Genomic DNA, 56,886 nt, shown 5'->3' on the forward strand with positions numbered 1-56,886 from the left:
TCTATTGATGTTTCTTCAAGCAGTGGATTATTAATTGCACGGCGAGCGGCCTCAGCTGCACCTTCCTGTTTTGTGCATGTTCCAAGCCCAATTACTGCCTTACCAGAGTTTTCAATAATAGTCCTTACATCTGCAAAGTCTCTATTTATAAAGCCAGGACTTAAAATGAGGTCTGAAATTCCCTGAACAGCCTGTCTTAAAATGTCATTGGCAATTGCAAAAGATTTTACAAGAGGAGTTCCTTTTTCAACAACCATGTGAATTCTGTCATTGGGAATAATAATGATTGTATCCACATATTTTTTCAACTCTTTTATTCCCACAACAGCATTTTGAAGCCTTTTTTTGCCTTCAAAATAAAATGGCTTTGTGACAACTGCTACTGTTAGTATTCCCAGTTCTTTTGCTAAAGAAGCGATCACAGGCGCTGCGCCTGTTCCTGTTCCTCCCCCCATCCCTGCTGTTATAAAAATTAAATCTGAGCCTTCAATACAGGAAAGAAGAGTGTCTTTGTCTTCCAGCGCTGACTTCTTACCAAGTTCAGGGTCAGAGCCTGCTCCAAGACCTTTTGTAAGCTCCTTTCCAATCTGAACCTTTACAGGAGCCAGGGATATTTCAAGGTGCTGTATGTCAGTATTGACTGCTATAAACTCAACTCCATAAACCCCTGAAGAAATCATTGTATTTACAGCATTTGTCCCGGCTCCTCCAACTCCTATAACTTTTATCTTTGCTACAGGTCTTTCCACTTCTTCAATTTCAAACATCTTGTCCCTCCTTCTTTGGTTTTATACAAATTTTTTCAATCCCTTTTCAAACCATGTTAGAATTTTATTAAAAACTCCTTCAAAGCCTGAATTTGATTCATTATAGTGTCCTGTTTTTAATACATAAATAAAAGTGCCTACGGTTGAAGAAAACTCAGGATTGTAAATTCCTTCTATTTCTTCCTCATTAAAAGGAGTCTCATCTAACCCAAGTTCATAAGCCATTTCCATAAGTCCTGCATCAGGTTTTCCTATTCTTGCAGGAATTGATAGAAATCCTTCAGCCAGAGAAACAAAACCCTGCAAAAGAGAAGTTCCACCTGTAAATACTGCTGAAGATATTGAATCAAGAGGAATTGAGTCAAGCTCCTTTTTAATGATTTCAAGAATTTCCTCACATCTTGCATAAACTATTTCTTTTATTACAGTCATGGGAATTTTTATAGAATGCTTATCAATCCCGACAATTTCTATTTCATCCTTATCTTTTTCAAACTTCAAATCTCCGAAGCTAATATCAGGCATTGCCACTGCAAACTGGGTTTTTATTCTTTCTGCTTCTCTGAATGGTATCTTTAACCCTATTGCCAGATCATTTGTAATGTGATTACCTCCAACGCCATATGTTGCCACATGCTTTAAATAACCATCTTGAAATACAGCAATGTCTGTACTTCCTCCACCAATATCAACAACCACAGTTCCCATTTCTCTGTCATGTTCTGTAAGAGTAGCTTCAGCGGATGCTATACTCTGCAGCACAATTTCTTCAACTTCAATTCCTGCTTTATTACAGCAAGTAACAATATTCTGAATGTGAGATGATGAAGCAGTTATAATATAAACCCTTGCTTCAAGCCTTAATGCCTTCATGCCAACAGGGTCTTTTATTCCATTTACTCCATCTACAATAAACTCAACAGGCAAAATATGAACCGCTTGTCTGTCAGAAGGAATTCTCATGGCAGTTGCTGCTTCAATTGCTAAATCAACATCTTGCTCTGTCACTTCTTTTTTTCTTACCTTGACTGCTGCATTACTGTAAATACCTTTGATATCATTTCCTGAGGCACAGACATAAGCTTTTTTCATCTTTAATCCTGTAGTGGTTTCTATCTCCTGTAAAGCTCTTTTAATAGAAGTGCTCATTGCTTCCATGTCAACTATTTTACCTTTCTTTAAACCAGCAGAAGGATAACTTCTCATAAAATTGATCTTTACTCTTGAATTCTCAATTTTTGCTGAAGCAAAAGCTATTTTTGTTGTTCCAATATCTATTACTGCAATCTCACTCATCTTTCAAATCCTGCTGAACTGGTTTTACTATTACTCTATCAGGAAATCTTAAATCAATGTATTGCACATTTAGTCCTCTTTTTTGAATTTCAGCATTAACAATGAGATACTTGGCAAACTTTATCTCAAAGTCTCCTTTACCTACAATAATTGGAAAATCATTTATGTAAAGAGTAAGAGTATCTGGATTATTGCCTGTTATGGTTATTTCATCTTCAGTTTTTATAAAGCCTTTATTGCTAATAAAATTCAGTAATTTCACAGCTTCCTCAAAAGTTTCCCTGTTTTTAAAGGGATCAATATTTTTTATAACTGGCAATAATAAAGGCTTATGGTTTGCTGATGCCTGAATCTCTTGAGTAAAATCCTCAAGAATCTGAGCTTCATAATCAATTAAATAGGCTTTTTCATTAAACATGGCAACAGCAACTGGACTGGATTCTTTTATATAAATCGTTATTGTACCATTTAAATCTTTTCTTATTATCGCATCCTTTATCCAAGGCGTTTTTTTTAGTCTTTCATATAAGCTCTTAGATGATGGATAAATTATAGAACTTCCCTCCTTTATGCCTATGATTGACCTGATTTCTTTTTCATTAAGATGTTTATTGCCAATAATGACAATATGCCTTACAGTAAGTCCTTCAGAATATAAAAATACTACCATTAAAATGAAAAAAACTCCCACGAGAATTATCCATTTTTTATTCTTCATCTTTCAGTGCAAGCTCAAGAATTTCTTTAACAAGACTTTTAAAATCATAGCCTGAAAGAGACGCTATTTTGGGTAAAAGCGAAGTCTCTGTCATTCCAGGAATTGTATTTACCTCAAGAACATAGGCATTATTCTTCTCATCAACGAGCATATCAACTCTTGTAGCACCTTTACAGCCCAATGCCTGATGAGCTTTAAGCCCAAGCTCTTTAAGTTTTTCATAAACAGAAGCATCTATCTCTGGAGGAAGTATATAATCAGTGAGCCCCTTTGTATATTTTGCTTCATAACTGTAAAACTCCTTTTTAGGTCGAACTTCAACTCCTCCAAGAGCTCTATTGCCAAGAACACCAATGTGAATTTCTTTACCTTCAATATATTTTTCTAAAATTGCCCTGTTGCCATATTTAAAGGCTTCTTTAAGAGCTTCATCAAGTTCTTTTTCGCTTCGAACAATATTTACTCCTACTGAAGAGCCTTCATGTGCTGGTTTTACAACAAGAGGAAAACTGAGAGGCTGAAGGCTGAAAGCTGAAGAAAGATAATCACTTTTATAAACTGTTTTAAATGGAGGCACAGGGATGCTATGATATAGAAATATTTTCTTTGTTGCCTCTTTGTCCATTGCCAGAGCTGAAGCAAGAACTCCTGAACCAGTGTATGGAATTCCCATAACTTCAAGCATTCCTTGAACTCCGCCATTTTCTCCCCATCCTCCATGAAGAACCAGAAAGGCTACATCAATTTTTTCCTGTTTTATTTTCTCACAGAGGTCAGTGCCTGCATCTATAAAAACTGTATTAAATCCAAGTTCCCTTAAAGCATTAAAAACTGCCTGCCCACTTTTAAGAGAAACCTCCCTTTCAGATGATATTCCTCCTGCTATTACACCAACTCTCATAACTGTCCTCCTAAAATTTTTATTTCAGGTTCTAATTCAATAGAAAAAAGTTTGAATACTTTTTCTCTAACAATATCCATTAATCTAAGAAAATCACTTGCCTTACCTCTGCCGGTATTTATAAAGTAGTTAGCATGAACAGGACTTACAACTATATCTCCGATTCTCATTCCCTTTAATCCTGCTTTATCTATTAAGGCACCTGCTGAATGCCCCTCGGGATTTTTAAATACACAACCAGCAGATCTATCTGTTAAAGGTTGTGTTTCTATTTTTTTCTTAAGAAATTCCTTCATTTTTTTAAAAGGCTCACCACTTTTTAAGCTGAATCTGGCAGATTTAATAATCCAAGATTCAGGCAGCCCTGAACTCCTGTATTTAAAATTCATATTCTGCTTTTTTAAAACCTTTATCTCCAGCTGATCAGTAATAACTTCCACTTCCTCAAGACTGTCCTTTATTTCATATCCAAAAGAGCCTGCATTGCCTTTTACAGCACCTCCAACTGTTCCCGGGATACCAACAAGTCCTTCCATACCTGAAAGATTTCTTTTCAAAACAAAGGCAGCAAGCCTTTGAAGCTTTACTCCAGCTGAAGCCCTGATTTTAAATTCTTCAATATCTATTCTGTTCATTCTTTTTGTATTGATTATCACTCCTCTGAATCCACTATCACTTATGAGTAAGTTACTACCTCCTCCTATAACATAATAGGCTAATCCCTCGTTTTTTATTACTTCAATCAAATCCACAATACTGTCTTCCTCTGAAAATGCTATTAAATCCGCCTGCCCTCCAATTTTCAAAGTGGTATATTCAGATAGAGGCTCATATTTTTTATAAATCAATCCCTTTTCTTTACAGAAAATTTCAATATTTTTCATAGCCTTTCCAGCAAAGCTTCACCAATTTTATAAACATCTCCTGCTCCAATGGTAAAAACAACATCTCCTTCCTTTATTTCTTTTAAAATATCATCCTTAATCTTTTCTTTGTCTGGATTAAATCTAACATTTACACCAGCATTTTTCAGTTTTTCGTATAAAATTTCACCACTCACTCCTTCAATAGGAGGTTCACTGGCAGGATATATATCCATAAGGAATAAAACATCAGTCTTCCGCAATGTGCTTTTAAATACCTTAATAAACTCTTCCATTAAATCCCTTGTTCTTGTGTATCTGTGAGGTTGAAAGATCACGCAGAGTCTTTCTGGTTTCAACCATAAAGCAGTTTTTATTACAGCCTTTATTTCTGTTGGATGATGTCCATAGTCATCATAAAATTTTATACCCTTTTTTTCTCCTTTAAACTCAAATCTTCTGCCAATTCCTTTAAAACTCTCAAAAGATTCTTTCACTTTTTGCATAGGCACTGAAAGCTCCTTTGCCACAATTATTGTTGCCAGAGCATTCAAAACATTGTGTTTTCCTAAAACAGTAATAGTAAATCTTCCAAGAGATTTCTCTTTGAAAAAGGCATTAAAGGAAACCTTTGGTGGTGAATATTCAATATTTTTTGCATAAAAATCAAAGGCTTTATCAAATCCATATGTCACATATCTTCTTGTTAAATGAGGAATTAAATCCCTTATATGCCTGCACTCTCCACAGAGAATTGAAAGACCATAAAAGGGAACTTTATTTGCAAATTCAACAAAAGCCTTTTTAATTCTTCTGAGATTTTTAAAATAATCAAGATGTTCTCTATCAATGTTTGTTATCACAGAAATAGCTGGAGTAAGCTTTAAAAAACTCCCATCACTTTCATCAGCCTCAGCTACAAGAAACTCACCCTGACCAAGCTTTGCATTGCTTCCAATTGACTTGAGCTTTCCTCCTACAATCACTGTGGGATCAAATCCAGCATCAGTCAAAACAGTGGCAATTAAGGAAGTGGTTGTTGTTTTTCCGTGGGCACCAGCAACCAGAATTGAATATTTCAGTCTGCAGAGTTCAGCAAGCATTTCAGCTCTTGGAATAACAGGAATTCCAAACTCCTTTGCTTTGACAATTTCAGGATTATCAGGCTTTACTGCTGAAGAAAATACGACCACATCTGTTTCATCAATGTTGTCTTTGCTATGCCCGATGAATACTTTTATTCCAAAATTTCTTAATCTTTTAACAGTATCAGACTCTTTTATGTCAGAGCCTGTTACAGTATAACCCATATTATGAAGAACCTCAGCAATACCACTCATCCCAATTCCACCAATACCAACAAAATGAATTTTTTTATAATGATACATTTCTCCTCCTTATCAGGGTTTCAGCAATCTCTATAATTTTTTCTCCTGCTTTTGGTTTCCCAAAGGCAAGACTTGCTCTCTGCATCTCTTTTATGACTTCTGGACTATTTAAAATCTCGTTGATCTTTTTTGCAAGGTTCTGTCCATTTAAATCTCTATCAAGAATAAGTTCACAGGCACCACGACTAAAAAGCCTTCGAGCATTCATCTCTTGATGATTATATGCAGCATAGGGATATGGAATCAGAATTGACGCTTTGCCAATAGCTGTAATCTCTGCTACAGTAGAGGCTCCTGCCCTTGAAATTACTAAATCTGCTACATTGTAAGCCTCTGCCATATCATATATAAAGGGTAAAACAGTGGCTTTGAATGAAAGATTTTTATATTCAGCAGAAACCCAGTTTAAATCGTTCTGTCCTGTTTGATGAATTATCTGAATCCTGTCCTTTAAAGGAAGCAAATATGGAAGAGCTTCTGTCATAGCTTTATTTATTTTTCTTGCACCAAGACTTCCTCCAAAAATCAGTATAGTGAGTTTTCCTTCTTTTATATTAAAAAGTTGTTTCGCTTTTTCTAAATCGCCTTCTAAGATTTTTTTTCTAATTGGCGTTCCAGTAAGATAAACCTTTTGTTTTGGAAAATAATCAATGGTTTCAGGATAACTTACTGCAACTGCTGAAGCAACTCTTGCAAGTATCTTATTTGCAAGTCCTGGAACAGTATTTTGTTCAAGAATAATTGTAGGGATTTTTTTTAAAGCAGCTGTTAAAACAACAGGAAAAGAAGCATACCCTCCTACACCAAAAACAACATCCGGTGAAAAAGCCTCTAAAATATTTTTTGATTCAGATATGGATTTAAAAAGAGTTATAATACTCTTTAGTTTTTGTCCAGCGGACTTTCCAACAAATCCTTGAATAGATATAAATTTTAATTCATATTTTGTCTTAGGAATAACCTTTGATTCCAATCCTCTTTGAGTTCCTACAAAAACAATCTTTGCTTCAGGATATTTCTGATCAATACATTCTGCAAGAGCCAATCCAGGAAAAAGATGTCCTCCTGTTCCACCACCAGCTATGATAACTTTCATGAAAATCTTTTACCTCTCCAGTATTTATATGTTCTTAATTTTGTTTTTCTCTGAGGTAATACCTCTGTCAAGCCTTTATCCGAGTTGAATCTTGAAAGATTAAGCAAAACTCCAATAGCAATAAAATTAATAACCAGAGCAGAACCACCATAGCTTATAAAGGGCAGAGGAAGTCCCTTTGTTGGTGCCATACCTGTTACAACAGCAAAGTTTATCAATGCCTGAATAGAAATCATAATTGTAATCCCTGAAGCAAGAAAGTAATAAAAAGGCTCTGACTGTTTCATAGCAATGTTTAATCCTTTGAGACATATCAAAAAAAATAAAACAACCACCGTAGCTGCTCCTATAAATCCCATCTCTTCTCCAATATGAGCAAATATAAAATCAGTATGTATTTCAGGTAAAAAGGCAAGCTTTTGTTTTCCTTCTCCAAGTCCCTGGCCTGTAAGACCTCCGCTTCCAAGTGCAATCAATGATTGAACAAGCTGGAATCCACTTCCCTGAGGATCAGCCCAGGGGTCAAGAAAAGAGATTATTCTTTTCCACCTGTAAGGCTCCTTAGCAAGATAGAACACAATAGGAATAGCAAGCAAAACAGTGCCTCCTAAGAATCTTAAGCTTACTCCTCCTATAAAAAGCATAAGGAAAGTAATTATTCCCAGCGTCATTGCTGCACCAAAATCCGGCTGTTTTAGAAAAATCAACTGAAAAATAGCCATCAATCCTATGGGAATTATAAAATGCTTGATACTTTCTTTATTGTAGCCATCTCTACTCAAATACCATGCAAGAAAAAAGACCATAGCAAGCTTTACAAGCTCTGAAGGCTGAAATGAACTGGGCCACAATCTGAGCCATCTTCTGGCTCCTCCTGCAGTAACTCCCAGAGGAGTAAAAACTGCTATAAGCATTATAAAAGAAATAATAAGCAATGGGAAAACAATTTTTTTTAATTTTTCTGGTGATAAAAAGATAAACACAATCATAAAGAAAAAACTTATAATTAATGTAAAAAGTTGTCTTTGTAAATAAATCATTCCTCCCTTATTTGCATATTTTGCCTTAACAGAGGCTAAAACAGAAGTAGAACTGTAAACTGCAATAAGTCCGATTACAACAAGCAAAGCCACTACAATTATAAGTGTTTTATCAATAGAGCCTCTTTTCATAATGAGTTCACAATATCCTTAAATACTTCTCCCCGATGTTCAAAATTCCTGAACATGTCAAAGCTTGCGCATCCAGGAGAAAGAAGCACTACATCTCCTTCACTGGCAATTTCTTTTGCTTTCAATACAGCAGATTTCATATCGTTCTCAAAATAATAGGGTACTAAATCTCCAAGAGCATCTGCTATTTTTTGCTTTGCCTCACCAATAAGCACTAAAGCCTTTACTTTCTTTTTTACAATCTCCCTTAACTGAGAAAAATCTCCATCTTTGTCTCTTCCTCCGGCAATTAAAATCACATTGTCAGGGAAACTTTCAAGAGACTTCGCTACTGCATCAACATTGGTTCCCTTTGAATCATTTACATAGACTACCCCGTTTATTTCCCTTACAAATTCCATTCTATGCGGAAGCCCTGGAAATTCTTTAACAACTTCTTTTATGCTTTCTCCTCTGCATCCAGCACAAAGAGCAAGTAAAGCTGCTGCCATTATATTTTCAATGTTATGAACTCCCTTTATTTTAAATGTGCTTACAGGAAGCACTGTATTTTCCATCTCTGAAAAAATGCTCTGAGGAATCTCTTCTCTTGGATTGAACCGAACTTCATTGTCTTTTAAATAAGCTCCATAGACACGTTGAAATCTACTAAAGTAAAAAATCTGTGGAAGTTTACCTTTTTTCAGATAAACGTTTCTTAAATATTCAATAACAGCTACTGTATTTTTGTCATCCATATTTAAAACTAAATAATCATCTCCTGTCTGATTTTGAAAAATTTTTGCTTTTGCTTCAATATATTCTTTCATTTGACAGTATCTATCCATGTGATCTCGAGTAATATTTAAAATTGTTGCAAGCTCTGGTTTGAAGTTTTTTATTCCTTCAAGTTGAAAACTTGAAAGCTCCAAAACAAGATATTCAATATCCAGCTGTTTATTTAAAATTTTTAAAACAGCATCTGCCATGGGATACCCGATGTTTCCTGCAAGGCATACTCTTTTACCATCTTTTCTTAAAAATTCATAAACAAGTGTTGAAGTTGTAGATTTTCCATTAGAACCTGTAATGCCTACTGTCTTTACCTCTGGATTCACTAAATTCAGTATCTGCCAGCTAAGTTCTATCTCACCAATAACTGGAATTCCCTTATAGATTGCTGAAACAATTGAAGGAGTACTTAATGGAACTCCTGGACTTACAACAACCACTTCAGCATCCTCAAAAGCTTCTGGTGGATGTCCACCTCCTATTATTTTAAAGCGTTCAAAGCATTCAAATTGTTTAAGTTGTTCAATATCTTTTAAGATTTCTTCTTCGCTTTTTTTATCATTTATTGTTAATGTTGCACCAAGACTCAATAGGAGTTTTGCTACTGCCAGGCCACTTTTACCAGCTCCTATGATTGCTACTTTTTTGTTTTCCAGCTCAGATAGTTCGTTTATTATTTTTTGCATTTTTTACCCTCTTCTTGGAAGTCTTTTTCACTTTATTTTTATTTACCTTTACTTTTTTACTTAATTTTTGTTTGCTTTTGTAAGAAACTGGCATTACTGGTTTTTCTTCTGAAAGTTTGACCACAGGCTCTCCTTTACCTGCAAGAACATCTTCTGCTCTGGCAATTAATTGTTGGGTATCTTCCCACAGTTTTTCCCTGTTAGTATCTCCAAGAATTGCTGTATAAACAAGTCTATCCTTTACCTTATAAGCACTAACAAAACAATGCCTTGCTTTTCTTGTGTATCCTGTTTTACCTCCTATCATATTATCCTCTGACCATAGCAGATGATTGGTATTTTGAATAAAGTGTTCTCTGCCATTTTGAGCTTTTACCAGATAAACACGGGTATTTATAGCTTCCTTTATAAGTGGATAGGCAAGAGCATGAGACATTATTTTTGTTAAGTCATAAACAGTTGTGCACTGTCCTTTACCTGGCAGCCCACTGGCATTTATAAATTTCGTATCCTTTGCTCCAATATACTTTACTTTTTCATTCATAAGCTTTACAAAATTTTGCTCACTTCCTGCTGTAGCTTCTGCCAGAGCAACTGCTGCAGAGTTTACAGAACGCATCAAGGCAAGATAAACAAGATCTCGCACTGTATAAACTTCTCCTCGCATCAGTTTAGGTGAAACACCTGGGGTTTGAGCTGCTTTTTTTGATATTGTTACTTTCTGCTGAGGGTCAAGTTTTTCAAGAGCAACCATAACTGTGACAAGTTTTGTTGTGCTTGCTGGTGGAAGTTTCATGTGAGGATTCTTACCATAAAGAATTTTACCTGTCTGAGCATCCACTGCAACAGCACTTGGAGCATCAATATCCTGAGAAGAGTATGCAGCAGAAGCATAAAGCAAAAATACAAATAAAAAAACCATCTTTGAAAAAATTCCTAAAATACTTGAAAGGTTTAACATGTCCTCACCTCAGTTTTAAAGTTAAAAGACTTAAAAGAGCAAGTATTATTCCTATTATCCAGAATCGAACGATAACTTTCGGCTCTGGCCACTTTTTTAACTCAAAATGATGATGAAGGGGAGCCATGCGAAAAATTCTCTTGCCATTCGTTAATTTAAAATAACTCACCTGAAGAATTACAGATAAAGCCTCCACAACAAATATTCCACCAACCAGAGCCAGAACTATCTCGTGTTTTGTTATAACTGCAAGGCTTCCAAGAGCTCCTCCAAGACTGAGTGAGCCTACATCTCCCATAAAAACTTCAGCAGGATAAGAATTATACCATAAAAAACCAAGACAGGCTCCAAGCATTGCTCCACAGAAAACTGCCAGTTCCCCTGTGCCCGGGATATAAAGAACATAGAGATATTTAGCAAATACAGCATGACCTGATATATAAAGAAGAACAGCATTTACAATAGAGGCAATTCCTACAAGACCTGCTGCAAGTCCATCCATTCCATCTGTAAGATTAACAGCATTTGAAGTTCCAACCATTACAAAAATAGCAAAAGGCAGATAAAATACTCCAAGATCAATAAGCCATTGTTTGAAAAATGGAATACTTAAAACAGTGGTATAAGGATCCTTTGGATTAAAATAGAGAAAAAGAGTTACAGATAAAGCAAGTAAAAATTGAGCAACCAATTTATATCTACCTGGTAGTCCTTTGTAATTTTTTCTTGTTATTTTTAAGTAATCATCTACGAATCCTATAAAACCAAAGCCTAAAAAACTAACAATCATAATCCATACATAATGATTTCTCAGATTAGCCCATAAAAGGACTGAGAGGAAAACTGATGCAATTATTATTATTCCTCCCATTGTAGGAGTCCCTTCTTTCTTAAGGTGTGTTTTTGGCCCATCATCTCTTATATGCTGGGTAAGACTTAATCTTTTAAGCCATCTTATGCAAGAAGGAGCAATAATAAATGTAAAAAAGAAAGATGTAAGTATTGCAAGCATTGTCCTAAAAGTAATGTAGCGAAATACATTAAGTACTGAAAACTGGTCACTTAAACTGTAAAGAATTTCATAAAGCATTACCTTTTTCCTCTTTCCTTAGATTGTTCAAGTAATATATCAAGAATTTGCTCCATTTTCATGGCTCTTGAACCTTTTATTAAAATAATTTCAGAACCTGTAAGCTGTTCTTTTAAAAACTGAGCTGCCAGGGCAGGCTCATCAAAAACCTCTCCTTTAACATATCTTAAAGCATTCTTCATAAATGTGCCTACTCCAACAAAAACTTCAATCCCTAACTCATGAATCCATTTACCAATTTCTTCATGAGCTACTGGAGCAAACTCTCCAAGTTCAAGCATATCACCGAGCACTGCAACTGCTTTTCTTGTTTTTTTTCTCCTTGCAAGTTCCTCTAAAGCTACCCTCATTGAAGAAGGATTAGCATTGTAAGCATCAAAAAATATTTCCATTCCATTAATTTTTATTATTTCTCCACGCATGGCTACAGGGTTGAAGAACTCTGAAACTTTCTGGACAATACATTTTGACACACCCAAGAAGGTTGCAACAGCAGCAGCTGCTGTTATGTTATAAATGTTGTATATTCCTGTTAAAGAAGTTTTTACAGGAAAGCTCAGAATATCAGTGCAAAAATCAAATTCAACATAGTCATCATAAAAATTAATTTTTTCAGCTCTAAAATCACACTGACTTCCCAATCCAAATGTTAAAATCTCTCCCTTGTAATCTTTAAGCCCCTCCATGAGAAAGCCATCATCGCCATTTACAAAAACTGTTTTAACAAAAGGAAGTATTTCAAGCTCTCCCTTTCTTACTCCTTCAATTGAGCCAAATCCTTCAATGTGCTCGTATCCAATGTTTGTAATCACTGCATAATCTGGATACACTATTTCGCAAAGTTCTTTTATATCTCCATGTCTGTTAGTTCCAAGTTCAAGAACCATTATCTCGGTATCATGTTCAATTTTACTAAGGCAGAGAGGAACTCCTATATTGTTATTGAAATTTCCCTCTGTCTTAAGAATCTTATATTTTTTTGACAACATGCCAGCAATTAATTCCTTTGTTGTAGTTTTACCATTACTTCCAACAACTGCAATAACTTTTCCTCTAAATTTTTTTCTTAAATATCTCGCCAGATTCTGTAATGCTTTTAGAGTATCATCAACCAGAACTACTGTTTTATTTTGAAAACTTATATCTGCTTGTTTAGAAATCACTGCACCACATGATTTTTGTAATGCCTCAATTAAAAAATCATGACCATCTCTTTTAGAACCTTTTAAAGCAAAAAATAAATCATTCTCTGTAATTGTTCTTGTATCAATTGATGCTCCTCTGAATACTTCTTCCCCTAAGGAAATTAACTTTCCTGCTGTGGCTTTTATTAAATCTTCAAGAGTAAACATAGCTTATTTCAATCCTTTCAAAGCCTTTGTCAAAACTTCTTTATCACTTAGATGGTATCTCCTCCCTTTTATTTCCTGATAGTCTTCATGCCCTTTACCAGCAACAATTAAAATATCTCCATTTTTGCATATTCTTGTAGCGATCCATAAACTCATAGCCCTGTCTGGAACAACAATGTAGTTATCCTTTGAGATGCCTTCTTCTATATCTTTAATTATTTCTCCTGGTTCTTCCCATCTTGGATTATCAGAAGTAAGAATAACCATATCGCTTAACTCTGTAGCAATTTTTCCCATCTCAGGTCTTTTACCTTTATCACGATTACCACCGCAACCAAAGACTGTTATTATTCTGCCATCCTTTGATAAATTCTCTTTTAATTTTTTTACACTTAAAAGCAATCTCTCAAGAGCATCAGGTGTGTGTGCATAATCAACAAAAACAAGAAAATCCTGCCCAACATCAACTTTTTCAAATCTTCCCTCTGGAGAGCATACCTCTGAGAGAGCAGACACAATAATATCAGGTGGTATGTTTAAGCTAAAAGCAACAGACACAGCAGAGGCAACATTATAAATATTTGGAACTCCTAAAAGAGGTGTTTTAACAAATAATTCTTCATCATTAATGGAAAAAACAATCTCTGTTTCTTTAAACTTCAATCTATAATTTTTCACATAAATATGTGCCTCAGGATTTTGCAGAGAATACAGAATTTTTTCATTTTTTATTTCTTGCGCAAGCCTTCTTCCATATTCATCGTCTATGTTTATAACCGCAATGCCTTCTTCTTTAAGTAAATCAGTGAAAAGTCTTTTTTTTGCCTGAAAATAATCATCCATATCCTTATGAAAATCAAGATGGTCTCTTGAAAGATTCGTAAATACAGCTACATCAAACTGAGTATAATCAACTCTTTTTAAAGCAAGAGCATGGGAAGAAACCTCTGAAATAACATATTCCACACCTTTTTGGACCATCTCATGAAGAAGTCCTTGAAACTCAGGAGCCTCTGGAGTTGTATGAATTGCTGCTTTTTCTTCTTCATCGATCAAATATTTAATTGTTCCAATAATTCCTGTTTTTTTCCCGTATTTCTTCAATATTTCTCTTATGAGATAAGAAGTGGTGGTTTTTCCATTTGTTCCTGTTATCCCTATCATTTTAACTTTCTCAGAGGGATTTCCATAAAATCTTGAACTAAGCCACGCAAGAGCATTCCTTGTGTCATTAACAGCTATCCATGTAACAGAGTCGTTTTGAGGTAAAATTTTTCCCTTCTCATAAACAATTGCAATGCTACCATTTTTTATTGCTTCTTCAATAAAAAGATGACCATCGGTTTTTCCACCTGATATTGCAACAAAAATACTTCCTTCTTTTACATCCTTCGAATTGTAACATAGATTTAATATTTCCCTGTTTATGTCTCCTTTAACATCAAAATCTTTTCTTAAAAGTTCTCTTAAGATCATCGTCTTACTACCGCAACTTTCTCATTTGTTTGTGTATCAAAAGTTACAACAAGACCCTTTTGTCTGGCATCATCTCTTGGAACATTAAGATAAGCCAGAGCTTCATCAGCAATTGCTTTGAATACAGGCGCAGCAACAACTCCTCCATAGTGAGCACCTTTTGGATCCTGAATTACAACTATCATGGCAATACGGGGATTCTGAGCAGGAATAAATCCAACAAAAGAGCTTACAAATCTGTCTTTTGAGTATCTGTGAGTTTTTGGATCATATTTTTGAGCAGTTCCTGTTTTACCTGCAACGTCATTTCCATCAAGCTTTGCTTGAGTAGCTGTGCCTCCTTGTTCTGTAACTTTTTTAAGTATTTCTCTCATTATTTTCGCTGTTTTGTCGGAAATAATTTTTTGTCTCTGAATAACGCTTTTGTATAAAATATTTCCATCAGGAGAGCGAATATCAGACACTACAAAAGGCTTTACAAGATAACCTCCATTGGCAATTGCAGAGTAGGCTCTAAGGATTTGCAATGCTGTAACTCCCACCTCCTGTCCAATTGGAATGGCTCCTATGGATGTGCCAGACCATTTTTGTGGGGCTCTTATATAGCCTGATATCTCTCCGGGAAGGTCTATTCCGGTTTTTTCACCAAAGCCAAATTTTTTTATGTATTGATAAAGTTTTTCCTTTCCAAGCATCATTGCTATCTTTATTGTTCCCACATTTGAAGACTTCTGAATAACTTCTTCAAAAGTAAGAACTCCATTTCTGTGAACATCTTTTATTTTTTTACCCCCTACTTCTATATAACCCTGAGAACAATCAAATTTAGTATAAGGCTTTACAATGCCTTCTTCCAGTGCTGCAGTTGCTGTAACTATTTTAAATGTTGAACCTGGTTCATACAGGTCTGTTATTGCTCGATTTCTTATTATACCAATATTTTTTATTGATTTTAAATTATTGGGATCATAGGTTGGTCTGTTTGCAAGAGCAAGAATCTCACCTGTAAATGGATCCATCATTATTGCAGTAGCAGAAGAAGCCTGCCATTTTTTTACTGCTTCATCAAGGTATTTTTCAACAATGTATTGTAAACCTTCATCAATTGTTATAAAAACATCATTTCCTTTTACATCTTTTAAATCTCCCTGAGAAAGTTTTTTCCCTCTGGCATCTACAGTAACTGTTTTCAAAGTTTTTTCTGCTCTAAGATATTGATCATATTGTCTTTCTAATCCTTCCATGCCCTGTTCATCGATATTCACAAATCCAATCACATGAGATGCTAAAAATCCTTTTGGATAAAATCTTGCGCCTTCTATTACAGAACCAACTCCTTCAATCTTTAAAGCTTTTATTTTTTCTGCCAGATCTGAATCAACTTTTCTCTGAAGCCATAAAAATCTTATGTTTTTTTCTGACAATTTTTCTATCTGCTCAGGGTTAACTTTAACATAGTTTTTTAAAACATTAACTGCCTGGACTGACTTTAAAGATGCAGGATCAATGAATAGAGACTCCTTTTCAAGAGAAATTGCCAGTTCCCTGCCCATTCTGTCATATATGTTACCTCTCTTTGGAATAATCTCTTCCTTTTTTATTTGCTGAATTTTTGCTCTTGCAAAATAAGCCTCGTGTTCAACAAACATGATTAAACCAAGACGAAAAATAACAGAAGCAAAACATATTAAAAGGATTATTTTCAGTAAAATAAACCTTTTCTGCATTTTTAATTCTTTTTGTTAAAACTTATTGTTTTTACTAAATTCTCAGGTCTCCCTTCTATATAAACAACTTTTTTTCTGTCAGGAAATACCAGCAAATGCTCCTCGGCATTATTAATTCTTACAAAGGATGTTAAGCTTGACTTTTGAGCAAGTAAATTCTTGTTTTCCCTGAGTAAAGCTTTTTTTTTCTCTTCAAGACTGCTTAGTCTGTACTCTACAGAAATTACATTTGACCTTACCCATAAAATGGCAAAAATTGCAAAGAGAACAAAAACTATTGAAATAAAATATTTCATATTTTTTCACCTCCTCTGAGTCTTGCACTTCTTGATGAAGGATTTCTGGAAACTTCTTCAAGAGATGGTAAAATAGGTTTTTTAGTGACAATCCTGAGAATACCTGCATGTTGTTTTTCTCTGAAAAAATTCTTTACAACTCTATCCTCACCTGAATGGTAGGAAATAACGCATATCCTTCCACCTGATTTTAATAATTCCAATGCCTGGGAAAGTCCTTCTCTTAATTCGTCAATTTCTTTATTCACTTCTATTCTTATTGCTTGAAAAACCTGAGTTGCAGGATGAAGCCTTCCATGTCTTGGAATGATTCTTTTAATCAAGCCTGCAAGTTCCTTACATGTATCAATTGTTTTTTTGCCTCTCTGTCTCACAATCTCTCTTGCTATTCTTCTTGAAAAGGGTTCATCACCATATTCTCTTAAAATTCTTTCAAGCTCTCTCTCTGAATACTTGTTTATCACATCCCAGGCTGTTAAAGAACCTGTTTGATCCATTCTCATATCAAGATTTTCATCTGAATAAAAACTAAATCCCCTTGAAAAATCCTTTAGCTGAAGCATTGAAACTCCTAAGTCAAAAAGAATTCCATCAATATTTTGAATATTCAGCTCTTTTAAAATCTCTTTGAGCTGAGAAAATCTTGCTCTTTTTAAAATAACTCTTGAATCATTTAGATACTGCTGTGCTATCTGTATTGCAGATTCATCTCTGTCAATGCCAATTAATCTTCCGTTAGAGCCGAGTCTTTTAAGTATTTCCATAGAATGACCACCACAGCCTACAGTTGCATCAACATAGACTCCATGAAATACAGGATTAAGAAGTTCTATCACTTCTTTAACCATCACAGGAACATGTATTTTATAATCCATACTTTGCAAGACCATCTTGTATCCTCTTTATATCTACCTTTGAAGGATCTGTAATGCTATCCCATGTAGGCTTATCCCATATTTCTACTCTGTCAATCTGCCCAACAATAACAACCTCTGAATTAATTCCAGCATCCTGCCTGTGTTCGTAGGGAATAAGAATCCTCCCTTGTTTATCTAATTCGCATGGAACAGCAGAAGCTATAACTCTTCTTAAAAAATACATTACTGCTTCGTCAGACTTTGGAAGTTGCCTTATTTTTTCTTCAAGCTTTAGCCATTCTTCAAGAGGATAAAGATGCAACGCCTTATCAAATGGAGCATTTGTAAGATAAAGTTTGCCTGAAGAGTACTTTGTTGACAAAACCTCTCTAAGAGGAGCTGGTAGAATAACTCTTCCTTTTTGATCAAGATTATGGTAATATTTTCCTATGAAAGATATCATGCTCCACTTTCCACCACTATTTACCACCAATATTATACTAAGGTGAAATTTTTGTCAAGAGGTTATTTATATGAGTAAAAAAATTTTTGAAATTTTTGAAAAAAAGCTTGAAAAACTTAAACAAGAAAATCTCTACCGTTCAATAAATGATATGGAATCAAGGAATATGATGGAGATTACAATTGATGGAAAAAAGTACATAAATTTTTCATCCAACGACTATCTTGGATTGAGTCAGCATCCAGTTGTAAAAGAAGCAGCAAAGACAGCAGTTGAACTCTTTGGCGCAGGAGCTTCTGCATCAAGACTGCTGAGTGGTGGCACGATTTTACATAAAAAACTGGAAGAACTTTTATGTGAATTTAAAGGCACTGAAAGCTCCATTGTTCTTAACTCCGGTTATACAGCTAATACTTCCTTAATTCCAGCACTGGCTGATGAAGAAGATATAATCTTCAGTGACGAACTTAATCATGCAAGCATAATTGATGGAGTGAGACTCAGTAAAGCAAAAAAAATTATTTATAAACACGCTGATATGAATGATTTATGCAAAAAGATAAAAGAAACTTCATGTAATGGCAAAAAAATTATAATAACAGATACAGTCTTCAGTATGGATGGAGATATTGCGCCACTGCAAGAGCTTTATGAAATATGCAAGTCTGAGGAGGCAATTCTTTATATTGATGATGCTCATGGAACAGGTGTTCTTGGACAGGGACATGGTGCGTGGAAACACTTTAATCTTCCTCAAGACAAACTGGTAATTCAAATGGGTACGCTTTCAAAAGCAATTGGTAGCTTTGGAGCTTTTGTATGCGGAGCAAACATTTTTATACAATGGTTTATAAACTCTGCAAGAGGACTTATTTTTTCAACTGCTTTGCCAGCAAGTGTAATTGCCTCTGCTTACGCTTCTGTAAAAATCATTATGGAAGATAAAACTATTATTAAAAAACTCTGGCAAAATATTGAAAAAGTTATGGAAGCCATAAAAAACCTGGAGCTAAAAACAACAAACACACAAACTCCCATCATTCCAATTCTCTTCAATAATGTAGAAGAAGCAACAAAGGCTTCAAAAATCTTTAATGATTTAGGTATCTATGCACCTGCTATCAGACCACCTACAGTAAAAATGCCAAGGATCAGAATCACCATAAGTGCAGGACATACAGACAGAGATATTGAAATACTTGTTGAGGCTTTTAACCTCCTTTGCCAGCAACTTCGCCCAGTTTGAATATAGGAAGATAAAGAGATATGACAATAAATCCTATTGTAACGCCAAGAAATACTATTAAAGCAGGCTCAAGCATGCTCATAAGATTTGCAACAGCATTGTCAACTTCCTCATCATAAAAATCAGCAACTTTATTAAGCATCTCATCTGTCTTACCTGTTGACTCTCCAACACTTACCATCTGAACAAAGATTGGCGGGAAAATTACAGGCCTTGATTTTAAAACCTCTGTAAGAGATTTACCTGCAGTGACATCCTCTCTCATTTCAATAACAATATCTTCTATAACTTTATTTCCTGAGGCTCTTGCTGAAATCTCCATGCTGTTAAGTATGGGGACTCCGCTGCCAAGAAGTGTTCCAAGTGTTCTTGAAAATCTTGAAAGAGAGGCTTTGAGCAAAATAACTCCTAAAAGAGGAATTTTTAAAAAAATGCTATCCGTTATTTTTTTACCTTTAGCAGAGCTTCGCAAAAATTTTATAAATATGAAAAATCCAATAACGCCTAAAAGTATAAAAATTCCTGATCTTGCCATAAAATTGCTCATAGCAATGGTGATTTTTGTAGGAAGAGGAAGATCAAGTCCCATTTCAGCAAACAACTTTGCAAATGTTGGAATAACAAATATCATAATAATTGCCACAACAACAACAGCAACAGCTATTACCAGAGCTGGATATATCATAGCGCCGATGATTTTTCTGCGTAGTTTTATCATTTTTTCAAAATAATCAGCCATTCTTTGAAGAACCTTATCAAGCATTCCACCTTCCTCACCTGCTCTAACCATATTTACAAAAAGTGAACTAAATACTCTTGGATGTTTTTTCATTGCATCAGCCAGGGAGGAGCCTTTTTCTATATCGTTTCTTAAATTTATAAGAACTTTTTTAAAACTTTTATTTTTGACCTGACCAATCAATGCATCAAAAGCCTGAACAACAGGCACACCTGAGGAAAAAAGAGTTGCAAACTGGCGAGTAAAAAACAGAATATCTTTCTGAGAGACTCCTTTCAAACTGAAAAACTTCTTTTCTTCCTTTTCTTTTACATACCTTAGAATTATTCCCTTTTTTCTTAAGGCTAAAAGAAGTTCTCCTTCGTTTTCAGCTTCTGTTTCACCTGTTACTGGAAGTCCTTCTTCTGTTCTACCTTTCCAGATAAAAGTTGTAGGCATTTAAAAACCTCTCAATTTTTTATAAAAATACAATTTTAAACCCAAAGAAAGCAAGTCCTAATGGAATAATAAATACCATAATTTTCAAAAATCTTTTCAATGAATTGTTTTTTACATACTCTGTAACAAGCCCATTTAATCCATAAAAACCGTGATATAAAGCTGACAGAAGAAAAACAATATTGAAAACCTTCCAGGATGGCTCGCTCAGCCTTTGAATTACAGCTTCATAGGAATATGCCTCAGGTTGAATAAAGTGCATCATAAAAAAATGATAAACTAAACCAAAAGCAAGAATCACACCTGTTATTCTATGTAAAAGCCAGCTCCACATTAGAATACCTCCTTTAAGAAGTAAAAAGCACCAATAAACCATAAAACTGCTACAAATGCTGCTCCAGCATAAACCATTTGTTTTTGATACTTTGTTGACACTCCTATTTCAAGAAGTGTAATTCTTATTCCTGCAAAAACATGTTTCAAAACCACTGCAAAAAGAACAAGTTCGCCAATTTTAATAACAGGATTTTTCATCAATGCCATTATTTTATTATATGCCGCAGCGTCCTTTAAATGGCTTAAGACATAAATGTGGGCAATTAGATAAGATGTAAGAATTATTCCTGTAACTCTGTGCACAAGCCAAGCAATTGAACCTGTATTCCATTTATATCTCATTTTTCACCTCCAGTAAAGCCTTTTTTTACTGCCTGTCGTTTTAATTTTAAAATGTGCTTTGTAATGTCAATCTCCTTTGGACAGACTTCAACACAGTTAAAGATTGAATGACAACGCCACAGTCCGTGTTCTCCTGTAATTGCCTCAAGTCTTTGCTCTGTTGCTCTGTCACGACTGTCAAAAATGAATCTGTAAGCTTTAAGAAGAGCGCTTGGTCCAAGATATTCTTTGTCAGCCCAGAATACTGGACAAGATGTGGTGCAACTTCCACACATAATGCATGTTATTGACTCAAGAATTTTATGCTGATCCTCTGGTGATTGAATCCTTTCCCTTTCAGGTGCAGGCTCATCATTTATCAAATAGGGCAGAACCTTGTCATTTTTTTCAAAAAATAAGGTCATGTCAACAACAAGATCTTTTATTACTGGTAAAGAAGGTAAAGGCTCAATTTCTATAACTTCTGGCAGATCCTTTACCAGTGTTTGACAGGCAAGCCTGTTTTTACCATTGATTTTCATTGCACAGGAACCGCATACTCCATGAGCACAGGATTTTCTGAATGTGAGAGTTCCATCTCTTGTCTCTTTAATCTTAATAAGTCCATCTAAAACCCTTTCCATGCTGTTAAGCTTAATTCTAAACTCATCCCATCTTTGAGGGGGATCTTCATCTGGTAAATATCTTTTGATTCTAAAGGTGTAATATTTTTCCATCAGTATTTCCTCTCCTCTGGTTTAAATCTTGTTATTTTAACGGGTTTAAATTTGAAAGAAATGCCTTTATCAGTAAGAAAAGCAAAGGTATGCTTGAGCCAGTTTTCGTCGTCTCTCTTTGGATAATCTTCCCTGTAGTGAGCGCCCCTGCTTTCTGTTCTCTGTAAAGCACTGCAGGTTATTACTTCTGCGAGGGTGAGCATGTGTCCGAGTTCTATGGCTTCAAGAAGCTCTGTATTGAAGGTTTTTGATTTATCAGTAATGGCTATCTCTTTATATCGTTCTTTTAAGTTCTGGATTTCTTCAAGAAGTGTTTTCAGTCCTTCCTCAGTTCTAAATACAGAGCATTTATCCATCATAACTGATTGTAAATCTTTTCTTACAGAGGCAATACTTTCTCTTCCATTGGAGTTTTTAATCATATTAATGCAGTCAACAACTGCCTGAATTCTTTCTTTCTTAACCTTTCCTGTTGTGTTTGATTTAAGAATTTCTGAGACAGCTTTTCCTGCTCTTCTTCCAAATACAACAGTATCAAGTAAGGAATTGCATCCAAGCCTGTTTGCTCCGTGAACAGACACGCAAGCACACTCACCAGCAGCATAAAGTCCGTAAACAACAGAGCCATCAACATCTCTTAAAACTCTGCCATCATTGTCTGTTGGAATTCCACCCATTGCATAATGAGCAGTGGGAACAACAGGAATTGGTGCCTGAGAAGGATCAATTCCCATGTAGATTTTACAGAAGGTGGTTATTTCTGGAAGCCTTTCTTCAAGAATTTTTCTGTCCACATGTCTGAGATCAAGGTAAACATAGTCTTTACCATCAATACCTCTTCCTTCTTTTATTTCAGTAAGAATCGCACGGGACACCATATCACGGGGAGCAAGGTCTTTTATGGTTGGTGCATACCTTTCCATAAATCTCTCGCCCTTTCCATTAATCAGAACTCCTCCTTCACCTCTTGCTCCTTCAGTAATCAATATTCCAAGTCCGTAAAGTCCTGTAGGATGGAACTGAAAGAACTCCATGTCTTCAAGAGGAAGTCCCTGCCTGAAAAGCATGCTCAGACACTCACCTGTGCTTGCATAAGCATTGGAGGTGACTTTAAAAATCTTTCCATATCCACCACTTGCTATTATCACTGCTTTGGACTCAAATACATGAATTGAACCATCCTTTATGTTTATTGCAATAACTCCCTGAATAGCATTGTTTTCTATAACAATATCAAGAACTTCAAACTCCTGAAAAAATTTTACACCTTTAAGCTGACACTGTTCATAAAGGGCAAAAAGCACTGCATGGCCAGTTCTGTCAGCAGAATAACAGGCTCTGCGAACAGGTGCTTTACCAAACTCCCTTGTGTGTCCCCCGAATCTTCTCTGTGCAATCTTCCCTTCAGGTGTCCTGGAAAAAGGCACACCCATGTGTTCAAGTTCAATTATTGTTGGAATGGCATCATAGCACATAATTTCAATGGCATCCTGGTCTCCTAAAAAATCGCTTCCCTTAACAGTATCATAGGTATGCCACTCAGGAGAGTCCTCTTCTTCATTACCTAAAGCAGCACCAATTCCTCCCTGTGCTGCTGTTGAATGGGAACGAGTTGGATAAAGTTTGCTTAAAACTCCAACTGTTCCTTGATTGATACATTCAATGGCAGCACGACAACCTGCAAGCCCTGAACCAATAATAATTGTGTCAAAGTAGTGTCTGTTAATCTCCACCTATACTCCTCCCTATTTGCAAAAATTATTTTATTTTGTATAATTTATAACACAATGTCAAGCATGGGAGGACAAAAATGGGATATGTACCAAGTCCAAGTTACAGTATAACGGTCCGTGTTGAAATTGAAAATCGCATTGGAATGTTTGCAAAAATTGCTTCAGCCATAAGTGGAGCAGGTGGAGACCTTGGTTCAATTGATATTGTAAAAGTGGAAAAAGGAAAAATAATAAGAGACATAACAGTGAATGCAAGGGATGAAGAGCATGAAAAGAAAATTATCAAGGCACTCAAACACATTGAAGGAATCAAAATCCTCAGGGTAATGGATAAAACATTTCTTGTCCATGAAGGTGGTAAAATCGGAACTTATAATAAAATTAATGTTAAAGGTAGAGAAGACCTCTCCAGAGTCTACACTCCAGGTGTTGCCAGAGTCTGCCTTGATATTAAGAAAAATCCTGAACATGTTTACAGATACACCATCAAAGGAAACACTGTAGCAGTAATTACCGATGGAACAGCAGTGCTTGGACTTGGAAACATAGGACCTGATGCAGCAATGCCTGTGATGGAAGGCAAGTGTATGCTTTTTAAAGAATTTGGTGGGGTGGATGCTTTCCCAATTGCAATAAGAACAACTGATGTAGATGAGCTTGTGGATATAATCAAAAAAATATCAACTCCCTTTGGTGGAATAAATCTTGAAGACATTGCTGCACCACGCTGTTTTGAAGTAGAGAAAAGACTCAGGCAGGAGCTTGATATTCCAGTTGTTCATGATGACCAGCATGGGACAGCTATTGTTGTTTTAGCTGCATTGATAAATGTGGGAAGAATTCTTAAGAGAGATATTAGAGAGTTTAAAGTAGTTATAGCTGGAGCTGGTGCAGCAGGAACTGCCACAGTCTATATGCTTCTTGACTACGGAGTAAAAGACATAATTGTGTGTGATAGAGCCGGTGCTCTTTATGAGGGAAGAACAAAGGATATGGATCCTCATAAAGAAGAGCTCGCAAAAAAGACTAATCCAGGAAAAATTAAAGGAACAATTTCTGATGCAATGGAAGGAGCAGATGTTTTTATCGGACTTTCAGCCCCAAATATAATAACTCCAGATGATTTAAAAAGGATGAATCCTCCACGGGTTGTTTTTGCTCTTGCCAATCCAGACCCTGAAATTGCACCAGAGCTTGCAATGCCCCTTGTCAGAATAATGGCAACTGGAAGGTCTGACTATCCCAATCAGATTAACAATGTTCTTGCTTTTCCAGGATTGTTTAAGGGCTTACTTGAGGTGCGTGCAAAAGGAGTTGATAAAGAAATTTTCTTTGCTGCTGCTAATGCCATCGCAAACATAATTAAAGATGAAGAACTTAACGAAGACTATATTATTCCAAGTATATTCAATAAGAAAGTTGCTCAGATGGTTTCTCATGCAGTGGCAGAAAAAGCTAAAAAACTTGGATTAGCGAGGTAGATGTTGAAATTTTTTAAAAATTTTTAATATCATCATTAAAAATTAAAAAAGGAGGGGAAAATGAAAAGGGCAGGTTTGATGATGTTAGTTTTAAGTTTAATTCTGTTGTTAGTAGCTCAGGTTTATTCAGCTGATGTAATCAGATTTGGCGCAGCTCTGTCTCTTACAGGAAAACTTGCAAAGGAAGGAAATCTCGTAAAGAACGGTTACGAACTGTGGAAAGAAACTGTAAACAAAAGAGGTGGTATCAAGGTAGGAAATAAATATTACAAAGTGGATATTAAATACTACGATGATGAAAGTGATCCAAACAGAGCAGCCAAGCTTGTGGAAAAACTCATAACCGAAGATGGTATTAAACTCATTTTAGGTCCATACGGCAGTGAGTCAGTTTTCTCAACATCTGCGATTACTGAGAAGTACGGAGCTTTAATGGTTCAGGGTGGTGCTGCTGCAGACAAACTTTACACAAGAGGCTTTAAAAATCTATTTGGAATTTATACAGTAGCTACTGAATACATGGATGATACTTTAAAAATGCTAAGAAATAAAACTCCTAAACCAAATACTGTTGCAATTGTTTACTCAAATGATCTTTTCTCCACTCAGGTTGCACAGGGTGCATATGCTTCAGCTCAGAAATATGGATATAAAGTAGTGTATTACAAGGACTATCCAAAAGGAACACAGGATCTGTCTACAGTTATTGTGGAAATTAAAGCTAAAAATCCTGATATTCTTATTGGATGTGGCCATTTTCAAGATACTGTTGTAATAGTTAAACAGAGTAAAGATTATAAATTAAATCCAAAGGCAATAGCATTTTCAGTTGGCCCAACTTTACCAGATTTTGTAACAGCACTTAAAGGTGATGCTGAATACATTTTTGGTTCAGCTCAATGGACTCCAACTTTGAAATATAAAGATCCTGTTTTTGGGTCAAATGCAAATTTTGTAAAAGCCTTTAAAGCAAAATTTGGCGTGGAACCAAACTATCATGCTGCTGGTGGTGCTGCTGCTGCAGTTATATTCCAGAGAGCTATTGAGAAAGCAGGCACTTTTACAGATATAAACAAAATAAGACATGCACTTGCAAGCTTTAATGAAGAAACTCTCTTTGGAAAAATCAGATTTGATGCAACAGGAAAAGTTGTTGGCAAAGGAATGCCTGTCATCCAGATACTGAGAGGGCAACAAAAAACAGTATATCCTGAGGCAGCTGCTGAAGCTAAACCAGTATATCCAAAGCCAGCATGGAGATAATCCTGAAAGCCCGGCAAGCTCCGGGCTTTTTTATTTTATTAAATTAAAACGAGGGAGGATATGATATTATTACAAATTCTTTTAAATGGTATTCTTCTTGGAGGATTTTATGCTCTTATTGGTGTGGGTTTTTCTCTTGTCTGGGGAGTAACAAATATAATTAACCTTGCTCACGGAGCGATAGCTCTTTTAGGAGCATATATTACTTTATTTTTGTTTCAGCATTATGGACTTGATCCTTTTTTAAGCCTTCCATTCAGTTTTATACCTCTTTTTATCTTTGGATATATTTTGCAAAGATATTTACTCAATTTAGTTGTTAAAGCACAGATTTTTATGCTTCTTATACTGACTTTTGGAGTAGAGATATTCCTTGTAAATTTTATGACAACCTTTTTCTCAGCTGACTTCAGATCTGTTACTCCTGATTACGCTGGAGAAAGCTTAATAGTAGGAGATATTGTTATACCCTATATAAGATTGGGTGTATTTGCAATATGTGTGTTAATTACATTACTTTTAAGTCTATTTCTCAATAAAACATGGACTGGAAAGGCAATTAAAGCCACATCTCTTGATATTGATGCTGCAATGATGGTGGGAATAAACCCAGCAAAAATTTTTGCAATAACCTTTGCAATTGCTTCAGGATTGGCAGGCGTTGCTGGAAGTCTTTTCTCATTAACGCAGGCATTTTCTCCATCAGTAGCAGGCTCTTTAACACTAAGAGCCTTTATTGTAAGTATTCTTGGTGGACTTGGAAGAGTTGAAGGAGCTCTTCTGGGTGGTATTATTCTTGGAATTGTTGAAACTCTGAGTTCTTACATTATTGGAGAAAGCTATAAAAATGCAATTACTCTTGCAATAATGGTACTGGTTCTCGTAATAAAACCTACAGGAATCTTAGGGAAAAAATACTTTGCGGAGGTAAAGCATTGATATGAAAAAAAGTGTAATTTTATTTTTTATATTTATTGCTGTATTGGCGATTCTGCCATTCTTAATATCAGGATACTGGCTCAGGGTTTTAACTCAAACATTTATGTTTGCAGCAATTGCTACAGGAAGTAACATAATCATAGGATTTACAGGATATCCAGCATTTGGAAATATAGCCTTTTTTGGAATAGGAGCATATGTAACTGGAGTATTGATGACAAAATATGGTTTCTCCTTTTTATTGACTCTTCCTTTCTGTGCATTATCAGGATTTATAATTGCTACACTTTTAGGCATACCGCTTTTAAGACTTAAAGGACACTATTTTGCAATTGCTACAATTGGAGTAATGGAAGCTATAAAAGAAATTGTTGATAATATGACAGAAATAACAGGCGGAGGTATGGGACTTACATTGCCTATTATGGAAGGTGACCCTGCTTATATATATAAATTTTTCTACTATGCAATCCTTTCAATAATGTTGCTTACTGTTTTGATAGCTTTTTTAATATTTCGTTCAAAATTTGGATATGCCTTGAGAGCAATAAGAATCGATGAAGATGCGGCATCTGTAATCGGGATAAATACACCACTTTTTAAAACAATATCATGGGCTATAAGTGGAGCTCTTGTTGGCATAGCTGGTGGAGCATATGCTTATTGGTTAACATATATTGATTCTTCTACAGTTTTTCAAACTTCTTATTCTGTAAAAATGTTTGCAATGATTTTGCTTGGTGGTGGAACAACTGTCCTGGGTCCAATGATAGGAGCTTTTATTCTTGAGCTTATCTCAGAATTGGTATGGAGCAAATTTATAGAAATTCATGGAATGATACTCGGACTGCTAATCATATTAATAGTAATCTTTATTCCTAAGGGACTATTTGAAACATTTAAAGAAGGATTTTCTCTTAGAAAAATTATTATTAATCTGAAAGAAAATAAACTTTGAGGTGCTGAGAGATGATAATACTTGAAACAAAAAATCTTGCAAAAAAATATGGTGGCCTTGAGGTTTTAAATAATGTAAACCTTAAAGTATACAAAGGAGAAATCCTTGGATTAATAGGACCTAATGGAGCAGGAAAAACAACTTTAATGAATCTTATATGTCGTTTGACTGACATAACAAGAGGTGAAATCTATTACAAAGGAGAATTAATCAACAATAAGAAATCATATGAGATCTCAAAAATGGGCATAGCAAGAACATTTCAGGTTGTTAAGCCATTTAAGGGTCTTACAGTTTTGGAAAATGTCATGGTCGGAGCATTTTATGGTAGAAAAAATGCAAAAACTAATGCAGAAGCAAAAGACATAGCAATGGAAGCCTTAAAAATAGTTGGACTTTTAAATGAAAAAGATAAAGAACCAAGCATCTTACCAATTGCTCAGCGTAAAAAACTTGAACTTGCAAGAGCGCTGGCAATGGACCCTGAACTTTTAATTCTTGATGAGGTTATGGCAGGACTTAATCCTAAGGAGCTTGATGATATAATGAAAGAAATTTTGCTTTTGAAAGAAAGAGGAATAACGATAATAGCAATTGAACATGTTATGAAAGTTATCATGGGGATATCAGATAGAGTTGTTGTTCTACACTTAGGAGAGCTTATTTGCGATGGAAAACCTCATGAAGTTTGCAATCATCCTCAGGTAATTGAAGCTTATTTAGGAAGTAAATTCGCACAAAAAGGGGTGGCATAATGAAATTCTTTGAAATAAAAAATCTCAATACAGGCTACGGTGATTTACAGATATTAAGAAATGTTTCTTTTGAAATCAACAAAGGTGAAATAGTTGCTCTTCTTGGCTCAAATGGTGCAGGGAAAAGCACGCTGATGAGAGCAATTGTAGGAAGGTTAAGAGTATGGAGTGGAGAAATTATTTTTAAAGATGAAAACATTGCCAATCTTTCACCAGACAAAATTGTAAAAATGGGAATAAGTCTATGCCCGGAAAGAAGAAGGATATTTTCTGGTATGACTGTAAAAGAAAATCTTGAAATAGGAGCATATCACAGAAGAAACGGATTAAAAGAAAGAATGGAAAAAGTTTTTTCCATTTTACCAAGACTTTATGAAAGAAAAAATCATCTTGGAGGAGACCTTTCTGGAGGAGAACAACAGATGCTTGCAATAGGAAGAGCTCTTATGAATGAGCCAGAACTTCTTTTAATTGATGAATTTACATTGGGACTTGCTCCAACAATAGTTGAAATACTTGTTGATGTCGTAAAAAAAATCAATAAATCTGGAGTAAGTATTTTACTGGTTGAACAGGATGTTCATATGGCGCTGGAAATAAGTGACAGAGCATATGTTATGGAAGTTGGAGAAATAAAAATATCAGGACGTTCAAAGGAGCTTCTTGAACATCCGCAAATAAAAGAAACTTATTTAGGAATGTAAAATAGAATTTAAAACTTTAAAGGGAATCCAGTGAAAACCGGATATAACATAAGCCTGAGCAAAAGGGCATAGTTTTTTTAAATCATGTAAAGCTTCTGGAGGCAGAATTTTATCCATGCTTCCATGAAGAAGTGTTATGTTGTTTTTTTCACAGCTTAAATATTCAAAATCAGAATTAATTAAAAATTTTAAACCCTCAATAAGTGCATGTTTATTGATATTTTCAGGAATATAAGGTTTTAATCCTGCATTTAAATGAAATTCTTTTATAACATCCTGTGGTTCACTATCCATTTTTTGAATCATTCTTTTTATAATTTTTGGATGAATGTAATCGGTAAACTTTTTGAATCCTGCAATAATAAAAATTTTTTCAAATTTTTCAGAAAAAAAGTGAAAATGTTTAAGAACAATATGTCCACCTGTTGACCAGCCAATAAGTATATTGCCTGATTTATCATTAAAAAAGTCTAAAATCCCCACTTCATCTAAATCAATAAAAGGAGCTAAAAAATGCCAGTCCTCTGGCACATTCAGTGCTTCTCTAAATCCTGCCCAACCTGATATGAAATATTTCATTTATGATTTCACAACTAAGACAGGTATCTTTGAAAGCCCGATTACTCTCTGGCATACGCTTCCCATAAGAAGCCTTTTAAGTCCTGTTCTTCCATGAGAGCTCACAACAATAATATCAGCTTGAATCTCATCTGCCTTCTCAAGAATCTTTTTATAAGGCTCTCCTTCTTCTATAAAAATTCTGGGAGATATGTTTTCACCGTGAAATTTAAGTTCAAGCTCTTTTAAATATTTTTTTGTTTTATTTACCTGTTCATCATAAAGTTCAGGCTTCACTGCAAAAACTGCTGAAGGAACTTCTACCACAGAAATCAGATTTATCTGTGATTGAAAATCTCTTGCAATCTCTATTGCTTTATTGCAAACTTTTTCTCCATATTTTGAAATATCAACAGCCACAAGGCATCTGTTCCATTTGATCGTTGAATTCTTCGGGACAACTAAAACATCAGTATTACTATAACCAATCACTCGTTCTGTCACGCTTCCAATTAAAACCTGCTGAAGAGCGCTTATACCTTTTTTGCCCATAATTATTAAGTCTGCTGAGATTTCCTCACCTACATCAATAATCTTTTCAAAGGGTTCTCCTTCTTCATAAAGAGTTTTCACGAGAACTTGATGTTTCTCAGCTATATCTTTAGCTTTTGAAAGATTTTCCTTATAAGGTTTACAGATCTCCTCAACAGATACTCCAATACCTACAAGACTTAAATCTCCATAATAGGATGGAGCAACAGTCAGGACAAAGACTGTAATGTTTTTTTCTTTTGCAAATCTAACAGCCTCTTCAAAAGCATGGAAACTTTCCTCTGAGCCATCAATGCATACAAGCATTCTTCTGTAAAGAGCCATCTTTGCCTCCTATGTATTTTTTAAAATTATATAAAAAAGGGGGGATTTATTCCACCCCTTTTTTAGGTTTAAAATTCTACTTAACTGTGACTGAAGAGGTTGCAACAATCTTCTGAATTTTCCTTTCTTCCCGTAAACCCTTAAACAATGCCATACATATAATTCCTGCTCCCACTACAAGAGCTGTTACCATAATAGCAAAACTTAAAGTTTTAAGTGTTGTAACTGTAGCTACTGATAAAGGAGATATTATTCCAAGCTGACCGAGATAAACTGGAATCATTAAACCTCTGCTAACAAGTACAATTAGCATGATAACTCCCATGACGATTTTAATCATATAATCTTTAACATAGGTTGTTCCTATTGCTCCAAGTTGAACACCGAAAAGAGAACCTGCCAGAATTATCATTGCAAGCCTTATATCAACAAAACCACTCATTGCATATTTGAAAGAACCAACAAGACCCATAACAAAGGCAATAACAAGTTCAGTTGCAGATGCCATTATTGCTGGTACACCAAGCACATACATCATAGCAGGAACTCCGATAAATCCTCCTACTGCTATTGTGGCTGCAAGCATGCCTGTTGCAAAGCCAAGTGGAATTGTAAAAAGAACAGAGACTTTTGCATTGAGGCTTCTGAAATAAACCATAGTTCCTGGAATATAGATTGACTGAAGCCACTTTGCAATTTTTGTAGTTTCTTCTGGTTTTTTTGCTTTATCATTATTTTTGGTCTTTATCGCATCTAAAAGCACATATGTACCCACAATGCTAAGGACAACAACAAAAGCCGCACTCACATAGAGATTTGAACCTACATCACCAAATGTCTTCTTTATGTATTCCTGAACATGAGCACCGAACAAAACTCCTGCCTCAGCAGAGGCTCCCATAACAAGACCGAGTTTAACATCAACCTGACCGAATTTAGCTCTTTTTATAGCTCCTACAAGTGCCTTTGGAAACTTATGACACATATTTGATGCAACAGCCACAAGTCCTGGAACACCCATGCTCATCATGCCGGGTGTCAGAACAAAAGCTCCACCTGAACCAATAAATCCGCTTACAAGTCCTCCTACAAGTCCTACAAAAAATAAATACATCACATTCATCCAGTTTAAATCAACAAAATTTGTTGTAAGTTCAATCATTTTTTATCCTCCTTTCCTTATTTTTTATGCTCGTAACTGAGTTCTGATCTCTTTTCTCTCAACAGCTCTGTCATGTTCTGTCAATTCAACTCTCTTCTTCTTTGCTTCAATTCCAAGCGTCTGCCAGAAATAGTTTGTAAAGTTACCATGGGCAAAAGAGAAAATAAAAGCAGTTACCACTGGAAATAAAGCATATAAGCCTCCTCTTGCACATAATGACTTTACTATTGGCTCATTCAGAAATAAACCTGCATAGAGAGTTACGGTAATTGCACCATAAAACAACAGCTTAAATAAAGATTTGTTTTTTCTTGGCATCTTAACCTCCTATTAAATTTTTATTTGGTTGAACAAAAACTACATAACCATTTGAAAGTCTTCCTAAGATTTTTTCATCTGCTGTAATTATAAGATCAGCTTTCTCTAAAAGATTTCTTATCTTTTGTTCTGAAAAACTATCATACTGCAAAATTTCATAGTTCACATCCCCATCCTTTAATTTTTTTATATGATTTGTTGAAACTTCTTTTTTCCATAAAACTCTTAATAGACCACTCACTCTTTTGCTTAAATTTAAAGCGTACTTTAATGAATACTCATCCTCTTGAGTTCCTGAAATAATTACCACAATATCAGGCTTTTTTCTTAAAATTTGCTGGGCTGTATAAAACTCTCCTGCCTCAGCAAAAGTGACGGCTGACATATAATTTTCAAATTTGCTTATCAAATCTTTTATTCTCATCTTCAATCCCTCCACTTTTTTAAATAAACAATTACTATGCCAGAAATTTAATTGAGTAAATTATTTGATTTTAGTTAAGAAATTTTTCAGAACAAAAAATTTTATGTTGCAAATTGCATCGCCATATTTGTAAAATGCAATAAAGAGAACAAAAATGAAAATTTTCAAAAAAACAGATCATAGCGAAGAAAACAAGAATACTATAGTTGAAGAACTGAGAAGGAAAATTTTTCAATCCGAAATGCCTTCTCAGGTAAGAGATATTGCACTTGCAGAGCTTGATTTACTTTCCAAGATGAATCCTACAGCAGCAGAATACACTATTAGTCTAACCTACATAGAATACCTTACAACACTTCCATGGAATAAAAAAACAGCTGATAATCTTGACCTGGAAAGAGCAGAAAGAATTTTGAATGAAAGACATTATGGTCTTTATGGAGTAAAAAATAGAATTCTTGAGCATCTTGCGGTAAAAATTTTATCTTCAAATCGGAATCCAAGAATATTAATAGTTGATGATGAAGAAATAGCGAGGAAAAACCTTGAACACATTTTAAAAAAAGAAAACTACGAAGTGGTTACTGCTAAAAATGGTGCAGAAGCTTTCAAACTTCTTGATGAACAAGAATTTGAAATAGTGCTTACTGATATCAAAATGGAGGGATTAGATGGCTTTGCTATACTTGATAAAGTAAAAGCAAAATATCCAAATACAAAAGTTATAATGATAACAGCCTATGCTGCTGTGGACAATGCAGTTGAAGCAATAAAAAGAGGAGCCTTTCATTATATTGCCAAACCTTTTAAAATAGAAGAAGTAAAGCTATCAATAAAACAGGCATCAGAAGACAGAGTTTCAACAATTTCCACAAAAGGTTCAATTCTATGCTTTGCAGGTCCTCCTGGAACAGGAAAAACATCTCTTGGAAAATCAATCGCTGATGCTCTTGGAAGAAAATTTGCAAGAATCTCACTCGGTGGAATAAAAGATGAGGCAGAAATAAGAGGGCACAGAAGAACCTATGCAGGTGCAAAACCAGGCAGAATTATAGAAGAAATTAGAAGAACAGGTGTTGCTAATCCTGTTTTAATGCTTGATGAGATTGACAAAATCTGTCAGGATTTCAAAGGAGACCCTGCTTCAGCGCTTCTTGAAGCTCTTGACCCCGAGCAAAACTATGCATTTATTGACCATTACCTTGATGTTCCCTTTGACCTTTCAGGAGTTATGTTTATAGTAACAGCAAATATACCTGATAATATTCAACCAGCTCTGCTTGACAGAATGGAGGTCATAGAGTTTTCAGGATACACAGAAGAAGAAAAGAAAAACATAGCATTGAAACATTTAATTCCCAAACAGATAACTGAGCAGGGTCTTACTGAGTTTCCTCCTGCGTTTACTGAGGAGGCTATTTTAAAAATTATTCAGGAATATACAAGAGAAGCTGGAATAAGAAATCTTGAAAGAATGATCGCAACAATATGCAGAAAACTGGCAACCGAAATTGTAAAAGGAAGTAAGCCAAAAACTCCAGTAAAAATAACTCCAGAAATGGTGGAAAAATATCTTGGTCCAAGAAGATATTACTTTGAAGTGGCTGATGCAAAAAACAGAGTTGGCGTTGTTACCGGACTTGTATGGACAGAAACAGGCGGTGACATAATATTTGTGGAAGCAGCCAAAATGAAAGGCAAAAGAGAACTAATTCTTACTGGTTCTCTTGGAAACATAATGAGAGAATCTGCCCAGGCAGCGCTGAGCTATATAAAAAGCAATGCTTCTGTGTTTGGTATTTCAGAGGAGATATTTGAGAATCAGGACATACACATTCATGTTCCTCAGGGAGCAATTCCCAAAGATGGCCCTTCAGCAGGAGCAACAATAGCAATGGCTTTAATTTCCCTATTTACAAATAGGCCTGCAAGAAGAGATATTGCAATTACAGGAGAGCTTACCTTGAGTGGAAGAATACTTCCTGTTGGAGGTATTAAAGAAAAAATTTTAGCAGCAAAAAGAGCAGGAGTCAAAACAGTCATAGTTCCTCACAGAAACAAAGTAGATATTGATAATCTACCAGAAGACTTTAAAAGAGGATTGAAAATTATATTTATGGAAAAGATTGAAGATGTAGTTAATATAGTGTTGATTTAAGAAGGGGCATATAGCCCCTTTTACTAAGCTCTCATACTGGGTCTTATATGCTGCTGAGGCCTTACCCTGTCTTTTTTTCTATGGATATCTTGCTGTCTCAGAATTTCTCTGGCTGTATCAAACTCTCCTGCCTCAGCAAAACTAATAGCTACAAATAAATTTTCAAAAAGTTGTACAATTTTTTTAAACATTTTTTAAACCCCCTCTTTAAATTTTCTAATAAATAAATTAGCATTTTTTATGCCAGAAAGAATCTTCTTAAATTACCTAAGTTTTTACTATTAATAATTCTCATCAATTGTTTCAGAAATAAACTAATTGTTGCATTTTGCAATCTATATATTTTAAATTAAACTATGTTTCCTAAAAGCATTGCACAAAAAATAATGCTTTTTTACATTAGTGGAATCCTTGTTACTATCGGTTTATCAGTGGTTGTTCTATATGATATATGGCTAATCAAACAAAAAATAGAGGTGGAAGAGAGTATCTTTAATTTATTTGAAACAATTCAGGAAATAAGAAGAACAGAGAAGAATTTTTTTCTTTATAGAAATGAAACAGACTATCGTGACAACTTAGAGTACATTAAGACTGTTAAAAATTTTATCACTGATCAAAAATTTGAAGGATTAAAAATAGAAAAATCAATTAAAGAATTATCAAATACTCTGCAAATTTATGAATTACTAATGTTACAGTTAAAAGAAAAAATAAATTCTCCCTCGGTTCATAATCTTGAACAGTCAATAAGGGAAAAAGGTAAAATGCTTACCCATATTGCAGAAGATATTAAAACAACAGAACGTAGATTAATAAAAGACAGTCTGAATAACATCTTGAAATACAGTATTTTTTTGATAATCATATTTTTTGTCATCCCATTTATTTCTTTTGGTTTAGGTCTTACAAGATTAATTTCAAAACCATTGAAAGAGCTTGAAGATAAAATGAAAAAGATCGCAGAGGGTAAAATATATTCTATTGAAGTTAAATCTAATGATAAAGAAATTCTTTCACTTGTAGATACTTTTAATAAAGTTTTAAAAGAACTTGAATCAAAACAAAAACAGCTTATACAGGCTGAAAAACTGTCTTCTCTTGGAACACTGCTTTCTGGAATTGCCCATGAACTTAACAATCCTTTATCTAACATTTCAACATCATGTCAGATACTTATTGAAGAATTTGAAGAAGCAGATACTGAATATAAAAAAGAACTTCTTCATGCAATAGAATCTCAGACTGAGAGAGCTAAAAACATTATAAAAACAGTCCTTGATTTTTCAAGAAGAAAAGAACTGCAGAAGGAAAACATTTCTGCACAGAATTTAATTGAAGAAACGATTGTTTTAATTAAAGGTGAAATCCCAACAAAAATTAACTTAATTATTGATGTAGAAGAAAATCTTACAATATATGCGGATAAACAACGAATTCAGCAGGTTCTTTTGAATCTTATTAAAAACGCTATCCAGGCATCTGCACTACAAGGAGAAGTAAAAATCAGGGCTTACTCATACAGCCAGGAAGCTCTTGATAAATATCTGTTTCTTAAAAAAGAAGGAAAATGTGTAGGAGAAATTTCTCTTAATAAAGAGTTCGTTATCTTAGAGGTAAAAGACAATGGACCTGGCATTCCTCAAGAGAACATCTCAAAAATCTTTGAACCATTCTTCACTACTAAAGAAAACAAAGGTTCAGGATTAGGACTTTTTATAACTCAAGAATTAATCAAAGACCACGATGGCTGTATATGTGTGGACAGTACTCCTGGACAGGGAACAACATTTATAGTAATGCTTCCGAGACGATAAAATGACAAAAATTCTGGTAGTAGATGATGAAAAAATAACTTTAAAAAACCTGGAACATGTACTGAAAAAAGAAGGTTATGAAGTGACAGCTACTCAGAGTGGTGTAGAAGCTTTAAAACTCATTGAAAAACAACCATTTGATATAATTTTAACTGATATAAAAATGGAAAAAGTTGATGGATTTGAAATATTAAGAAAGTGTAAAACTCTCTATCCAGATACGGAAGTAATAATGATAACAGGTTATGCTACAGTAGAAAACGCTGTTGAAGCAATGAAGGAAGGAGCATTTTACTATATTTCAAAACCTTTTAAATTGGAAATTATTCGCAAAATTGTCAAAGAAGCCTCTGAAAAAGTGAATCTTAAAAAAGAGGTTAAACAACTCAGAGAGCAACTTGATTTTCGTGAAAAAGTCAACATAATTACTCAAAACATTAAAATGCTCAAACTTTTAGAGATTGCTCGACAGATATCTCCAACAGATTGCAATGTTTTAATTACTGGTGAGTCTGGCACAGGAAAAGAACTGTTTGCAAGATATATTCACCTGAATTCTTTAAGAAAATCAGGCCCTTTTCTCGCTATAAACTGTGGAGCTTTTACTGAAGAACTCCTCAGTAATGAGCTTTTCGGACACGAAAAAGGAGCCTTTACAGGAGCTACAACCCTGAAAAAAGGATTAATTGAAATGGCCTCTTCAGGCACTTTATTTCTCGATGAAATAACAGAGATGTCTCCAACAATGCAGGCTAAATTTCTAAGAGTAATTCAGGAAAAAGAATTCTTAAGATTAGGAGGCACTCAGCCAATCAGTGTGGATGTAAGATTTATAGCAGCAACAAACAGGGATATTCGTGATGAGGTCAAAAAAGGAAAATTCAGAGAAGACCTTTATTACAGATTAAATGTAGTTAATCTGGAAATTCCACCATTAAGAGAAAGAAAAGATGATATTCCTTTACTGGTTGCATATTTTCTAAAAAAATATTCTTCAATTATGAAAAAAGAAGTTTTTAAAATTTCAGAAGAAGCATTAAATTTACTTATAAATTATGATTATCCCGGTAATATAAGAGAACTTGAAAATATCATTGAAAGAGCAGTTGTAATTTGCAATTCATCTCAAGTGGAAGTTGAACATCTTCCAGATGATCTTAAGGAATTAAAAATTCAGGTTTTTGTTAAAAAAGAAGGTAAATTCATGACTCTGGAAGAATTAGAAAAAGAATACATAAAATGGGTTTTAAAAGAAGTTGGCAATAAAACAGTAGCTGCTCAGATACTTGGCATTGACAGAGTATCTTTGTGGAGAAAGATGAAAAATTATGATTTAGAAGATTAATTAGGTTTGATATAATAAGATAAACATGTTTGTTCTAATAAAAAATTTTATTGCAAAACTCACATCAGATAGATACTTTTATCTTAAATGTAGACTGATCTTGTTAAACACTTTCTTCTCTGTAATACCACTCATTATTGTTATTACAATCACCTACTTCTTAATTCATAAAATAGTTCATGAGGAATTCAAAAATAATCTCAAATGGCAGATGGAAGAAACAAGACATTCTCTTGAGTTTTTTATCTCTGAACGAATTTCAGCTTTAAAATTTCTTGCTGTTTCTTATCCTGAGGAATATTTTCTGGATGAAAGAAATTTTTCTCAACTATTTTATAATTTAAAAAATGAATTTGAAGGTATTGTAGATATGGGAGTAATAGATGAAGAAGGAATTCAGATATTATATGCAGGTCCTTATAAACTTAAAGGAAAAGATTACTCTCAGACAGAATGGTTTAAAACAATGCTTTTAAAAACTGATTATGTAACAGATGTATTTCTTGGTTATAGAAAATTTCCCCATTTTTCTATTATTGTAAAAAAAGAATCAAGCCACCATAATAAATTCTGGCTTATTAGAGTATCAATAAATATAGATATTTTGCAGAAATTTGTTTCAAATCTTGAAATTTGACCCTCAGGATGATGCTTTTCTTATAAACAAAGAACGCGTTCTTCAGACCAATTCAAAACTGTTTGGTCAGGCTCTTGATCCTTTGCAATTAAATAATATTAAATTACAAACAGACAAAAAAGCTGTTACAATTTATGGTACTGAGTTCAATAAAAAGCAAGCTTATGTAGCCTATGTTCCTATTAAAAACACTCGATGGATGCTTGTAACAATAATATGTTCAAAGCCTTATGAAAAAATTCCGTCTTTCTTCACAAAAGAAGTAGCATTGATAAGTATCCTGAGCATTGTTATCACTTTTATTGTAATAACAAAATCAATAAGCACATTAATTAACAGGATACAGAAAGCAGACCATGAAAGAGAAATTGCTATTGCAAATGCTGAACACGCTGATAAACTTGCTTCAATTGGAAGACTCGCTGCTGGTGTAGCTCATGAAATTAACAATCCTCTTGCAATTATTAATGAAAAAGCAGGACTCATGAAAGACCTTATTGAATACAATGATTTATCTCAAAACAAAGATAAATTTCTTCAACTTGTAAGTTCAATTCAAGATAGTGTTGCAAGATGCAGAACAATAACTCATAGACTTTTAAGCTTTTCAAAAAGAATTGATACAGTAAGAGAAGATTTTGATATAAACGAAGCAATTAAAGAAGTGATAGGATTTATAGAAAAAGAAATTCAGATAAAAGGGATAAATATGATTTATGATTTACAAGAAAATTTACCCAAAATTACCTCAAATAAAGGGCAGCTTCAACAGGTTTTATTAAACATTATTAACAATGCAGTTGATGCTGTAGAGCAGGGTGGTAGGATCGAGATTAAAACCCAACAGATTGATACGAATCATATAGCTATATCAATTAAAGATAATGGGCATGGAATACCTAAGGATAAATTGAAACATATCTTTGAACCATTTTATACTACTAAGAAAAAAGGGACAGGTCTGGGATTGTACATTTCTTATGGGATCATTAAAAAACTCGGAGGTGATATTCATGTTGAAAGCGAAGTTGGAAAAGGAACAATCTTTACAATAAAAATTCCCATCAATCCAGAACTGGAGGAAATTAAATGAAAAAAGCAAAATTATTAATAATTGATGATGAAACTGAATTCGTATCTACTTTAACTGAAAGACTTATTCTAAGAGGATATGATGCTCATGGTGTTACAAATTTTGCTGAGGCAGTTAAATTTTTAACCGAATTTCCAGATGTTATTATATTGGATATTGGCCTACCAGATATAGATGGCTTGGAAGTTTTAAAAAAAATAAAAGAATTCAATCCTTCTATTCAAGTAATAATGCTTTCAGGATATGGAGATGACGAAAAAATAAAGAAAAGCCTTAGTTACGGAGCATTTGATTATTTAATAAAACCTGTTGATATTGAAGAATTAGTTTCGAAGATTGAAACCGCGAGATTAAAAAAGGAGGAAATAGAATGATAGAAAAACCTATTGCCTTTATTGGAAAAATTATCTCAGACTTCACACACGAAATTAACAATCATCTTGCCTTAATAAAAGAATCCGCAGGATTGATTAGTGATATATGCAAAGGTAAAAAATCAATTGATAAAAAGGAAATGCCCTATGTAATTGAAAGTTTACAGGCGATTGAAAATCAGATACATAAAAGTGTAAGTTTTATTAACTATTTAAACAGATTTGCACATAGAATGGACAATCTCCAAGCCTCATTTAATTTAAATTCTGTCATAGAAGAATTATGTGAACTTTTAAAAAGATATTCAAATAGTAAAAAAATTTCTATTCAATATACTGTTGCATCAGATCTTCCTGATATCAATAATTCACCTTTTATAGTGCAATTTGCAATATTTTATGCCATAGACAGTTTTCTAAAACGCTCTAAACCTGATACAGTTGTAAGTATTAAGGCAAGAGCTGAAGATAATTCATTAAAAATAATTGTAAAATATGAAGGTGATTTTGTAGAAAAACCTTCTCAACAAATATGGACAGTCGCAACTATTCAAGAAGTCGTTGCAATTACAGATATAAAAATTTCAGCCACTGACAAAGTAATTATTATAGAAATTCCAGCTTGAACTATTTATCGTCTTTATTCTCCATTATTTTTCTTGCTGTATCAAACTCTCCTTCTTCAGCAAAGGCAATAGCAGACATGGTAAGTTCAAGTTTTCTCTGATATGCACCCTTAATTTTATCTACCAAGGTCTCAATATCTACAGGCTTTCTTAAAAAATCATAAGCACCAAGTTTTTGAGCTTCTTCCTTATCTTTCTCTGTTCCATGAGCAGTAAGAATTATAACCTGTGTTGTAGGATATGCCTGCCTGATTTGTCTTAAAACTTCAATTCCATCCATACCAGGCATTCTAAGGTCAAGGACTATCACATCAGGTTCCTGCTCTTCGGCATATTTAATTGCTTCTTCTCCGCTATATGCTGTGTCTGGTTTTAGCTCTCTCATTTCAAGTCTTTTTGCAAGAGTTTTTACAAACTCTACTTCATCATCTACCAATAAAACTCTCATTTGTCTTCCCATTTTAACCTCCCAAAATTTTAACTCTTTTTAAAATATTAAAAAAATTTTTGAAAAATGTAAAGCAATTATAAATTATTAAAGTATAAAAAATTATAATATCCTTTTTTGAGCTCATTTATGTAATAATTTATATATTTAAAAATTAGGAGGTTAGGATGAAAATAAGAACTCTTGGTGTGGTTTTCCTTTTGCTATTTTCTCTTCTTTTTATTAACTGTGCTTATGCAGAATCAGCAACTCCTGCAGACAGTTCTATCCCCTGGTGGGTATGGCCTCTAATTTTATTTGTTGCAACCTTTATTCTTGGAGTGTTAGCTGTTTTAGGCGGTGTTGGTGGTGGCGTCTTATTTGTCCCGATTGTAGGAGGATTTTTCCCATTCAATATGGACTTTGTCAGAAGTGCTGGCTTGTTTGTAGCTCTTTCAGGAGCTCTTGCTGCAGGACCCGGGCTGCTAAAAAGAGGATTTGCTGACTTAAGATTAGCCATGCCTCTTGCATTAATAGCTTCTGCTTCATCTATTATTGGTGCAATGATAGGACTTGCTCTTCCATCAAACATTGTCAATACTGCCTTAGGAATCACAATATTAATGATTGTTGTAATTATGCTTCTTGCAAAAAAATCGGAATACCCTGAAGTAAAAAAAGCAGATGCACTTTCTCAAGCATTAAGAATAAGTGGAATTTATCACGAAATATCAACAGGAAAAGAAATTGAATGGAAGGTTCACAGAACTCCTCAGGCTCTTTTTCTTTTTGTAGCAATTGGAATAATGGCTGGTATGTTTGGTCTTGGTGCTGGGTGGGCAAATGTTCCTGTGCTGAATCTTTTAATGGGAGCGCCACTTAAAGTATCTGTTGCAACAAGTAAATTTCTTCTTTCAATAACAGATACTTCAGCTGCATGGATTTATCTTAACAATGGCGCAGTTTTACCAATGATTGTTGTGCCAAGTATCATTGGGATAATGCTTGGATCTGTTGTTGGAGTAAGAATTCTCGCTGTTGCAAAGCCTAAAATCGTCAGATACATTGTTATTGGTATGTTACTTTTTGCTGGATTAAGAGCTCTTCTTAAAGGGCTTGGAATATGGAAATAAGTAAAAAAAGGAGGTAAAGTCATGACTGTTGACAAAAATGTAAAAGAAGAACAGATTGTCTATGCAAAATGGCTTGATTGGGGAATGAAAATTGGTTTGATTTTACTTATTCTTACATTCATTATTTATATGACTGGAATACTATCTCCGCAAATTCCAATTTCTGAATTACCAAAATACTGGAAAATGAAAGCTCATGAGTATTTGCTCTCTGCAGGATTGCATCCTGGATGGGCATGGTTAAAGCTTATAATAAAAAGTGATTTTTTAAATTTTGTTCCAATTGCAATTTTAGGTGGTATAACAATTTTATGTTATATAAGAATTTTACCAATTTTTCTGAAAAAGAAAGATATTGTCTATTTTATATTTTCAATAATTGAATGCTTTATATTAATTCTTGCTGCAAGCGGAATTCTACATATAGGAGGGCATTAAAAACAGCAGAATTTATTGATTTATTATTGCCACTGTTGGCTCAAAACATTTATTTATAACTGCTGAACTTACACCGCCAAAAACAAGGTCTCGCAGGGCTGAGCGTCCCTTTCTTCCCATGATTATCAGACTATATCCACCCTCTTCAATCTCCTTTAAAATCTCAACAGCAGGCAATCCTACTCTGATTTTTGTTATGACTAACTTTTCATCAGATATATTCTCATCAATAAATCTCTTTTTTGCCTTATTGAGTATCTCCTCTGCTTCTGCTTCAGGGTCTATTCCCTGTTTTACTCTTTCAAAATAAAAAGAAATATTTATCACCCTTAAAATTGTGATGTTTTCTATCCCTTTTATTGTTTTTGCGAGACCCACTGAGTGTTCCAATGCTTTCATCGAATACTCAGAACCATCAACAGGAACTAAAATTCGGCAGAGAGGGCTTTGTTCTGAAATTTTCTCTCCCACAATATAAATATTTTGATTTAACAAACCGTGAATAACTTTATTTGAAACACTTCCAAGTAAAAAACCCCTAACTTCTGACATACCTCTACGGGCAAGCATTACTGTTTGAAAGCCTTCGTTAGTGACAATTTCAATTATCTTATTCCCTGGATCACCTTCTTCAATTCTCTTGATTATTCTGGCTTTTACTCCTGCAGTTTTCAGAATACTCTCATACTCATTCAAAAAAGGCACAATATTGTTTTCAATATGTTTAGCTTTAATCTTTTTAAAAATCTCTGACTCCTTTATTAGCTCTGCTCTAAAATCAATGTTTTTCATGCGTTCACTCAAGTATCCACCAGTCATTACATAAAGAATTGTAATATCTGCACTTTCAATGTTTGAAAGGACTGCGGCAGCAAATTTTATAGCTCTATTTGAATTATCACTTCTGTCAACAGGCAGTAAAACCCTTTCAAATGGACAGCTTATCATATTTTAGACCTCCTTATAAAAAATTCCCCGGAGCATCAAACCCCTTAGAATAACAGGTAAATTCTCATCTTATTAAACAGCCTTTTAGTAAAAAAGCAATAGCCACAAATTACTAATACCTACGCTTATTATCATATATAAAAAAGCATATTTAAAAAAACCAAAAAAGCTTATCCTATATCCAGCAGCTTCTGCAATTCCCATTGTTACAACATTGGCACTGGCACCAATCATTGTTCCATTTCCGCCAAAACATGCACCAAGTGCAACTGCCCACCAAAGAACATTGTTTTCTGCGCCCGGGATAATCTTGCTTAGATAGGCAACAATAGGAAGCATAGTTGCAGTAAATGGAATGTTGTCAACAAAAGCACTCATTATTGCAGAAACCCACAAAATCAAGCATATGGCAACAGTAAGATTTCCTGCTGAAAGCTGATGAATCCAATCTGCAACTGTAGCAAGAAGCCCTACTTCCTCAACTGCACCAACAATTATAAAAAGAAAGATAAAAAATAAAAGCGTGCTCCACTCAATATCTTTTTCAATAAGTTCAAGCATTTTCACTTTTTTTGTAACAACAGCATATGTGAAAAGAAGTCCTGCACCAAAAAGTGCTGGAATGCTTACTTGCATATGGCATATCCCATGGGTTGCAAAAAAAGCCATAACAATTGCCATTATAAAAGCTCCATAAGTAAGAAGATTTTTGTCAGTGATCTTGTATTCTTCTCTAAGATGGCTAATAAAACCATTGACATCTTCAACTCTACCCTTTTTGTATTCCTTTGAGTAGAAAAATTTGTTGTATAAAACAAGAGCAAGCAAAGCTGCAATACACACAGGAGTGAGAGCATAGACAAACTGCATAAAAGTAAGCCCTGCATATGAGCCAATCATTATGTTTGGTGGGTCACCGATAAGGGTTGCTGTTCCACCAACATTTGATGCCATAATACCGGGAATAAGTAAAGATAAAGGATTAATTTTTAAAGCAATTGCTATCTCTATTAAAACAGGTGTGTAAAGAAGCATTGCTGTCACATTGTCAAGAAATGCAGAAGTCGCTGCAATAAAAAAGCATGAAATTACTGAAAGAATCATTATATTTCCTTTTGCAATTTTATAGGACATGTAAGCACACCACTGAAAAACTCCTGTGTGTTTCAAAACTCCAATAATTATCATCATTCCCATAAGAAGAAATACAACATTCATATCAATTGCCTGAATTGCCCTTTCAAAGGAGATTATATGAAACTCTGGATTCAAGGTGCCAAGTGTATAGGTAATTATAAGCATTGTTGCCGCACCAATCATGGCAGCCACTGTTCTATGAAGAAGTTCAAAAGAAATCAAAGCATAGACAATTAAAAATATTGCAGTTGCAATCCAAAAAGCAGGTCCAATATGACGCTGAATAATTATATCCTTGCTTATATAAAACTCGTTTCCTTTAACTGCAAAATCATCTTTTTTGAAGTCAATGATTGTTTTATTAAATGAGCTTTTTACAATTTCAATCTGAATTTTTGCTGTATCAATTGCATCTTTTGGAAGTTGAAATTTTATCTGGAATGTTGCATGTGAAGATGTAATAGTTTTATCAATTTCTTTATGGTCTGTAATTATCTTATGTGGCTGCCCATTTACGAGAAGACGGATTTCAGCTTCCTTTACAGGCTCTTTATGGGAATCAAGAATTGTCCCTGAAATATAAAATATATCCACATCTTTTTGAGTTTCTACAGCCAATGCAGAATTATTTAAAATAAAAACCATCACTATTAAAATAAATAGCTTCTTCATTAAGTAGCCTGCTCCTTGCTATTTAACAATTTCTTCTGAAATTGCATCAAATACCTCAACCATTCTTACAATGCCAATAAGCTTTCGGTTGTCTTCAATGACTGGTAATAAAGGCAAATCATAATAAATTAACAAATAAGCAGCTTTTGTAACAGGATCACTGGGATCAACAAAATGTTTCGCTGGAACCATTATTTCACTTACAGGTTTCTGAGCAAGCTTTTTTGATTCCTCTTTAAAAAGGCTGTCCCAGACAATTGTAAGTTCTGTTTGTTCCTTCTGTGGAACTTCTATTTTTGAATGTGACTTAACACATACAGGTTCAAGCTCCTTTAAAATATCCTTAAGTGTAACAATTCCCAAAAGATTATACTTTTCATCAAATACTAATACAGCAAGGGGATCCATATGCTTTTGAGGCTGAATGAAAGAAGCCTTAACAACTTTAATGGTCTGTTCAATACTGAACCAGTAAGGTATATGAGGATATTCAAATATTTCAAGCATTACATCTTTTACTAATTTTGTATGGGACATACCATACCCCCTTGAGTTTTATAATACTTTTAGCTGGAAAGCTATAAATAACTTGTTACCATCTCTCACAGTTGCTCTAATTACATTAAACATTTTAAATGAGTCATCTTCAACTGGAATCTGCATTCCTGCTGTCCATTACCCGCTTTCAATTTTTTCTTTAAAAGCTTAAATAATTGAAGGTAAAGCTTTTCATGTCTACTTCTATTAATTAATTCAACCATTTTTTAATGTAGCATAATTTTAAATTAATTTTGAAATCATTTATAATTAAGATAAATGAATTTTTTTGGTTTTTTTAAACATAAAAAGAAAAAAATTGAAGAAAGGGAAAAGTTGAAACAACTTTTAAAGGAAAAATACTTATACTTTCAAAATATTCTCAATGAAAATAATCATGCTTTAAGTATAATGGCAGATCTTGAAGAAAAACTCTCTGGTGAATATATTTTTGATATACATTACATTCAAAGTAATGTGGAAGCTGTATCAAAAGCAGTCTTAGAAATAATAAAAAATTTAAATACTCTTTCTGATGGGAAGTATTCTGAATTAGAGAAAATTTATGCCCAAATTAAAGAAAAAATAGAAAAAATCTTAACTTCAAAAATAGAAATTCCTAAAACTGATTTCACTTTACCCATTGAATCACTTGATCAAAACTCTGTATTAATTGCAGGTGGCAAAATCGCTCATCTTGCAGAACTTAAAAATATTCTCCAGATACCTACTCCAGGGGGATTTTCTATTACATCATACGCATTTATGCAATTTCTTGAGAAAGCTCAGTTAAAAAAGCAAATCTCTGAAATCCTAAACAATATTGAAATTAATAAAATTGATGAACTTAATGCAGCAAGTAAAAAAATTCAAGAATTAATTTTAAATTCAGAAATTCCTCGAGAAATTGAAGATTCAATAAAATTAGCCTATGAAAATTTATGTAAAAAACTTAACAAAAAATGTATGGTCTCTATTAGAAGTAGCGCAATTCATGAGGACTCTGACTTTAGCTTTGCAGGACAGTACTCTTCCTTTTTAAATGTGCCTGAAGAATTAATACTTCAGAGTTACAAAAAAGTTGTTGCAAGTCTTTTTAATCCAAGAGCAATTTTTTATTACAAAACAAAAGGATTTTTCGAAACAGAAATGGTTATGGCAGTAGGAGTTCTCTCTATGGTAAATGCCAAAGCTGCAGGCGTTATTTATTCAAAAAATCCAAATAATCCTGAAAGCGACCATATAATAATAAATGCAGTTAAAGGACTTGGCAAATTAGTTGTTGATGGAACAGTAATACCAGAAACCTATATAGTAAGCAGAAGTGGTGAAATTATAGAAAAAATTCCAGGAAAGCAAAACAAAATGCTTATTTGTAAAGAACACGGAGACATAGAGGAAATTCCTTTGCCTGGCAGTATTTCACAAATTTCCTTAAGTGATGAACAAATTCTGGAACTGTCAAAATTTGCAATAAAAATTGAAGAATATTATAAATGCCCTCAAGATATTGAATGGGCAATTGATGAACAAGACAATATCTTTATTCTTCAAGCAAGACCACTTAAAATAAGTCCTTTAAAGTTAGTTGAACAAAAACTCTTTAAAGAAAAAAAAGTATTACCAACTCCAGTAGAAGGCTATAGAGTTCTTCTTAATAAAGGTATTACTGCCTGTAAAGGAGTAGGATATGGGAAAGCTTTTATTCTGACAAATGAAGAGCAACTTAATGATTTTCCTGAAGGACATATCCTTGTGGCAAGACATACAAATCCAAAATATGTGATTGTTATGAAAAAAGCATCAGCAATTGTTACTGATGTCGGAAGTCCAACAGGTCATATGGCATCTCTTTCAAGAGAATATAACGTGCCAACATTAATTAATACTGAGATTGCAACAAAAATAATAAAACATGGGCAGGAAATCACAGTAGATGCTACAAACTGTTTAATTTATGAAGGAAAAGTTGAAAAACTCATTGAATTTTTTAAAGAACAAAAACAACCATTTAAAGAAACATTGATTTATAAAACTCTTGAAAAAGTCCTAAAATTTATTGTACCTCTTTATCTTGTTGATCCTACAAGTGAAGATTTCAAACCTGAAAATTGTAAGACTTTCCATGACATTACAAGATTCTGCCATGAAATGGTTATGCATGAAATGTTTACAATGTGGAATCAATATGAAGAAAGTGAGGTTCATGCTGTCCCACTTATAGCTGATATTCCTATCGGAGTTTTAGTGCTTGACATTGAAGGAGGATTAAAAGAAGGAATAAAAAAGGCTACTCCAAATGATATATATTCAATCCCCTTAAAAGCCATCCTAAAAGGAATGCGCTCAATGCAATGGCCAGGACCTCCTCCTGTAGATGCAAAAGGATTTCTTGAGATGGTTGCTCATACAGTTTCCATCCCTGAAGATGAATTAAAAGAGACAGGTAAAAAAAGTTTTTGCATTGTTACAAAAAATTATATGAACTTCAGCATTCGTCTTGGCTATCACTTTTCAATGATTGAGGCTTACGCAGGAGAAAATATAAACGATAATTATATTAAATTTTTCTTTAAAGGTGGAGGTTCAGGTATTGACAGAAGACTAAGAAGAGTAAAGTTGATAACTGAAATTCTTAAAAAAATGGGTTTTAGAGTTTCTACAAAAGAAGATTTTATAGACGCCATATTAACAAAATACGATATACCAACAATTGAAAGAAAACTTGAAATACTTGGAAAATTAACAGCTTACACAAAACAGCTTGATATGGTACTATTCAATGACATAGTTACTCAGATGTATATAGATGAATTTATAAAAAAACACATGCAGGATGAATAAGTTAAATTGCAAATATTACAAACAATGATAAAAAACTAACGGTGGTAAGAAAAATCATCTCAATCGCAGTTCTTAAATCCACACCAAAGGCTGTCGCAAAAATCATACTGAGAATCATTGAAGGCATTGCTGCATCTATAATACAAACATTAAATGGTACACCTGAAAGTCCTGTAAGACTGCCAAAAGAAAACGCAAGAAAGGGTGATATTATTATCTTAATTATTATAGCAGGCAAAAGTAGAGCAAACTTTTGAGGTGAAACTGCTTTAATTGAAATACCAACTATTACGAGCATTAAATAAGTAACATAGCTTGAAATCGCTTTTAAAGTAATGATTAATAAATCCTGTAACGGGATGTTTAACTCTCTCAAGCTGAGCCCGAGTAGCAATCCCCAGATAGGCGGAATCTTAAGAATTGTTAAGAAGGAATCTTTCAGTTTAAAACTCTTTGCCTTTCCATACTTCATGCAAACTGCAACAGCAACTGTCCATGTAAGAGGAGTGCTTGCTAAAAAATCGTAGGTAAAGGCATAACTCATGCCTTCTGCTCCATAAAGCTTTGTTAAAATTGGAAGCCCTATGTAAAGAACATTTCCAAATGCAGAACACATAATGAGCGAACCCATTACTTCAGGCTTAATAGCTCTTTTTGAAGCAATCCTCCGGTAAATCAGCCACGATAAAGCAACGCAACTCAATATTGTAAGATTTGCAACCAGGGAAATCTTTAAATGACTCAAACTGAATGGCATTGTATATGCGGTTTTAAAACACACAAGAGGGATAATGTAATAAAAAACAAAGTAGTTGATTTTATCACGGATTGAATCAATTTTTTCAGGACAAATACCTAAGGCTGTAAAAAGAAATCTCAGGGCTAAACCTGTCAGTATAAACAGAAAAATATCAAAAAGCATATTTTTTAGCAGAACTGAAGTTAAATTGTTTCAGAAAGCTTAAGAGAGTTTTCTATGCAGTCATTAACGCTCACTCCTCTGTAAGCATTACCTGTAAGATAAAGCCCTGGAAATTTTTGAAGTCTCTGCTCAATCTTCATAAGTTTTTCTTCATGACCCAGTTCATACTGAGGAATAGCTTTTTGCCATCGGAATATTTTTATAAAATAAGGCTCTCCTTTGATTTGTAAGATATCTCTTAATTCTGTCAAAGCTGTATCAATAAGTTTTTCATCATTTAGCATTGCAAGCTCTGGTGATCTTCTTCCTCCTATCATGCTTCTTAATAAAACATAACCATCAGGTGCCCTGTTAGGGAAAATGCTTGAATCAAAAAGTGTGCCAAGAATCTTTCTTTTTTCTCTGTAAGGAATTAAAAATCCATATAAGGATGTACCAAATCCTATTTGTTGCTTTTTAAAACCAAAGGCAACAACGCTTAAAGGTGGATAGGGAATTGTTTTTAAAATATCTGAAATTTCCCTGTCAAGCTCTTTCAATATCTCTGCTGATTCATAAGCAGGACATGCGAAAATAACCTTTTCTGCATCAATCTGTCCATCATTAAAATAAACAGTGTAAAAGCTGTTATTTTTGCTTATGTTTACAACCTTTTTAGCCTTTATAATTTTTGATGAAAGTTTAATTTCAAGAGCATTTATTAAATCTGACATCCCGCCTTTAAAGGACATTAAAACAGCTTCAGGCTGAGCCTTTACATCTTTCTTTTCTTTTTTTAAGGCAAGCAAGCCCTTTATAAGACCACCATATTTTTTTTCAAGATAGTAAACTTTAGGAAAACAGCTTTTCATGCTCATTCGTGAAGGATCTCCAGCATATATTCCAGTTGACATAGCATCAATGAGCTTTTCGTAAAACTCTCTTCCAACTCTACGGGATACAAAGCTTTCAACTGTTTCATCAATTTCTTCTTTTAATGGAGGAATAAAATACTCTCCTATCATTCTTAATTTCCCTGAAAAAGAAAGAAGCGGAGAAAGGAAAAACTTAACAGGATTCTGAAAAACTTTTACAAGTCTGCCATTTATCAGGATGTATCTGACCTGTGAATCCTCACTTCCCTTTAATGGTTCAATACCCAGCTGCTTTGCAAGACAAATTGTTGAAGGCTTATTGTTTAAAAATCCATTAACTCCACCTTCACATAAAAAACCTGATACATTTTCAGTAACTATTTTTCCACCTGCTCTTTTTTCTGCTTCAATTATTTTTATATCAAGTTGAGGGTTTCTTTTCAGTAAAAAGTATGCAAGGCTTAATCCTGAAATGCCTCCACCAACTATAACTACTTCTGCTTTACCCATTTAATTATTGCCTCCACCATGTCTTTTATTGTTGATTTTTCAGGTATTATGCTGACTCTGTAGCCAGCATCTTCAATTGCCTTTGCTGTTGTTTTTCCAATTGCTACAATCGTTACATCTTTAAGCATCTCCTTTACATCGTCCTTGAGGATATCAATCAAGTTCAAAAAACTTGAAGGAGATGTAAATGTGGCAATTGTTATTCTGCCTTCTCTAAGGAATTTCACAAGCCTTTTCCCATGTTCAAATGGTTTTACTGTTTTGTATGTAATTGGTGCATCCACTTTTATCCCAAGTGATTGCATTGTCTCAACAAAGCCTTTAAGGGCAATATTAGAGCGAGGATAGAGGATTCGGCAGGCTGAAGGTTGAAGATTTAAAATTTTTTCCTTAAACATTTTTGTTAGAGCCTCTGAATTATATTCATCAGGAACCAGGTCAGCATTTATCCCGTAAGTTCTTAAGCTCTTTGAAGTTTCTTTCCCAATTGCACAGACTGTAATTCCCTTTAAATCTCTCATATCTCTGCCAAGAGTTAAGAATCTTTCAAAGAAAAATTTAACTGCCCGTGGTGAAGGAAACACTATGAAGGTGTAATGCTCTATCTCTTTTATAGCTCTGTCAAGTTCTTTAAAATCCTCAGGTGGTAAAAAATCAATTGTAGGAAAAACAAACAATTCTGCTCCAAGGTCTTCAAGTTTCAGATATTCATCGGACAGTTGCCTTGTAATGAGAATTCTATGACCATGAAGGGGCTTTTTTTCATACCAGGCGAGTTTCTCTCTGAGCCTTACAACATCGCCAATAACAAGAATTGCAGGTGGTGAAATTTTGTGCTCCTTTGCAAGTGATGCAATCTCTGAGATTGTTCCAGTGATAACTTTTTGTTCAGCTCTTGTTCCCCAGCGGATGATTGCTGAAGGTGTCTCTGTAGACAATCCCTCATCAATTAATTTGTTTGTAATCGTATCAAGATTTCTCACGCACATAAGAAAAATCATTGTTTCAGCCTGATTTGATGCCCTTATATGAGTAAAAATCCTTTCTTGTTTTGAAAGGTCTTCATTACCTGTAATAACTGTAAATGCTGAAGCAACTCTGCGATGGGTAACAGGAATTCCTGCATATGCTGGAACTGCAATAACAGAGCTTATCCCTGGAATTATCTCAAAATCAATTCCTTCATCTGCAAGAACTTCAATCTCTTCACCTCCTCTACCAAATACAAAAGGATCTCCTCCTTTAAGTCTGCATACAATCTTACCTTCCTTTGCCTTTTCAACAAGAACTCTATTTATCTCATCCTGAGTCATCTCATGATGTCCACCTCTTTTACCAGCATATATCAGTTCAGCATCTTTTTTTGCATAGGTTAAAAGTCTTGGATTTATATGAAAATCATAAACAATACAGTCTGCCTGCTGAATTACCCTTATACCTTTCAGGGTAATCAAGCCAGCATCTCCAGGGCCTGCACCAACAAGATAAACTTTACCTTTATTCATCTTTTTCTCTCCGTATAAGTTTCATGAAACTCCTATTTTCTCAAGTATCCTGCTTCCGCCCCTTTCAAGTAGTTCTTTTGCGAGTTCTACTCCAAGATTTTGAGCCTGAGACATGTTTCCTTCACGAAAGCCTCTTATTATAGGCATTTTACCTTCAGGATCACCTATCATTGCAGTTATTTTCAGGCTTAAGGCTGAAGACTGAAGTTTCTCTATTCTTGCATGACAGGCAAGAGGAACCTGACATCCTCCTCCCACAACAGATAAAAATGCTCTCTCTGCAAGAACACAGATTGCTGTCTCTTCATGATTAAGGGGTTTTATAATTTCATTTACAAAATCATCATCAATTCTTGTTTCAATACCGATTGCTCCCTGACCTACGGCAGGAATCATTAAATCCTCTGAAAGAGGCTCTGTAACCATGTGCTCAAAACCCATTCTTTTTAATCCAGCCATTGCAAGGACAACTGCATGAAATTTGCCTTCTTTAAGCTTTCTTAATCTTGTATCCACATTGCCTCTCAGGGAAGCTATATTTAAATCACCTCTTAATGCTTTAAGCTGAACACTTCTTCTGAGACTGCTTGTTCCAACAACAGCTCCTTTCTCAAGCTCTTTTAAAGATTTCCCATTAATGCTTATAAAGGCATCTTTGGGGTCTTCTCTTTCACATATGGCAGAAATATGTAATCCTTCTGGAATCTCTACTGGAACATCCTTCATGCTGTGAACTGCGATGTCAACTCTACCTGAAAGCAATGCCTCTTCTATCTCCTTTACAAACAAGCCTTTGCCACCAATTTTTGCCAGAGATGCATCAAGAATTTTATCTCCTGTTGTTTTAATCTTTTCTATCTCAATCCTTAATTCTGGATAAAGATTTTCAAGCTTTTCCTTAACCCAGTTTGCCTGCCAGAGTGCAAGTTTACTGCCCCGTGTTCCAATGACTAACTTATTCCTCGTCACTGTCAAGTCCAAATAACCTCCTTGCTGCAAAAATAAGAATTTCATTGCTATCACAGTTATTTTTCAATGCCACTGTTGGAGAATGCATTATCTTGTTTATTATACTTTGAGTGAGATAATCCACAGAAGATAAAACCTCTGGCGGAAGCTCTTTAAAACGGGATTTGAATTTTTTAAGCTCTTCCTGCCTTATCTGTTCAGCCTTATTTCTGATTGAAACAATAACTGGCACGCTTTGAAGTGAATTAAGCCACTGAAAGAACTTTTCTGTTTCTTCATCTACAATATTTAAAGCTTTCTCTGCCTCTCTTTTTCTTTCAACAATGTTAGAGTCCACCACATCCTGAAGGTCGTCTATGTTGTAAAGATAAACATTGTCCAGATTATTGCAGGCAGGGTCAATATTTCTTGGCACTGATATGTCAATTAAAAACAAAGGTTTATACTTCCTTAAAGGCATAACTTCTTTAATCATCTGCTCTGTTATGACATAATTGGGAGCACCAGTGGAACATATGATAATGTCACACCTCGCAATCTGCTCTTTAAGGTTTTCAAATGCAACTGCACTGCCACTGAACTCTCTTGCAAGCTCTTCTGCACGGGCATATGTTCTGTTTGTAACATAAACATTTTTTATTCCGCTTCCTATGAGATGACGCATTGCAAGCTCTGCCATCTCACCAGCTCCCACAAGAAGAATGGATTTCTTTGAAAGCTCATCAAAAACTTTCTTAATAAGTCCTACTGCTGCATAGCTTACAGAAACAGGATTTTCTCCAATTCTCGTTTCATTTCTCACCCTTTTAGCAGTAAAAAGTGCCCTATTCATTAAATGATTGAGTATTAAAGAAGTAGCCCTCTCTGAAAGTGCTATCTCATAAGAGTCTTTCACCTGTCCTGTAATCTGGGGTTCTCCAACAATCATTGAGTCGAGGCTTGATGCAACCTTGAAAAGATGACTTACTGCATCTCTGTCAGTGTAAATGTAAAGATACTTTTCAAAATCTTTTACTGGAATATGGTGAAACACTGAAAGAAAATGCTTAATGTTTTCTATAATTTTTTCATTTCCCTCGTTAGAGTAAGCATAAACTTCAACCCTGTTACATGTTGAAAAGATTACAGCCTCATTAATACCCTCAGTCTGAATTAATCTCTTTAATCCTTCTCTGATACTTTCCTGTGTATTAAAGGCAAGCTTTTCTCTTATCTCAACAGGGGCTGTCTTATGATTCAATCCTAAAACTATCAGGTTCATAACCTTTTATGAAAACTTTCTGTTAAAAGATTTATACCAAAAAAGCCAAATATAACAAGAAGAAAACCTATTATTGTAAGATAGGCTGCTTTTTTCTTTCTCCAGTCTTCTTTTACCCTAAAATAAAAAATAGTAAGATAAACAATCCATATCAAGAAACTCCATATTTCCTTCGGATCAAAATGAAAACCAAGTAAATTGATATATTTAATCATACCTAAGACAATGGCAAAGGTATAAATGGGAAATCCCCAGAATATAAGACGATAGTTTATTTTGTCAAGAACCTCAAGACTTGGAAGAATTCTATCAAGCCCTCCAAATTTTTTGAATTTTATTGCTCTTTCCTGAATAAGATAAAGAACGCTGAAAACAAATGCCATGCTGAATAAAGCTATGCCAAAAACAGCCATCAAAGCATGAATATCAATTAAAAGACTTTTTAACTCAGGCTTAATAAAAGGAATGTTTCTCGGGAAAAAAGCACTTACAAACATGAAGGTAAAAATCAGAATCACTCCAAAATTTAAAACCCTTGCTTTGTATGAAAATCTAATGCAGAGAGATATTAAAAGAATGCTCCACGCAAAAAATGAGATCGCCTCATGCATTGAAAAAACAGGCGCTTGTCCTGATTTTATGTATCTTATAGCAAAATAAACCGTATGAAGAGTGAAACCTCCCATGCTCAGTAAAAAAACAGCTCTGTCAAGGTCGTCCTTTTTTCTAATAATTCCGGCAAGACTTAAAAGAAAGCCAGCGAAATAAAAAGTGAGAGCGAGTTCAAAAAATACTGTTCCCATCAGAAACAGCCAAGCTCACACTTACGGATTTTTATATTGAGTTCATTCGCTGCTCTTCCAACTTCAATATAGGGAACTCCTATTTCTTCAGCAATCTTTCTTGCTTCTGCACATGTAATCTTTCCGCTATTGCTTCTTTCTTTAAGAAGCTTTTCAATGAGTTTTCTTTGCTGAATTGTTTCAATCTCTTCCATAACTTCCTCCATAGAGTATTTTCCTTCAATAACTATATCAGCTATCTCTAAAATAGCTTTACCTGAAGGTTTTATGTGCTCATCATTTTGACCTTTAAGAAATATTATAACATCAGGCTGCATAATTCTTACCAGAGAATTCCCCTCAATAATGAAAACAACCCTTTTTTTATCATTCTGGTATATATGACCCAAAAACTCCTTTTTTAACCTTTCAGCAATCTCTGGTAAATCATTTTCTGTAGCCTTTACCAAGTAAACATAGTCTGCTCCAGCTTTTTTTATCCTTGATGTGTCTTTTCCTTCTGTTTCAATAATTGAAGGCTCTTTAATAATTGAGGAATAGAGAGATGTTTTTGTATATTTTACTGCAATAATATTGATTTGAGCAGGAAATTGTTTTTTTAATATTTTTATAAAACTTTCTATGAAAAGGGTCTTACCAGTTCCACTTTTACTTCCTCCCACTCCTATACTTAGAGAAAAAAACATTCTTAAGAACTCTTTAACATAACCTCAATCTCTTCTAATCTGGTTTCATGTTCTTTAAGTTTATTTGATATGACCGTTTTTTCCTCATAAAGATCCTTTAAAATTTTTATCATCGTGTCATTCTGTCTTGCTATGAAATCAAAGTCATAGAATCTTAATTTACTTTTTATCTCAACAATCTGTCTCTCCAATTCATACAAATAAAGCCTTACTCCTTCTCTTATTTTTTCAATAGCATCACTTAACCGCCTTTCAAACTCAAGAAAGTCTTCCTTCGTTGCAAAGGCTTTCAGATCTTCCTTCGTTGCAAAGGCTTTCAGAT

56 protein-coding genes and 1 pseudogene (1 of these 57 cut by a window edge) are annotated in these 56,886 nt (G+C 34.3%); 17 read left to right on the forward strand and 40 right to left on the reverse strand.

All coding sequences use genetic code 11. The annotated features are described in order from the left end of the window. The 17 genes in view from ftsZ to mraZ are tightly spaced (at most 21 nt apart) and all read right to left on the reverse strand, a layout consistent with a single transcriptional unit that may run on beyond the window. On the reverse strand, positions 1-767 hold the 5' portion of the coding sequence (ftsZ, locus tag ACP5O9_RS01000) for a cell division protein FtsZ (RefSeq protein ID WP_428723268.1). Its footprint begins 568 nt before the window's first position; the window shows 767 of its 1,335 coding nt (coding positions 1-767); it begins with the start codon at positions 765-767; its stop codon lies beyond the left edge, outside the window. Positions 768-788: 21 nt separating this feature from the next. After that, a complete protein-coding gene (gene ftsA, locus ACP5O9_RS01005; protein ID WP_353686854.1) occupies positions 789-2,063 on the reverse strand; it encodes a cell division protein FtsA in 1,275 nt (424 codons plus the stop codon). After that, positions 2,056-2,781, reverse strand: a complete 726-nt coding sequence (locus ACP5O9_RS01010; RefSeq protein ID WP_424904678.1) for a cell division protein FtsQ/DivIB — start codon at positions 2,779-2,781, stop codon at positions 2,056-2,058. Before ACP5O9_RS01010 ends, ftsA begins: the two co-directional genes overlap by 8 nt. Beyond that, positions 2,771-3,682, reverse strand: coding sequence for a D-alanine--D-alanine ligase (locus ACP5O9_RS01015; protein ID WP_428723269.1), 912 nt, complete (start codon positions 3,680-3,682; stop codon positions 2,771-2,773). The genes ACP5O9_RS01010 and ACP5O9_RS01015 overlap by 11 nt, the downstream gene beginning before the upstream one ends. Then, positions 3,679-4,566, reverse strand: a complete 888-nt coding sequence (gene murB / locus ACP5O9_RS01020; RefSeq protein ID WP_428723270.1) for a UDP-N-acetylmuramate dehydrogenase — start codon at positions 4,564-4,566, stop codon at positions 3,679-3,681. Before murB ends, ACP5O9_RS01015 begins: the two co-directional genes overlap by 4 nt. Further along, positions 4,563-5,933, reverse strand: a complete 1,371-nt coding sequence (gene murC / locus ACP5O9_RS01025; protein ID WP_428723271.1) for a UDP-N-acetylmuramate--L-alanine ligase — start codon at positions 5,931-5,933, stop codon at positions 4,563-4,565. The genes murB and murC overlap by 4 nt, the downstream gene beginning before the upstream one ends. Beyond that, positions 5,920-7,029 carry an undecaprenyldiphospho-muramoylpentapeptide beta-N-acetylglucosaminyltransferase gene (murG, locus tag ACP5O9_RS01030; RefSeq protein ID WP_353686849.1) on the reverse strand — a complete coding sequence of 370 codons (1,110 nt, stop codon included), beginning with the start codon at positions 7,027-7,029 and terminating at the stop codon, positions 5,920-5,922. The genes murC and murG overlap by 14 nt, the downstream gene beginning before the upstream one ends. Continuing rightward, positions 7,026-8,201, reverse strand: a complete 1,176-nt coding sequence (gene ftsW / locus ACP5O9_RS01035) for an FtsW/RodA/SpoVE family cell cycle protein (protein WP_428723272.1) — start codon at positions 8,199-8,201, stop codon at positions 7,026-7,028. Before ftsW ends, murG begins: the two co-directional genes overlap by 4 nt. Then, complete coding sequence (gene murD, locus ACP5O9_RS01040; RefSeq protein ID WP_428723273.1) at positions 8,198-9,658, reverse strand: UDP-N-acetylmuramoyl-L-alanine--D-glutamate ligase; 1,461 nt, start codon at positions 9,656-9,658, stop codon at positions 8,198-8,200. Before murD ends, ftsW begins: the two co-directional genes overlap by 4 nt. After that, positions 9,630-10,619: a D-alanyl-D-alanine carboxypeptidase family protein gene (locus tag ACP5O9_RS01045; protein ID WP_424904671.1), complete on the reverse strand. Its 990-nt coding sequence runs from the start codon at positions 10,617-10,619 to the stop codon at positions 9,630-9,632. Before ACP5O9_RS01045 ends, murD begins: the two co-directional genes overlap by 29 nt. A 4-nt stretch (positions 10,620-10,623) precedes the next feature. Beyond that, complete coding sequence (gene mraY / locus ACP5O9_RS01050; protein WP_353686845.1) at positions 10,624-11,709, reverse strand: phospho-N-acetylmuramoyl-pentapeptide-transferase; 1,086 nt, start codon at positions 11,707-11,709, stop codon at positions 10,624-10,626. Continuing rightward, positions 11,709-13,061, reverse strand: a complete 1,353-nt coding sequence (locus ACP5O9_RS01055) for a UDP-N-acetylmuramoyl-tripeptide--D-alanyl-D-alanine ligase (RefSeq protein WP_428723274.1) — start codon at positions 13,059-13,061, stop codon at positions 11,709-11,711. The genes mraY and ACP5O9_RS01055 overlap by 1 nt, the downstream gene beginning before the upstream one ends. 3 nt (positions 13,062-13,064) lie before the next feature. Next, on the reverse strand, positions 13,065-14,537 hold the full coding sequence (locus ACP5O9_RS01060; protein WP_428723275.1) for a Mur ligase family protein: 1,473 nt from the start codon (positions 14,535-14,537) through the stop codon (positions 13,065-13,067). Then, positions 14,534-16,264: a peptidoglycan D,D-transpeptidase FtsI family protein gene (locus tag ACP5O9_RS01065; protein ID WP_424904668.1), complete on the reverse strand. Its 1,731-nt coding sequence runs from the start codon at positions 16,262-16,264 to the stop codon at positions 14,534-14,536. Before ACP5O9_RS01065 ends, ACP5O9_RS01060 begins: the two co-directional genes overlap by 4 nt. 2 nt (positions 16,265-16,266) lie before the next feature. Further along, positions 16,267-16,560: a hypothetical protein gene (locus ACP5O9_RS01070; protein WP_353686841.1), complete on the reverse strand. Its 294-nt coding sequence runs from the start codon at positions 16,558-16,560 to the stop codon at positions 16,267-16,269. Beyond that, entirely contained in the window at positions 16,557-17,435 is an 879-nt protein-coding gene (rsmH, locus tag ACP5O9_RS01075) for a 16S rRNA (cytosine(1402)-N(4))-methyltransferase RsmH (RefSeq protein WP_353686840.1), read from the reverse strand. The genes ACP5O9_RS01070 and rsmH overlap by 4 nt, the downstream gene beginning before the upstream one ends. Next, a complete protein-coding gene (gene mraZ, locus ACP5O9_RS01080) occupies positions 17,425-17,880 on the reverse strand; it encodes a division/cell wall cluster transcriptional repressor MraZ (RefSeq protein WP_353686839.1) in 456 nt (151 codons plus the stop codon). The genes rsmH and mraZ overlap by 11 nt, the downstream gene beginning before the upstream one ends. 70 nt (positions 17,881-17,950) lie before the next feature. On the opposite strand from mraZ, the gene bioF reads away from it, so the two are divergent. Continuing rightward, positions 17,951-19,126 (forward strand): 8-amino-7-oxononanoate synthase, encoded by a 1,176-nt coding sequence (bioF, locus tag ACP5O9_RS01085; protein ID WP_428723276.1) that lies wholly within the window; start codon positions 17,951-17,953, stop codon positions 19,124-19,126. Here the strand turns inward: bioF and ACP5O9_RS01090 are convergent. From ACP5O9_RS01090 to sdhA, 5 genes are read right to left on the reverse strand one after another with little or no spacing between them, the layout of a single operon-like run. Then, positions 19,092-20,303 (reverse strand): type II secretion system F family protein, encoded by a 1,212-nt coding sequence (locus ACP5O9_RS01090; RefSeq protein WP_353686837.1) that lies wholly within the window; start codon positions 20,301-20,303, stop codon positions 19,092-19,094. The two genes, bioF and ACP5O9_RS01090, sit on opposite strands and share 35 nt — an antisense overlap. Positions 20,304-20,322: 19 nt before the next feature. Next, positions 20,323-20,637, reverse strand: a complete 315-nt coding sequence (gene sdhD / locus ACP5O9_RS01095) for a succinate dehydrogenase, hydrophobic membrane anchor protein (protein WP_424904665.1) — start codon at positions 20,635-20,637, stop codon at positions 20,323-20,325. Beyond that, positions 20,637-20,981, reverse strand: coding sequence for a succinate dehydrogenase, cytochrome b556 subunit (gene sdhC, locus ACP5O9_RS01100; protein ID WP_353686835.1), 345 nt, complete (start codon positions 20,979-20,981; stop codon positions 20,637-20,639). The genes sdhD and sdhC overlap by 1 nt, the downstream gene beginning before the upstream one ends. Continuing rightward, positions 20,978-21,697 (reverse strand): succinate dehydrogenase iron-sulfur subunit, encoded by a 720-nt coding sequence (locus ACP5O9_RS01105; RefSeq protein WP_353686834.1) that lies wholly within the window; start codon positions 21,695-21,697, stop codon positions 20,978-20,980. The genes sdhC and ACP5O9_RS01105 overlap by 4 nt, the downstream gene beginning before the upstream one ends. Further along, on the reverse strand, positions 21,697-23,430 hold the full coding sequence (gene sdhA / locus ACP5O9_RS01110) for a succinate dehydrogenase flavoprotein subunit (RefSeq protein ID WP_424904664.1): 1,734 nt from the start codon (positions 23,428-23,430) through the stop codon (positions 21,697-21,699). The genes ACP5O9_RS01105 and sdhA overlap by 1 nt, the downstream gene beginning before the upstream one ends. A 77-nt stretch (positions 23,431-23,507) precedes the next feature. On the opposite strand from sdhA, the gene ACP5O9_RS01115 reads away from it, so the two are divergent. From ACP5O9_RS01115 to ACP5O9_RS01140, 6 genes are read left to right on the forward strand one after another with little or no spacing between them, the layout of a single operon-like run. Further along, a complete protein-coding gene (locus ACP5O9_RS01115) occupies positions 23,508-24,911 on the forward strand; it encodes an NAD-dependent malic enzyme (RefSeq protein ID WP_353686832.1) in 1,404 nt (467 codons plus the stop codon). 60 nt (positions 24,912-24,971) lie between these two features. Further along, a complete protein-coding gene (locus ACP5O9_RS01120; protein ID WP_353686831.1) occupies positions 24,972-26,174 on the forward strand; it encodes an amino acid ABC transporter substrate-binding protein in 1,203 nt (400 codons plus the stop codon). 60 nt (positions 26,175-26,234) lie between these two features. Beyond that, entirely contained in the window at positions 26,235-27,113 is an 879-nt protein-coding gene (locus ACP5O9_RS01125) for a branched-chain amino acid ABC transporter permease (RefSeq protein WP_353686830.1), read from the forward strand. Position 27,114: 1 nt separating this feature from the next. Further along, positions 27,115-28,071: a branched-chain amino acid ABC transporter permease gene (locus ACP5O9_RS01130; RefSeq protein ID WP_353686829.1), complete on the forward strand. Its 957-nt coding sequence runs from the start codon at positions 27,115-27,117 to the stop codon at positions 28,069-28,071. An 11-nt stretch (positions 28,072-28,082) separates the two neighbouring features. Continuing rightward, a complete protein-coding gene (locus tag ACP5O9_RS01135) occupies positions 28,083-28,826 on the forward strand; it encodes an ABC transporter ATP-binding protein (protein WP_353686828.1) in 744 nt (247 codons plus the stop codon). Beyond that, positions 28,826-29,530, forward strand: a complete 705-nt coding sequence (locus ACP5O9_RS01140; protein WP_428723277.1) for an ABC transporter ATP-binding protein — start codon at positions 28,826-28,828, stop codon at positions 29,528-29,530. The genes ACP5O9_RS01135 and ACP5O9_RS01140 overlap by 1 nt, the downstream gene beginning before the upstream one ends. Here ACP5O9_RS01140 and ACP5O9_RS01145 read toward each other — a convergent pair. From ACP5O9_RS01145 to ACP5O9_RS01165, 5 genes are all read right to left on the reverse strand, one after another. Next, a complete protein-coding gene (locus tag ACP5O9_RS01145; protein WP_428723278.1) occupies positions 29,519-30,109 on the reverse strand; it encodes a hypothetical protein in 591 nt (196 codons plus the stop codon). The genes ACP5O9_RS01140 and ACP5O9_RS01145 overlap by 12 nt on opposite strands. Next, positions 30,110-30,964: a universal stress protein gene (locus ACP5O9_RS01150; protein ID WP_428723279.1), complete on the reverse strand. Its 855-nt coding sequence runs from the start codon at positions 30,962-30,964 to the stop codon at positions 30,110-30,112. A 76-nt stretch (positions 30,965-31,040) separates the two neighbouring features. Beyond that, positions 31,041-32,126 carry a sulfite exporter TauE/SafE family protein gene (locus ACP5O9_RS01155; RefSeq protein WP_428723280.1) on the reverse strand — a complete coding sequence of 362 codons (1,086 nt, stop codon included), beginning with the start codon at positions 32,124-32,126 and terminating at the stop codon, positions 31,041-31,043. A gap of 24 nt (positions 32,127-32,150) precedes the next feature. Further along, on the reverse strand, positions 32,151-32,444 hold the full coding sequence (locus ACP5O9_RS01160; RefSeq protein ID WP_428723281.1) for a hypothetical protein: 294 nt from the start codon (positions 32,442-32,444) through the stop codon (positions 32,151-32,153). 1 nt (position 32,445) lies between these two features. Further along, the gene (locus tag ACP5O9_RS01165) at positions 32,446-32,868 is read right to left on the reverse strand and encodes a hypothetical protein (RefSeq protein WP_353686822.1); all 423 of its coding nucleotides are present in this window, start codon (positions 32,866-32,868) and stop codon (positions 32,446-32,448) included. Between the two features lie 154 nt (positions 32,869-33,022). Between ACP5O9_RS01165 and lon the strand changes: the two genes are divergently transcribed. Next, complete coding sequence (gene lon, locus ACP5O9_RS01170) at positions 33,023-35,026, forward strand: endopeptidase La (protein ID WP_353686821.1); 2,004 nt, start codon at positions 33,023-33,025, stop codon at positions 35,024-35,026. A 23-nt stretch (positions 35,027-35,049) separates the two neighbouring features. Here the strand turns inward: lon and ACP5O9_RS01175 are convergent, their stop codons facing one another. Beyond that, positions 35,050-35,217 (reverse strand): hypothetical protein, encoded by a 168-nt coding sequence (locus ACP5O9_RS01175; protein WP_353686820.1) that lies wholly within the window; start codon positions 35,215-35,217, stop codon positions 35,050-35,052. Between the two features lie 165 nt (positions 35,218-35,382). On the opposite strand from ACP5O9_RS01175, the gene ACP5O9_RS01180 reads away from it, so the two are divergent. From ACP5O9_RS01180 to ACP5O9_RS01205, 6 genes are read left to right on the forward strand one after another with little or no spacing between them, the layout of a single operon-like run. After that, positions 35,383-36,843: an ATP-binding protein gene (locus ACP5O9_RS01180; RefSeq protein WP_428723282.1), complete on the forward strand. Its 1,461-nt coding sequence runs from the start codon at positions 35,383-35,385 to the stop codon at positions 36,841-36,843. Between the two features lies 1 nt (position 36,844). Beyond that, the gene (locus ACP5O9_RS01185) at positions 36,845-38,188 is read left to right on the forward strand and encodes a sigma-54-dependent transcriptional regulator (RefSeq protein ID WP_353686818.1); all 1,344 of its coding nucleotides are present in this window, start codon (positions 36,845-36,847) and stop codon (positions 38,186-38,188) included. Positions 38,189-38,213: 25 nt separating this feature from the next. Then, positions 38,214-38,825: a cache domain-containing protein gene (locus tag ACP5O9_RS01190; protein WP_424904657.1), complete on the forward strand. Its 612-nt coding sequence runs from the start codon at positions 38,214-38,216 to the stop codon at positions 38,823-38,825. Further along, the gene (locus ACP5O9_RS01195; protein ID WP_428723283.1) at positions 38,815-39,918 is read left to right on the forward strand and encodes a sensor histidine kinase; all 1,104 of its coding nucleotides are present in this window, start codon (positions 38,815-38,817) and stop codon (positions 39,916-39,918) included. The genes ACP5O9_RS01190 and ACP5O9_RS01195 overlap by 11 nt, the downstream gene beginning before the upstream one ends. Further along, entirely contained in the window at positions 39,915-40,292 is a 378-nt protein-coding gene (locus ACP5O9_RS01200) for a response regulator (RefSeq protein WP_428723284.1), read from the forward strand. The genes ACP5O9_RS01195 and ACP5O9_RS01200 overlap by 4 nt, the downstream gene beginning before the upstream one ends. Continuing rightward, complete coding sequence (locus tag ACP5O9_RS01205) at positions 40,289-40,918, forward strand: hypothetical protein (protein ID WP_428723285.1); 630 nt, start codon at positions 40,289-40,291, stop codon at positions 40,916-40,918. The genes ACP5O9_RS01200 and ACP5O9_RS01205 overlap by 4 nt, the downstream gene beginning before the upstream one ends. Position 40,919: 1 nt before the next feature. Here the strand turns inward: ACP5O9_RS01205 and ACP5O9_RS01210 are convergent, their stop codons facing one another. Next, positions 40,920-41,378 carry a response regulator gene (locus ACP5O9_RS01210; protein WP_428723286.1) on the reverse strand — a complete coding sequence of 153 codons (459 nt, stop codon included), beginning with the start codon at positions 41,376-41,378 and terminating at the stop codon, positions 40,920-40,922. 155 nt (positions 41,379-41,533) lie between these two features. On the opposite strand from ACP5O9_RS01210, the gene ACP5O9_RS01215 reads away from it, so the two are divergent. Beyond that, complete coding sequence (locus tag ACP5O9_RS01215; protein WP_428723287.1) at positions 41,534-42,478, forward strand: sulfite exporter TauE/SafE family protein; 945 nt, start codon at positions 41,534-41,536, stop codon at positions 42,476-42,478. A gap of 21 nt (positions 42,479-42,499) precedes the next feature. Next, positions 42,500-42,916 carry a hypothetical protein gene (locus ACP5O9_RS01220; RefSeq protein WP_428723288.1) on the forward strand — a complete coding sequence of 139 codons (417 nt, stop codon included), beginning with the start codon at positions 42,500-42,502 and terminating at the stop codon, positions 42,914-42,916. A gap of 12 nt (positions 42,917-42,928) precedes the next feature. Here the strand turns inward: ACP5O9_RS01220 and ACP5O9_RS01225 are convergent, their stop codons facing one another. The 3 genes from ACP5O9_RS01225 to ACP5O9_RS01235 form a co-directional block, all read right to left on the reverse strand. Next, a complete protein-coding gene (locus ACP5O9_RS01225; RefSeq protein ID WP_428723289.1) occupies positions 42,929-43,864 on the reverse strand; it encodes a universal stress protein in 936 nt (311 codons plus the stop codon). Positions 43,865-43,948: 84 nt separating this feature from the next. Next, the gene (locus tag ACP5O9_RS01230; protein WP_428723290.1) at positions 43,949-45,673 is read right to left on the reverse strand and encodes an SLC13 family permease; all 1,725 of its coding nucleotides are present in this window, start codon (positions 45,671-45,673) and stop codon (positions 43,949-43,951) included. An 18-nt stretch (positions 45,674-45,691) separates the two neighbouring features. Continuing rightward, positions 45,692-46,210, reverse strand: a complete 519-nt coding sequence (locus ACP5O9_RS01235) for a CBS domain-containing protein (protein WP_428723291.1) — start codon at positions 46,208-46,210, stop codon at positions 45,692-45,694. 279 nt (positions 46,211-46,489) lie between these two features. On the opposite strand from ACP5O9_RS01235, the gene ACP5O9_RS01240 reads away from it, so the two are divergent. Continuing rightward, positions 46,490-49,054 (forward strand): PEP/pyruvate-binding domain-containing protein, encoded by a 2,565-nt coding sequence (locus ACP5O9_RS01240; protein WP_428723292.1) that lies wholly within the window; start codon positions 46,490-46,492, stop codon positions 49,052-49,054. Position 49,055: 1 nt separating this feature from the next. Here the strand turns inward: ACP5O9_RS01240 and ACP5O9_RS01245 are convergent, their stop codons facing one another. The 8 genes and pseudogenes from ACP5O9_RS01245 to ACP5O9_RS01280 all read right to left on the reverse strand — a co-directional run. Further along, a complete protein-coding gene (locus tag ACP5O9_RS01245; protein ID WP_428723293.1) occupies positions 49,056-49,976 on the reverse strand; it encodes an AEC family transporter in 921 nt (306 codons plus the stop codon). 20 nt (positions 49,977-49,996) lie between these two features. After that, positions 49,997-51,340, reverse strand: a complete 1,344-nt coding sequence (gene hemG, locus ACP5O9_RS01250; protein WP_428723294.1) for a protoporphyrinogen oxidase — start codon at positions 51,338-51,340, stop codon at positions 49,997-49,999. After that, on the reverse strand, positions 51,322-52,845 hold the full coding sequence (gene cobA / locus ACP5O9_RS01255; RefSeq protein ID WP_353686805.1) for a uroporphyrinogen-III C-methyltransferase: 1,524 nt from the start codon (positions 52,843-52,845) through the stop codon (positions 51,322-51,324). Before cobA ends, hemG begins: the two co-directional genes overlap by 19 nt. A gap of 21 nt (positions 52,846-52,866) precedes the next feature. Continuing rightward, entirely contained in the window at positions 52,867-53,814 is a 948-nt protein-coding gene (gene hemC, locus ACP5O9_RS01260) for a hydroxymethylbilane synthase (protein ID WP_428723298.1), read from the reverse strand. Next, entirely contained in the window at positions 53,801-55,075 is a 1,275-nt protein-coding gene (gene hemA / locus ACP5O9_RS01265; RefSeq protein WP_424904648.1) for a glutamyl-tRNA reductase, read from the reverse strand. Before hemA ends, hemC begins: the two co-directional genes overlap by 14 nt. After that, positions 55,072-55,878, reverse strand: a complete 807-nt coding sequence (locus ACP5O9_RS01270) for a cytochrome C assembly family protein (protein WP_353686803.1) — start codon at positions 55,876-55,878, stop codon at positions 55,072-55,074. Before ACP5O9_RS01270 ends, hemA begins: the two co-directional genes overlap by 4 nt. Further along, entirely contained in the window at positions 55,878-56,564 is a 687-nt protein-coding gene (locus ACP5O9_RS01275; protein ID WP_353686802.1) for a molybdopterin-guanine dinucleotide biosynthesis protein MobB, read from the reverse strand. Before ACP5O9_RS01275 ends, ACP5O9_RS01270 begins: the two co-directional genes overlap by 1 nt. Before the next feature lie 2 nt (positions 56,565-56,566). Then, positions 56,567-56,886, reverse strand: a pseudogene (locus ACP5O9_RS01280) (hypothetical protein); the annotation flags it as partial.

Source organism: Thermodesulfovibrio sp. (assembly GCF_049969575.1).
In the GTDB taxonomy this organism is placed as follows: domain Bacteria; phylum Nitrospirota; class Thermodesulfovibrionia; order Thermodesulfovibrionales; family Thermodesulfovibrionaceae; genus Thermodesulfovibrio; species Thermodesulfovibrio obliviosus.

Coding starts and splice junctions, on each gene's coding strand:
- ftsA (WP_353686854.1), bottom strand. CDS start 2,063: ATGAGTGAGATTGCAGTAATAGATATTGGAACAACAAAAATAGCTTTT.
- ACP5O9_RS01010 (WP_424904678.1), bottom strand. CDS start 2,781: ATGAAGAATAAAAAATGGATAATTCTCGTGGGAGTTTTTTTCATTTTA.
- ACP5O9_RS01015 (WP_428723269.1), bottom strand. CDS start 3,682: ATGAGAGTTGGTGTAATAGCAGGAGGAATATCATCTGAAAGGGAGGTT.
- murB (WP_428723270.1), bottom strand. CDS start 4,566: ATGAAAAATATTGAAATTTTCTGTAAAGAAAAGGGATTGATTTATAAA.
- murC (WP_428723271.1), bottom strand. CDS start 5,933: ATGTATCATTATAAAAAAATTCATTTTGTTGGTATTGGTGGAATTGGG.
- murG (WP_353686849.1), bottom strand. CDS start 7,029: ATGAAAGTTATCATAGCTGGTGGTGGAACAGGAGGACATCTTTTTCCT.
- ftsW (WP_428723272.1), bottom strand. CDS start 8,201: ATGAAAAGAGGCTCTATTGATAAAACACTTATAATTGTAGTGGCTTTG.
- murD (WP_428723273.1), bottom strand. CDS start 9,658: ATGCAAAAAATAATAAACGAACTATCTGAGCTGGAAAACAAAAAAGTA.
- ACP5O9_RS01045 (WP_424904671.1), bottom strand. CDS start 10,619: ATGTTAAACCTTTCAAGTATTTTAGGAATTTTTTCAAAGATGGTTTTT.
- mraY (WP_353686845.1), bottom strand. CDS start 11,709: ATGCTTTATGAAATTCTTTACAGTTTAAGTGACCAGTTTTCAGTACTT.
- ACP5O9_RS01055 (WP_428723274.1), bottom strand. CDS start 13,061: ATGTTTACTCTTGAAGATTTAATAAAAGCCACAGCAGGAAAGTTAATT.
- ACP5O9_RS01060 (WP_428723275.1), bottom strand. CDS start 14,537: ATGATCTTAAGAGAACTTTTAAGAAAAGATTTTGATGTTAAAGGAGAC.
- ACP5O9_RS01065 (WP_424904668.1), bottom strand. CDS start 16,264: ATGCAGAAAAGGTTTATTTTACTGAAAATAATCCTTTTAATATGTTTT.
- ACP5O9_RS01070 (WP_353686841.1), bottom strand. CDS start 16,560: ATGAAATATTTTATTTCAATAGTTTTTGTTCTCTTTGCAATTTTTGCC.
- rsmH (WP_353686840.1), bottom strand. CDS start 17,435: ATGGATTATAAAATACATGTTCCTGTGATGGTTAAAGAAGTGATAGAA.
- mraZ (WP_353686839.1), bottom strand. CDS start 17,880: ATGATATCTTTCATAGGAAAATATTACCATAATCTTGATCAAAAAGGA.
- bioF (WP_428723276.1), top strand. CDS start 17,951: ATGAGTAAAAAAATTTTTGAAATTTTTGAAAAAAAGCTTGAAAAACTT.
- ACP5O9_RS01090 (WP_353686837.1), bottom strand. CDS start 20,303: ATGCCTACAACTTTTATCTGGAAAGGTAGAACAGAAGAAGGACTTCCA.
- sdhD (WP_424904665.1), bottom strand. CDS start 20,637: ATGTGGAGCTGGCTTTTACATAGAATAACAGGTGTGATTCTTGCTTTT.
- sdhC (WP_353686835.1), bottom strand. CDS start 20,981: ATGAGATATAAATGGAATACAGGTTCAATTGCTTGGCTTGTGCACAGA.
- ACP5O9_RS01105 (WP_353686834.1), bottom strand. CDS start 21,697: ATGGAAAAATATTACACCTTTAGAATCAAAAGATATTTACCAGATGAA.
- ACP5O9_RS01115 (WP_353686832.1), top strand. CDS start 23,508: ATGGGATATGTACCAAGTCCAAGTTACAGTATAACGGTCCGTGTTGAA.
- ACP5O9_RS01120 (WP_353686831.1), top strand. CDS start 24,972: ATGAAAAGGGCAGGTTTGATGATGTTAGTTTTAAGTTTAATTCTGTTG.
- ACP5O9_RS01125 (WP_353686830.1), top strand. CDS start 26,235: ATGATATTATTACAAATTCTTTTAAATGGTATTCTTCTTGGAGGATTT.
- ACP5O9_RS01130 (WP_353686829.1), top strand. CDS start 27,115: ATGAAAAAAAGTGTAATTTTATTTTTTATATTTATTGCTGTATTGGCG.
- ACP5O9_RS01135 (WP_353686828.1), top strand. CDS start 28,083: ATGATAATACTTGAAACAAAAAATCTTGCAAAAAAATATGGTGGCCTT.
- ACP5O9_RS01140 (WP_428723277.1), top strand. CDS start 28,826: ATGAAATTCTTTGAAATAAAAAATCTCAATACAGGCTACGGTGATTTA.
- ACP5O9_RS01145 (WP_428723278.1), bottom strand. CDS start 30,109: ATGAAATATTTCATATCAGGTTGGGCAGGATTTAGAGAAGCACTGAAT.
- ACP5O9_RS01150 (WP_428723279.1), bottom strand. CDS start 30,964: ATGGCTCTTTACAGAAGAATGCTTGTATGCATTGATGGCTCAGAGGAA.
- ACP5O9_RS01155 (WP_428723280.1), bottom strand. CDS start 32,126: ATGATTGAACTTACAACAAATTTTGTTGATTTAAACTGGATGAATGTG.
- ACP5O9_RS01160 (WP_428723281.1), bottom strand. CDS start 32,444: ATGCCAAGAAAAAACAAATCTTTATTTAAGCTGTTGTTTTATGGTGCA.
- ACP5O9_RS01165 (WP_353686822.1), bottom strand. CDS start 32,868: ATGAGAATAAAAGATTTGATAAGCAAATTTGAAAATTATATGTCAGCC.
- lon (WP_353686821.1), top strand. CDS start 33,023: ATGAAAATTTTCAAAAAAACAGATCATAGCGAAGAAAACAAGAATACT.
- ACP5O9_RS01175 (WP_353686820.1), bottom strand. CDS start 35,217: ATGTTTAAAAAAATTGTACAACTTTTTGAAAATTTATTTGTAGCTATT.
- ACP5O9_RS01180 (WP_428723282.1), top strand. CDS start 35,383: ATGTTTCCTAAAAGCATTGCACAAAAAATAATGCTTTTTTACATTAGT.
- ACP5O9_RS01185 (WP_353686818.1), top strand. CDS start 36,845: ATGACAAAAATTCTGGTAGTAGATGATGAAAAAATAACTTTAAAAAAC.
- ACP5O9_RS01190 (WP_424904657.1), top strand. CDS start 38,214: ATGTTTGTTCTAATAAAAAATTTTATTGCAAAACTCACATCAGATAGA.
- ACP5O9_RS01200 (WP_428723284.1), top strand. CDS start 39,915: ATGAAAAAAGCAAAATTATTAATAATTGATGATGAAACTGAATTCGTA.
- ACP5O9_RS01205 (WP_428723285.1), top strand. CDS start 40,289: ATGATAGAAAAACCTATTGCCTTTATTGGAAAAATTATCTCAGACTTC.
- ACP5O9_RS01210 (WP_428723286.1), bottom strand. CDS start 41,378: ATGGGAAGACAAATGAGAGTTTTATTGGTAGATGATGAAGTAGAGTTT.
- ACP5O9_RS01215 (WP_428723287.1), top strand. CDS start 41,534: ATGAAAATAAGAACTCTTGGTGTGGTTTTCCTTTTGCTATTTTCTCTT.
- ACP5O9_RS01220 (WP_428723288.1), top strand. CDS start 42,500: ATGACTGTTGACAAAAATGTAAAAGAAGAACAGATTGTCTATGCAAAA.
- ACP5O9_RS01225 (WP_428723289.1), bottom strand. CDS start 43,864: ATGATAAGCTGTCCATTTGAAAGGGTTTTACTGCCTGTTGACAGAAGT.
- ACP5O9_RS01230 (WP_428723290.1), bottom strand. CDS start 45,673: ATGAAGAAGCTATTTATTTTAATAGTGATGGTTTTTATTTTAAATAAT.
- ACP5O9_RS01235 (WP_428723291.1), bottom strand. CDS start 46,210: ATGTCCCATACAAAATTAGTAAAAGATGTAATGCTTGAAATATTTGAA.
- ACP5O9_RS01240 (WP_428723292.1), top strand. CDS start 46,490: ATGAATTTTTTTGGTTTTTTTAAACATAAAAAGAAAAAAATTGAAGAA.
- ACP5O9_RS01245 (WP_428723293.1), bottom strand. CDS start 49,976: ATGCTTTTTGATATTTTTCTGTTTATACTGACAGGTTTAGCCCTGAGA.
- hemG (WP_428723294.1), bottom strand. CDS start 51,340: ATGGGTAAAGCAGAAGTAGTTATAGTTGGTGGAGGCATTTCAGGATTA.
- cobA (WP_353686805.1), bottom strand. CDS start 52,845: ATGAATAAAGGTAAAGTTTATCTTGTTGGTGCAGGCCCTGGAGATGCT.
- hemA (WP_424904648.1), bottom strand. CDS start 55,075: ATGAACCTGATAGTTTTAGGATTGAATCATAAGACAGCCCCTGTTGAG.
- ACP5O9_RS01270 (WP_353686803.1), bottom strand. CDS start 55,878: ATGGGAACAGTATTTTTTGAACTCGCTCTCACTTTTTATTTCGCTGGC.
- ACP5O9_RS01275 (WP_353686802.1), bottom strand. CDS start 56,564: ATGTTTTTTTCTCTAAGTATAGGAGTGGGAGGAAGTAAAAGTGGAACT.